This window comes from Bordetella genomosp. 8, assembly GCF_002119685.1.
Classification (GTDB): Bacteria; Pseudomonadota; Gammaproteobacteria; order Burkholderiales; family Burkholderiaceae_B; genus Bordetella_C.
The window spans coordinates 4,268,334-4,326,004 of sequence record NZ_CP021108.1; the positions used below are offsets into that span (position 1 = coordinate 4,268,334).

General features: G+C 66.2%; 49 protein-coding genes and 1 tRNA gene (1 of these 50 only partly in view). 24 read left to right on the forward strand and 26 right to left on the reverse strand.

The window, feature by feature from the left end:
• The first annotated feature begins 62 nt into the window (after positions 1–62).
• The 7 genes from fdnG (at position 63) to CAL12_RS19460 (ending at position 9,300) form a co-directional block, all read left to right on the forward strand.
• Positions 63–3,131: a formate dehydrogenase-N subunit alpha gene (gene fdnG, locus CAL12_RS19430; protein WP_157793034.1), complete on the forward strand. Its 3,069-nt coding sequence runs from the start codon at positions 63–65 to the stop codon at positions 3,129–3,131.
• Positions 3,132–3,141: 10 nt separating this feature from the next.
• A complete protein-coding gene (gene fdxH, locus CAL12_RS19435; protein WP_232464569.1) occupies positions 3,142–4,095 on the forward strand; it encodes a formate dehydrogenase subunit beta in 954 nt (317 codons plus the stop codon).
• Entirely contained in the window at positions 4,082–4,738 is a 657-nt protein-coding gene (locus CAL12_RS19440; protein WP_086066131.1) for a formate dehydrogenase subunit gamma, read from the forward strand. Before fdxH ends, CAL12_RS19440 begins: the two co-directional genes overlap by 14 nt.
• A 69-nt stretch (positions 4,739–4,807) precedes the next feature.
• Complete coding sequence (gene fdhE / locus CAL12_RS19445) at positions 4,808–5,752, forward strand: formate dehydrogenase accessory protein FdhE (RefSeq protein WP_086066132.1); 945 nt, start codon at positions 4,808–4,810, stop codon at positions 5,750–5,752.
• A complete protein-coding gene (gene selA / locus CAL12_RS19450) occupies positions 5,749–7,236 on the forward strand; it encodes an L-seryl-tRNA(Sec) selenium transferase (RefSeq protein WP_269768404.1) in 1,488 nt (495 codons plus the stop codon). The genes fdhE and selA overlap by 4 nt, the downstream gene beginning before the upstream one ends.
• Positions 7,233–9,200 carry a selenocysteine-specific translation elongation factor gene (selB, locus tag CAL12_RS19455; protein ID WP_086066133.1) on the forward strand — a complete coding sequence of 656 codons (1,968 nt, stop codon included), beginning with the start codon at positions 7,233–7,235 and terminating at the stop codon, positions 9,198–9,200. Before selA ends, selB begins: the two co-directional genes overlap by 4 nt.
• 7 nt (positions 9,201–9,207) lie before the next feature.
• A tRNA-Sec gene (locus tag CAL12_RS19460) sits at positions 9,208–9,300 on the forward strand.
• Between the two features lie 82 nt (positions 9,301–9,382).
• Here the strand turns inward: CAL12_RS19460 and CAL12_RS19465 are convergent.
• From CAL12_RS19465 to CAL12_RS19475, 3 genes are read right to left on the reverse strand one after another with little or no spacing between them, the layout of a single operon-like run.
• Complete coding sequence (locus tag CAL12_RS19465) at positions 9,383–10,279, reverse strand: amidohydrolase family protein (protein ID WP_086066134.1); 897 nt, start codon at positions 10,277–10,279, stop codon at positions 9,383–9,385.
• Between the two features lie 13 nt (positions 10,280–10,292).
• Positions 10,293–11,291: a tripartite tricarboxylate transporter substrate binding protein gene (locus CAL12_RS19470; protein WP_157793035.1), complete on the reverse strand. Its 999-nt coding sequence runs from the start codon at positions 11,289–11,291 to the stop codon at positions 10,293–10,295.
• A gap of 29 nt (positions 11,292–11,320) precedes the next feature.
• On the reverse strand, positions 11,321–12,109 hold the full coding sequence (locus CAL12_RS19475) for a class II aldolase/adducin family protein (RefSeq protein WP_086066136.1): 789 nt from the start codon (positions 12,107–12,109) through the stop codon (positions 11,321–11,323).
• 291 nt (positions 12,110–12,400) lie between these two features.
• On the opposite strand from CAL12_RS19475, the gene CAL12_RS19480 reads away from it, so the two are divergent.
• The 5 genes from CAL12_RS19480 to pepE are packed head-to-tail and all read left to right on the forward strand — an operon-like array spanning position 12,401 to position 17,226.
• Entirely contained in the window at positions 12,401–13,219 is an 819-nt protein-coding gene (locus CAL12_RS19480; RefSeq protein WP_086066137.1) for an IclR family transcriptional regulator, read from the forward strand.
• A gap of 21 nt (positions 13,220–13,240) precedes the next feature.
• Positions 13,241–14,881: an OPT/YSL family transporter gene (locus CAL12_RS19485; RefSeq protein WP_086066138.1), complete on the forward strand. Its 1,641-nt coding sequence runs from the start codon at positions 13,241–13,243 to the stop codon at positions 14,879–14,881.
• Positions 14,882–14,890: 9 nt separating this feature from the next.
• Entirely contained in the window at positions 14,891–15,823 is a 933-nt protein-coding gene (locus CAL12_RS19490; RefSeq protein WP_086066139.1) for a DUF1177 domain-containing protein, read from the forward strand.
• Between the two features lie 21 nt (positions 15,824–15,844).
• Complete coding sequence (locus tag CAL12_RS19495; protein ID WP_086066140.1) at positions 15,845–16,534, forward strand: AroM family protein; 690 nt, start codon at positions 15,845–15,847, stop codon at positions 16,532–16,534.
• Positions 16,535–16,539: 5 nt separating this feature from the next.
• Positions 16,540–17,226, forward strand: a complete 687-nt coding sequence (gene pepE, locus CAL12_RS19500; protein ID WP_086067992.1) for a dipeptidase PepE — start codon at positions 16,540–16,542, stop codon at positions 17,224–17,226.
• Between the two features lie 74 nt (positions 17,227–17,300).
• Here pepE and CAL12_RS19505 read toward each other — a convergent pair whose 3' ends face one another.
• The 7 genes from CAL12_RS19505 to CAL12_RS19535 all read right to left on the reverse strand — a co-directional run bounded on the left by CAL12_RS19505 (position 17,301) and on the right by CAL12_RS19535 (position 24,263).
• Positions 17,301–18,128, reverse strand: coding sequence for an ABC transporter ATP-binding protein (locus CAL12_RS19505; protein ID WP_086066141.1), 828 nt, complete (start codon positions 18,126–18,128; stop codon positions 17,301–17,303).
• The gene (locus CAL12_RS19510) at positions 18,125–19,978 is read right to left on the reverse strand and encodes a branched-chain amino acid ABC transporter ATP-binding protein/permease (RefSeq protein ID WP_086066142.1); all 1,854 of its coding nucleotides are present in this window, start codon (positions 19,976–19,978) and stop codon (positions 18,125–18,127) included. The genes CAL12_RS19505 and CAL12_RS19510 overlap by 4 nt, the downstream gene beginning before the upstream one ends.
• A 3-nt stretch (positions 19,979–19,981) precedes the next feature.
• Positions 19,982–21,022 (reverse strand): branched-chain amino acid ABC transporter permease, encoded by a 1,041-nt coding sequence (locus tag CAL12_RS19515; protein ID WP_086066143.1) that lies wholly within the window; start codon positions 21,020–21,022, stop codon positions 19,982–19,984.
• 76 nt (positions 21,023–21,098) lie between these two features.
• Positions 21,099–22,259, reverse strand: a complete 1,161-nt coding sequence (locus tag CAL12_RS19520; protein ID WP_086067993.1) for an ABC transporter substrate-binding protein — start codon at positions 22,257–22,259, stop codon at positions 21,099–21,101.
• A 145-nt stretch (positions 22,260–22,404) separates the two neighbouring features.
• On the reverse strand, positions 22,405–22,956 hold the full coding sequence (locus CAL12_RS19525) for a biotin transporter BioY (protein ID WP_086066144.1): 552 nt from the start codon (positions 22,954–22,956) through the stop codon (positions 22,405–22,407).
• A 36-nt stretch (positions 22,957–22,992) separates the two neighbouring features.
• Positions 22,993–23,589 (reverse strand): energy-coupling factor transporter transmembrane component T family protein, encoded by a 597-nt coding sequence (locus tag CAL12_RS19530; RefSeq protein ID WP_086066145.1) that lies wholly within the window; start codon positions 23,587–23,589, stop codon positions 22,993–22,995.
• Positions 23,586–24,263, reverse strand: coding sequence for an energy-coupling factor ABC transporter ATP-binding protein (locus CAL12_RS19535; protein WP_086066146.1), 678 nt, complete (start codon positions 24,261–24,263; stop codon positions 23,586–23,588). Before CAL12_RS19535 ends, CAL12_RS19530 begins: the two co-directional genes overlap by 4 nt.
• 90 nt (positions 24,264–24,353) lie before the next feature.
• Between CAL12_RS19535 and CAL12_RS19540 the strand changes: the two genes are divergently transcribed.
• From CAL12_RS19540 to CAL12_RS19550, 3 genes are read left to right on the forward strand one after another with little or no spacing between them, the layout of a single operon-like run.
• Positions 24,354–24,938, forward strand: a complete 585-nt coding sequence (locus CAL12_RS19540; protein WP_086066147.1) for a septation protein A — start codon at positions 24,354–24,356, stop codon at positions 24,936–24,938.
• Positions 24,939–24,958: 20 nt separating this feature from the next.
• Complete coding sequence (locus CAL12_RS19545) at positions 24,959–25,225, forward strand: BolA family protein (RefSeq protein WP_086066148.1); 267 nt, start codon at positions 24,959–24,961, stop codon at positions 25,223–25,225.
• A gap of 10 nt (positions 25,226–25,235) precedes the next feature.
• Positions 25,236–26,012 carry a peptidylprolyl isomerase gene (locus tag CAL12_RS19550; protein WP_086066149.1) on the forward strand — a complete coding sequence of 259 codons (777 nt, stop codon included), beginning with the start codon at positions 25,236–25,238 and terminating at the stop codon, positions 26,010–26,012.
• Positions 26,013–26,133: 121 nt separating this feature from the next.
• On the opposite strand, the gene ligA is transcribed toward CAL12_RS19550, so the two are convergent.
• From ligA to smc, 3 genes are read right to left on the reverse strand one after another with little or no spacing between them, the layout of a single operon-like run.
• On the reverse strand, positions 26,134–28,239 hold the full coding sequence (gene ligA, locus CAL12_RS19555) for an NAD-dependent DNA ligase LigA (protein WP_086066150.1): 2,106 nt from the start codon (positions 28,237–28,239) through the stop codon (positions 26,134–26,136).
• The gene (locus tag CAL12_RS19560) at positions 28,236–29,465 is read right to left on the reverse strand and encodes a cell division protein ZipA C-terminal FtsZ-binding domain-containing protein (protein WP_232464570.1); all 1,230 of its coding nucleotides are present in this window, start codon (positions 29,463–29,465) and stop codon (positions 28,236–28,238) included. The genes ligA and CAL12_RS19560 overlap by 4 nt, the downstream gene beginning before the upstream one ends.
• 44 nt (positions 29,466–29,509) lie before the next feature.
• A complete protein-coding gene (gene smc / locus CAL12_RS19565) occupies positions 29,510–33,040 on the reverse strand; it encodes a chromosome segregation protein SMC (protein ID WP_198298270.1) in 3,531 nt (1,176 codons plus the stop codon).
• Positions 33,041–33,402: 362 nt separating this feature from the next.
• Here smc and lplT point away from each other — a divergent pair, with 362 nt between their 5' ends.
• Entirely contained in the window at positions 33,403–34,719 is a 1,317-nt protein-coding gene (gene lplT, locus CAL12_RS19570) for a lysophospholipid transporter LplT (protein WP_086066152.1), read from the forward strand.
• A gap of 61 nt (positions 34,720–34,780) precedes the next feature.
• Here lplT and CAL12_RS19575 read toward each other — a convergent pair whose 3' ends face one another.
• Together CAL12_RS19575 and tsaB are read right to left on the reverse strand one after the other, a co-directional pair.
• Complete coding sequence (locus CAL12_RS19575; RefSeq protein WP_232464571.1) at positions 34,781–35,893, reverse strand: uracil-DNA glycosylase; 1,113 nt, start codon at positions 35,891–35,893, stop codon at positions 34,781–34,783.
• Positions 35,886–37,226 carry a tRNA (adenosine(37)-N6)-threonylcarbamoyltransferase complex dimerization subunit type 1 TsaB gene (gene tsaB / locus CAL12_RS19580; protein ID WP_086066153.1) on the reverse strand — a complete coding sequence of 447 codons (1,341 nt, stop codon included), beginning with the start codon at positions 37,224–37,226 and terminating at the stop codon, positions 35,886–35,888. Before tsaB ends, CAL12_RS19575 begins: the two co-directional genes overlap by 8 nt.
• Before the next feature lie 129 nt (positions 37,227–37,355).
• Here tsaB and risA point away from each other — a divergent pair, with 129 nt between their 5' ends.
• From risA to CAL12_RS19600, 4 genes are read left to right on the forward strand one after another with little or no spacing between them, the layout of a single operon-like run.
• Positions 37,356–38,090 (forward strand): response regulator transcription factor RisA, encoded by a 735-nt coding sequence (risA, locus tag CAL12_RS19585; protein WP_057649758.1) that lies wholly within the window; start codon positions 37,356–37,358, stop codon positions 38,088–38,090.
• Positions 38,091–38,124: 34 nt separating this feature from the next.
• On the forward strand, positions 38,125–39,516 hold the full coding sequence (gene risS / locus CAL12_RS19590) for a sensor histidine kinase RisS (protein WP_086066154.1): 1,392 nt from the start codon (positions 38,125–38,127) through the stop codon (positions 39,514–39,516).
• Positions 39,517–39,574: 58 nt separating this feature from the next.
• Complete coding sequence (locus CAL12_RS19595) at positions 39,575–40,123, forward strand: peroxiredoxin (RefSeq protein ID WP_086066155.1); 549 nt, start codon at positions 39,575–39,577, stop codon at positions 40,121–40,123.
• A gap of 54 nt (positions 40,124–40,177) precedes the next feature.
• On the forward strand, positions 40,178–40,696 hold the full coding sequence (locus CAL12_RS19600) for a carboxymuconolactone decarboxylase family protein (RefSeq protein WP_086066156.1): 519 nt from the start codon (positions 40,178–40,180) through the stop codon (positions 40,694–40,696).
• Positions 40,697–40,797: 101 nt separating this feature from the next.
• On the opposite strand, the gene ispF is transcribed toward CAL12_RS19600, so the two are convergent.
• Entirely contained in the window at positions 40,798–41,292 is a 495-nt protein-coding gene (ispF, locus tag CAL12_RS19605; RefSeq protein WP_086066157.1) for a 2-C-methyl-D-erythritol 2,4-cyclodiphosphate synthase, read from the reverse strand.
• Complete coding sequence (gene ispD / locus CAL12_RS19610) at positions 41,289–41,972, reverse strand: 2-C-methyl-D-erythritol 4-phosphate cytidylyltransferase (RefSeq protein ID WP_086066158.1); 684 nt, start codon at positions 41,970–41,972, stop codon at positions 41,289–41,291. Before ispD ends, ispF begins: the two co-directional genes overlap by 4 nt.
• A gap of 29 nt (positions 41,973–42,001) precedes the next feature.
• On the opposite strand from ispD, the gene mfd reads away from it, so the two are divergent.
• From mfd to CAL12_RS19625, 3 genes are all read left to right on the forward strand, one after another.
• Positions 42,002–45,466 carry a transcription-repair coupling factor gene (mfd, locus tag CAL12_RS19615; protein WP_086066159.1) on the forward strand — a complete coding sequence of 1,155 codons (3,465 nt, stop codon included), beginning with the start codon at positions 42,002–42,004 and terminating at the stop codon, positions 45,464–45,466.
• Between the two features lie 34 nt (positions 45,467–45,500).
• Positions 45,501–46,358, forward strand: a complete 858-nt coding sequence (gene serB, locus CAL12_RS19620; RefSeq protein WP_086066160.1) for a phosphoserine phosphatase SerB — start codon at positions 45,501–45,503, stop codon at positions 46,356–46,358.
• 178 nt (positions 46,359–46,536) lie between these two features.
• Complete coding sequence (locus CAL12_RS19625; protein ID WP_157793036.1) at positions 46,537–47,679, forward strand: hypothetical protein; 1,143 nt, start codon at positions 46,537–46,539, stop codon at positions 47,677–47,679.
• A 74-nt stretch (positions 47,680–47,753) separates the two neighbouring features.
• Here CAL12_RS19625 and CAL12_RS19630 read toward each other — a convergent pair whose 3' ends face one another.
• Positions 47,754–49,988 carry a TonB-dependent receptor gene (locus CAL12_RS19630; protein ID WP_198298271.1) on the reverse strand — a complete coding sequence of 745 codons (2,235 nt, stop codon included), beginning with the start codon at positions 49,986–49,988 and terminating at the stop codon, positions 47,754–47,756.
• Positions 49,989–50,178: 190 nt separating this feature from the next.
• Here CAL12_RS19630 and CAL12_RS19635 point away from each other — a divergent pair, with 190 nt between their 5' ends.
• Positions 50,179–50,601, forward strand: a complete 423-nt coding sequence (locus CAL12_RS19635; protein ID WP_086067997.1) for a YkvA family protein — start codon at positions 50,179–50,181, stop codon at positions 50,599–50,601.
• On the opposite strand, the gene CAL12_RS19640 is transcribed toward CAL12_RS19635, so the two are convergent.
• The 8 genes from CAL12_RS19640 to nuoH all read right to left on the reverse strand — a co-directional run.
• Positions 50,570–50,902, reverse strand: coding sequence for a DUF2818 family protein (locus tag CAL12_RS19640; protein WP_086066162.1), 333 nt, complete (start codon positions 50,900–50,902; stop codon positions 50,570–50,572). The two genes, CAL12_RS19635 and CAL12_RS19640, sit on opposite strands and share 32 nt — an antisense overlap.
• A gap of 93 nt (positions 50,903–50,995) precedes the next feature.
• Complete coding sequence (gene nuoN, locus CAL12_RS19645) at positions 50,996–52,465, reverse strand: NADH-quinone oxidoreductase subunit NuoN (protein ID WP_086066163.1); 1,470 nt, start codon at positions 52,463–52,465, stop codon at positions 50,996–50,998.
• 9 nt (positions 52,466–52,474) lie between these two features.
• Positions 52,475–53,962, reverse strand: coding sequence for an NADH-quinone oxidoreductase subunit M (locus CAL12_RS19650; RefSeq protein ID WP_198298272.1), 1,488 nt, complete (start codon positions 53,960–53,962; stop codon positions 52,475–52,477).
• A gap of 12 nt (positions 53,963–53,974) precedes the next feature.
• Complete coding sequence (gene nuoL, locus CAL12_RS19655; RefSeq protein ID WP_086066165.1) at positions 53,975–56,029, reverse strand: NADH-quinone oxidoreductase subunit L; 2,055 nt, start codon at positions 56,027–56,029, stop codon at positions 53,975–53,977.
• A gap of 18 nt (positions 56,030–56,047) precedes the next feature.
• Positions 56,048–56,356, reverse strand: coding sequence for an NADH-quinone oxidoreductase subunit NuoK (nuoK, locus tag CAL12_RS19660; protein ID WP_066353466.1), 309 nt, complete (start codon positions 56,354–56,356; stop codon positions 56,048–56,050).
• A complete protein-coding gene (locus tag CAL12_RS19665; protein ID WP_086066166.1) occupies positions 56,353–56,997 on the reverse strand; it encodes an NADH-quinone oxidoreductase subunit J in 645 nt (214 codons plus the stop codon). The genes nuoK and CAL12_RS19665 overlap by 4 nt, the downstream gene beginning before the upstream one ends.
• Before the next feature lie 16 nt (positions 56,998–57,013).
• Positions 57,014–57,502: an NADH-quinone oxidoreductase subunit NuoI gene (nuoI, locus tag CAL12_RS19670; RefSeq protein ID WP_086066167.1), complete on the reverse strand. Its 489-nt coding sequence runs from the start codon at positions 57,500–57,502 to the stop codon at positions 57,014–57,016.
• A gap of 20 nt (positions 57,503–57,522) precedes the next feature.
• Positions 57,523–57,671 carry the end of an NADH-quinone oxidoreductase subunit NuoH gene (gene nuoH, locus CAL12_RS19675; protein ID WP_086066168.1) on the reverse strand. 925 nt of this gene lie beyond the right edge of the window, so only the last 149 of its 1,074 coding nucleotides appear in the window; the start codon falls outside the window, past its right edge — the gene reads right to left on this strand; it ends in the stop codon at positions 57,523–57,525.

Genomic DNA, 57,671 nt, shown 5'->3' on the forward strand with positions numbered 1-57,671 from the left:
CCATGAGCCATATGGATCGTGCACGGATGTTGCGCCGCACATAACCATCACGAAGGAAAGCCATGGTCAATATGAACCGGCGCCAGTTCTTCAAGGTGACGGGTGCGACGCTGGCGGGCTCCAGCCTGGCATTGCTCGGGGCAGCGCCCCGGCAGGCCATGGCGGAAGTGCGCCAGTATAAGCTCGCGCGCAGCACCGAAACGCGCAATACCTGTCCCTACTGTTCGGTCGCCTGTGGGATCCTGATGTACGGCCTTGGCGATGGCGCCAAGAACGCCACGGCCAGCATCATCCACATCGAAGGCGATCCCGATCACCCCGTCAATCGCGGCACGCTCTGCCCCAAGGGCGCCGCGCTGATCGATTTTGTCCACAGCCCCAACCGCCTGCAGTACCCGGAATACCGTGCCCCGGGTTCCGACAAATGGCAGCGGATTTCCTGGGAAGATGCGCTGTCGCGCATCACCCGCCTGATGAAGCAGGACCGCGATGCCAATTTCGTCGAGAAAACCGACGACGGCAAGACGGTGAACCGCTGGCTGACCACCGGCATGCTGGCCGCGTCGGCCAGCAGCAACGAAGTCGGCTACATCACGCATAAAACCATCCGCAGCATGGGGATGCTGGCGTTCGACAACCAGGCTCGTGTCTGACATGGCCCGACGGTGGCAGGTCTTGCCCCGACGTTCGGCCGTGGAGCGATGACGAACCATTGGGTCGACATCAAGAACGCGGACATCATCCTTATCATGGGCGGCAATGCCGCCGAGGCGCACCCCTGCGGATTCAAGTGGGTGACCGAAGCCAAGGCCCATAACAAGGCCAAACTGATCGTCGTGGATCCGCGCTTCAATCGCTCGGCTTCCGTGGCGGATTTCTACGCGCCCATACGCACCGGCACGGACATCCTGTTCCTGGGCGGGGTCATCAACTACCTGATCTCCAACGACAAGATCCATCACGACTACGTCGGCAACTACACCGACATGTCGTTCATCGTGCGTTCGGATTTCACTTTCGACGCCGGACTGTATTCGGGCTACAACGCCGAAAAGCGCTCCTACGACCAGACCACCTGGGACTACGAACGCGGCGACGACGGCTACGTCAAGACCGACCCGACGCTGCAGCACCCACGCTGCGTCTACCAACTGCTCAAGCAGCACTACTCGCGCTACACGCCGGAAATGGTGGAGCGCGTCTGCGGCACGCCCAAGGACAAGTTCCTGAAGGTGTGCGAAATGCTGGCGTCGACGGCGACCGGCAACCGTGCCGCCACCATCATGTACGCGCTGGGCTGGACGCAGCATTCGGTCGGCTCGCAGATGATACGCACGGGCGCGATGGTGCAACTGCTGCTGGGCAATATCGGTATCGCGGGCGGCGGCATGAACGCGCTGCGCGGGCACTCGAATATCCAGGGCCTGACCGACCTGGGCCTGATGTCGAACCTGCTGCCGGGCTACATGACCTTGCCGGTGGAAAGCGAGCAGGATTTCGAGCAGTACATTGCCAAGCGCGCGCTCAAGCCCCTGCGCCCCAACCAGCTGAGCTACTGGCAGAACTACCGGAAGTTCCACGTCAGCCTGATGAAGGCCTGGTGGGGCGCCGCCGCCAAGCCCGAGAACAATTGGGGCTACGACTACCTGCCCAAGCTGGACCGGCTCTACGACATGCTGCAGGTGTACGAGCTGATGCACCAGGGCAAGATGAACGGCTATATCGCGCAAGGGTTCAATCCCCTGGCCGCGGCCCCCAACAAGGGCAAGCTGATCGAAAGCTTCTCCAAGCTGAAGTGGCTGGTCATCATGGACCCGCTGGTGACGGAGACTTCCGAGTTCTGGCGCAATTTCGGCGAACACAACGATGTGGACTCGTCGAAGATCCAGACCGAGGTCTTCCGGCTGCCCACCACCTGTTTCGCCGAGGAAAACGGCGCGCTGGTGAACTCGGGCCGCTGGCTGCAATGGCATTGGAAAGGCGCCGAGCCTCCGGGCGAAGCCAAGAGCGATATCGAGATCATGTCGCTGCTGTTCACCCGCCTGCGCAAGCTGTACCGGCAGGAGGGCGGCAAATACCCCGATCCCATCGTCAACCTGGCCTGGCCCTACTCCGATCCGGAAAGCCCGACGGCCGAGGAACTGGCCAAGGAGTACTCGGGCAAGGCGGTCACGGACCTGGCCGATCCCAAGGATCCGTCGCGCATCCTGCGGCGCGCCGGCGATCAACTGGCCAGCTTCGCGGAACTGCGCGACGACGGCACCACGTCCAGCGGCTGCTGGATTTTCGCCGGCGCCTGGGGACCGGAAGGCAACCTCATGGCGCGGCGCGACAACAGCGATCCGACCGGCATCGGCCAGACCCTGAACTGGGCCTGGGCCTGGCCGGCGAATCGCCGCGTGCTGTACAACCGCGCGTCCTGCGATCCGGCGGGCAAGCCCTACGATCCGCGCCGCAGCCTGGTGTCGTGGAACGGCAAGGCCTGGGTCGGTGCCGACATCCCGGATTTCAAGGCGGATGAGAACCCGGCCGGTGGCATGGGTCCCTTCATCATGAACCCGGAGGGTGTGGCGCGCTTCTTCTCGCGCAACGGCCTGGCGGAAGGCCCCTTCCCCGAGCACTACGAGCCTTTCGAGAACCCGCTGGGCTACAACCCGCTGTATCCGCAGGCCAAGGGCGTCACCAGCAATCCCGCGGCACGCCTGTTCGACTCGGACCGGGCGGCCATGGGCACGGTGGACAAGTTCCCCTACGTCGCCACCACCTACCGCCTGACCGAGCATTTCCACTACTGGACCAAGCATTGCCGCATCAACGCGGTACTGCAGCCGCAACAGTTCGTGGAAATCGGCGAGGCGCTGGCCAAGGACCTGGGCATCGCCAACGGCCAACAGGTCAAGGTCTCTTCCAATCGCGGCTACATCAAGGCGGTGGCCCTGGTCACCAAGCGGATACGGCCATTGACGGTGGAAGGCAAGACGGTGCATCACGTCGGCGTGCCCATCCACTGGGGCTTCGTCGGACTGGCCAGGCCGGGCTTCCTGGCGAATACGCTGACGCCTTTCGTGGGCGACGGCAATTCGCAGACCCCGGAATTCAAGTCCTTCCTGGTCCAAGTGGAAAAAGCCTAGGAGCCGAGCGATGAGTATGCAATCCCTGGATATCAAGCGCCGCTCGGCCACCACCACGCCGCCGCCGGGCGTGCGCGAGCCGGTGACCGGCAGCGTGGCCAAGCTGATCGACGTCAGCAAGTGCATAGGCTGCAAGGCCTGCCAGAGCGCCTGCATGGAGTGGAACGACCTGCGCGATGTGGTCGGCGAGGCGGTGGGGGTGTACGACAACCCCGCCGACCTCACCGAACATTCGTGGACGGTAATGCGGTTCTCCGAATACGAGAACCCCAAGGGCGACCTGGAGTGGCTGATCCGCAAGGACGGCTGCATGCACTGCGAAGATCCCGGCTGCCTGAAGGCCTGCCCGTCGCCGGGCGCGATCGTGCAGTACACCAACGGCATCGTCGACTTCCATGAAGAAAACTGCATCGGCTGCGGCTACTGCGTGACGGGCTGCCCGTTCAACGTGCCGCGTATTTCGAAGCAGGACCACAAGGCCTACAAGTGCACGCTGTGTTCCGACCGCGTCGCGGTGGGCCAGGAGCCCGCCTGCGTGAAGACCTGTCCCACCGGCGCCATCGTGTTCGGCACCAAGGAGGACATGAAGCAGCACGCGGCCGAGCGCATCGAGGACCTGAAATCGCGCGGCTTCGACCAGGCCGGCCTGTACGACCCGGCGGGTGTCGGCGGCACCCACGTCATGTACGTGCTGCACCACGCCGACCAGCCCAGCCTGTATCACGGGCTGCCGGACAAGCCCGCCATCAGCCCCATGGTGTCGCTGTGGAAAGGCATCTCCAAGCCGCTGGGCCTGGCAGCCGTCGCCCTGACCGCGCTGGCGGGCTTCTTCCACTACGTCCGCGTGGGGCCGAACGAAGTCAACGAGGAAGACGAACGCAACGCCGAAGCCATGCCGCCGGATGGCCCGGCGCACAGCGGCCGCTCGCCGGCCGGACAGGAGGCGCGCCATGAAAGACCGTGAAACCTCACCCGACGGCCACAGGCTGATCCAGCGCTATACGCCCGGGCAGCGCACCAATCACTGGATCGTCGCCATCAGCTTCGTGCTGCTGGCCTTGTCGGGCCTGGCGCTGTTCCATCCGGCGATGTTCTGGCTGACCAACCTGTTCGGCGGCGGCCCGTGGACGCGCATCCTGCATCCCTTCGTCGGGGTGTTCATGTTCCTGTGCTTCGCCTGGTTCGCCGCCCGCATGTGGCGGCATAACAAGATGGAAGCGCGCGACCGGGAGTGGCTCAAGCGCGGGCGCGACGTGATCACCAACCGCGAGGACCGCCTGCCCGAGGTCGGCCGCTACAACGGCGGCCAGAAGCTGCTGTACTACGTGCTGATCGTCTGCATGATCGGCCTGTTGCTCAGCGGCATCGTCATATGGCGGCAGTATTTCTCCTTCTACTTCCCCATCACCGTCATCCGGGCGGCGTCGGTGGTGCACGCGGTGTGCGGGCTGGTTATGATCTGCGCGATCGTCGTGCACATCTACGCGGGCATCTGGGTCAAGGGCTCCATCGGCGCCATGATGCGCGGCACGGTCACCTGGGGCTGGGCCTGGAAGCATCACCGCGCCTGGTTCCGCGAGGTGCGCAAGGAACCCCTGGGCAAGTAGACTCCCGCCTAAGCGGCGCCGCGCTGGCCGACGACCGTTCCCCAGGCTTTTTCCGATCGGAGGTTGGTTGTGCAACGCATTCTTCAACGCGGCGAGATCGAGGCACTGGATCACAATGCCCTGCCGCGGCTGCGGCTGCCCGCACGGGAGAGCGTCTTTCGCGACCGCGCGGCGCGCCTGCGCCAGCTGGCCGCCGATAGCCCGGTGGGCGACTACCTGTTGCTGATGGCGCATCTGGCCGATGCGCAGCACCGCGTGCTTGCCAGCCTGGGCGCGAGGGATGCGGCCGCGGCGGTGGCTCCCGCCGAGCGCATCGACCTGGCGCAAGCGCATGGGATGCCGCCCTTGCAGGCGGTGGGATGGCCCCGCGATCCCGCATGGCGGAAAGTCCTGCGCACACTGCTGGACGAAGTGGCGCGCTCGCCCGAGGTGCCGCCGCAAGCCGTGGAAACCTGCCAGGCGACGCTGGCCACGCTGGAAGAATTTCCCGAAGGCATCGAACAGTGGGCGGATAACCTGCTGAACGAAAGCGAAGAACAGATCGACGCCGCCGCGGCGCCCTTCGTGATGGGCGCGTTGCAGGTCGTCTGGACCGATATGGCGGTCCGCTTCGATGCCGCGCAGTTGCCGGTCGTCAGCCCTTTCGGCGTATGTCCGCTGTGCGGCAGCCTGCCCGTGGCCAGCGTGGTGCGCGTGGGCGGACAATACCAGGGCTACCGCTACCTGTGCTGCTCGCTGTGCGCCAGCGAATGGCATATGGTGCGCGTGAAATGTACCCAGTGCGAGTCCACCGAAGGCATCGCGTATCACGCGATAGACGGTGGATCCGAAGCCATCAAGGCCGAATCCTGCGACAAGTGCCGGACGTATCGCAAGATCTTCTATCAGGAGAAGGACATGAACGTCGAGCCGGTGGCGGACGATCTTGCGAGCCTGATGCTGGACGTGCTGATGGGTGAAGCGGACTACGGCCGCGCGAGCGGCAACCCGCTTTTATGGCAAGAGGAAGAATGAACGCGAATGGCGCGGCGATGGCGAGCCAGGGGGCGGCTCAGGGGCCGAATGATGGCTCGGATGGAAAACCCCAGGCGGCCGCGGCCGGCGCGGCGCGCATTCCTTCCCTGGACCGCCTGCTGAATGCCGCGTGCATGCAATCCTTGCTGCAAGGACATGGACATACCCAGGTGGTCGCCGCCTTGCGCAGGCATCTGGATACGCTGCGGCAGGCCGCGCTGGCGGGCGAGCTGACGACGGCCTCGGTAAGGCCGGAAACCGTCGCCAGCCAGGTGGGCGACGCGCTGGAGGCCGCCGCGCAACCCCGGCTGCGCGCCGTCTTCAACCTGACCGGGACGGTGCTGCACACCAACCTGGGCCGCGCGCTGCTGCCGGATGAAGCGGTGGCGGCGGTGGTCCGCGCATTGACCACGCCCGCCAACCTGGAATTCGACCTGGAAAGCGGCGGCCGCGGCGACCGTGACGATCTGGTCGAAGGCCTGCTGCGCGAACTGACCGGCGCGGAAGCCGCGACCGTGGTGAACAACAACGCCGCGGCGGTCCTGCTGATGCTGAACTCCCTGGCCGACCGCCGCGAGGTCATCGTGTCGCGCGGCGAACTGGTGGAAATCGGTGGCGCCTTCCGCATCCCGGATGTGATGAAGCGCGCGGGCGCCAGGCTGGTGGAAATCGGCACCACCAATCGCACCCATCCCGTCGACTACCAGAACGCCATCGGGCCGCGCACGGCCATGCTGATGAAGGTGCATTGCAGCAACTACGCGGTCACCGGATTCACCCGCAGCGTCGACGTCGCGCAGGCGGCCCATATCGCGCACCAGGCCGGCCTGCCCATGACCGTGGACCTCGGCAGCGGCACGCTGCTGGACCTGTCGCGCTGGGGCCTGCCGCGTGAAGACACCGTGCGCGAGACCATCGCCGCCGGTGCGGACCTGGTCACGTTCAGCGGCGACAAATTGCTGGGCGGCCCGCAGGCCGGGCTGATCGTCGGCCGTGCCGAGCTGATACGCAGGATCAAGAAGAATCCGCTCAAGCGCGCGCTGCGGGTGGGCAAGCTGACGCTGGCCGCGCTGGAGCCGGTACTGGCACTATACCGCGCGCCGGAGCTGTTGGCCGACAGGCTGACGACGCTGCGCCTGCTGACGCGGCCGCCCGCGCAGATGCGGGAACAGGCCGAACGCATGCTGCCCGCGCTGCGGCGCGCGCTTGGCGAGCGCTATGCCGCCGAAGCCGCGCCCATGGCCAGCCAGATCGGCAGCGGCGCCTTGCCGGTGGATCAATTGCCCAGCTATGGATACGCCATACGCCATGCGGGCAAGGGCCGCGCCGGACGGGCGCTGGACGCGCTGCAGGCGGCACTGCGCGGCCTGCCCCGTCCCGTCATCGGCCGCATCGGCGACAACGCCTTGTGGCTGGACCTGCGTTGCCTGGAAGCGCGCGACGAAGCCGCCTTTCTCGCACAGCTGGAAGATCCACTGGCATGATCGTCGGTACCGCCGGCCATATCGACCATGGCAAGACCACGCTGGTGCGCGCACTGACGGGCGTGGACACCCATCGCCTGAAGGAAGAAAAGGCACGCGGCATATCCATCGAACTCGGCTATGCCTACACGCCGCTGCCCGACGGCGACGTGCTGGGCTATATCGACGTTCCCGGCCATGAGAAGCTGGTGCACACCATGGCGGCGGGCGCGGGTGGCATCGACTTCGGACTGCTGGTCATCGCCGCCGACGACGGCATCATGCCGCAGACGCGCGAACACCTGGCCATCCTGCAATTGCTGGGCGTCTCGCGGGGCGCGATCGCCATCACCAAGGTGGACCGGGTGGCCGCCGACCGCCTCGACACGGTACGGCAGGAGGTGCTGGGCCTGGTTGCCGGAACGTTCCTGGGAGAGGCCCGCGTGTTCATGGTCAACGCCAGCAGCCCCGCGGACCTGGGCACGCGCGCATTGCGCGCGCATATCGAGCAGGCCGCGGCAGCCCTGCCCGCGCGGCGGGCGAGCGGCCTGTTCCGCCTGGCGGTGGACCGGGTCTTCACCCTGTCCGGCCAGGGGACGGTCGTGACCGGCACCGTGCATTCGGGGCGCGTACAGCTTAATTCCGATGACGGTGCCACGCTGGTGTTGATGCCGGCGGGCACGCCCGTGCGGATACGCAGCATACACGCGCAGAACCGGCCGAGCCCCAGCGGACAGGCGGGCCAACGCTGCGCGCTGAATCTGGCGGGCATCGACAAATCCGCCATCGCGCGCGGCGACTGGATTGCCGATGCCCGGTGTTTCGTGCCCTCGCGGCACGTCGACGTCGAGCTGCATATGCTCGCATCCGCCGACACCGCCGCGACGACGTGGCTGCCCGTGCATGTCCATCTGGGCGCGGCGCACCATATGGCGCACATCGTGCCCCTGTCGGCCGACAGCGTCGCGCCGGGGGCCGTGGCGCGCGCCCAGCTGGTATTCGACCACCCGGTGTGCGCGATGCCCGGCGATCGCTATATCGTCCGCAATGCGCAGGCCACCCAGACCCTGGGCGGCGGACGCGTGCTCGATCCCGATGCGCCCGACCGCCGGCGCCGCACGCCTGGGCGCATGGCCTGGCTGGACGCCGTGGCCGCCATGCTGGACGGCGGCGGCGTGCATGCCTTGTTGACGCAGGCGTCGGTCGGCATGGACGACCGCCAGCTGACGCGGCTGACCGGTCGCCCGGCGGAGGATACGTCCATCCCGGAAGATGCCTTGTGGGTCGCGGCGAATTCGACCCACGGCGCGCGCACGCTGATCCTGCGCGCGCATTGGGATGCGCTGCGCGCGGCGGTGCGGACAGCGTTGGAAAGATTGCACGCGGACACGCCGGACGAGCCGGGCGCTGACGCGGGCCGGCTGCGGCGCATCGCCCTGCCCGCCTTGCCGGAGGCGCCCTGGCAGGCCTTGATCGCCGACCTGCTGCAGGACGGCACGATCGTCCGCAACGGACCATGGCTGCATCTTCCCGGCCATGCCGTCCAGTTCGACGACGATGAGACCCGGCTCGCGCAAGCGCTGCTGCCCTTGCTGCACGCGGGCGCCTATGACCCGCCGTGGGTGCGCGACCTGGCTCGCATGCGCAACGAAGCGGAAGACCGCGTGCGCAAGGTGCTGCGCAAGCTCCTGCGGCGCGGCGACGTGGCGCAGGTCGTACCGGATCTGTTCTATCACCGCGAAAAGATCCAGGAGCTGGCCGAGCTGTTCGCGCGACTGGCGCGGGACGGCACGCAGGGCGCGCCCATGGGCATCAACGCCGCGTGTTTTCGCGACGCGACCGGTCTCGGGCGCAAGCGCGCCATACAGATACTGGAATATTTCGATCGCGTCGGCTACACCCGCCGCCTGCGCGATCTGCATATGCTGCGCACCGACGGCGGTGCGACCGGTTTCGATCGCCCCGCCGCATCTCGTACAATCTAGCGCTTCCGGAAGGCATCCGTACCCGGTGGTGCGGCCGGGCTTCAAACCCGGTTGGGGACGTCAGACGTTCCCACGTAGGTTCGACTCCTGCTGCCTTCCGCCCTCCACTGCCCGGTTCCACCCGGCGGCGGACCAAAAAAAGGCAGCCGCGGCTGCCTTTTTCCATGACGCATGTTCAGGGCTCAGGCCTGGCCGAACCCATACAGGCGCGCCGGATTGTCCACCAGCACGCGCGTGCGCGTGGCTTCATCCGGCATCCAATCCCCCAGCAGGTTCAGCAGGATGCCGTCGTCGGGCACATGGGCCGGCTCGTAGTAGTTGATGTGCGGCCAGTCGGTGCCCCAGACCACGCGTTCGCTGTTGGCCTTCAGCAAGGAGGTCGCGAACGGCGCGATGTCGGGGAATGGCGAACCCACCGCGGTATTGCGGTCGGCGCCCGATATCTTCGTCCACGCCTTGCCTTCGGCGAGCAGCTTGCAAAGGAACTGGAAACCCGGGTCATCGACGCTGCGTGCCGCATTCATGCGACCCTGGTGGTCGACGACCAGATCCACCCCGGACGCCAGCAAGGTCGGCGCCATTTCCGGCAGGTCCGGCGCATGTATCCAGATCTGCGCGTGCATGCCGCGCGCCTTCAGGCGCGGCGCCAGCGCGGTGAAGTCGTCGATGCCGACGCCGTTGCGGTACACCGCCTTGCCATCGCGCTTGAACAGGTTGAAGCGCGCGCCGCGCACGCCCTGCTGCGCCAACGCATCCAGATCCTTTTCCGGGATGTCGCCACGCAGCACGCCCACCGCGCGCAGGCGGTCGGGATACTCGCTCAATGCCTGCAGCACGTTGCGGTTGTCGTCGCCCTGGGCGCTGGCCGTCACCAGCACGCCGCGGGTCAGGCCCAGCCGATCGAGATGGGCAATGAAGCGCTCGGCGGCGTTTTCCGGCGGCGTGTAGCTGCGGTCGTCGCTGAGCGGGAACGTCGAGTAGGGGCCGAAGACATGCGCATGCGAATCGCAGGCGCCCGCCGGCACCTTGAAGCGCACCGGCTCGAACTCGGGATGAGGTGGCAAACAGGGCTTGGTCATGGCCGTTCCTCCATCAACGCGCGTTCTCGGGCTTCAACACGCCCGAAGTCAGCAGCGGCTGCAGCTTGGCTTCTTCCTTGGCGAAGATCTGCGCCGACTGATCGATGGTGGACGGCACCACTTCCGAGCCGATGTTGGCCAATTGCTTCTGCACTTCCGGATCGGCGACGGCCTTGGCCAGCGCGTCGTTCAGTACCTGGCGGACTTCCTTGGGCGTGCCCTTGGGCGTCATCAAGGCCGAATAGGTCACCATCTCGAAATCCGGCTTGCCCAGCTCGGCCACGGTCGGCACGTTCGGCAGCGAAGGCACCCGCTTGGCCGAGGTCACGGCCAGGGCGGTCAGCGAGCCGTTCTGGATCTGCGGCTGCGAACTGGTCAGCTGATCCACCATGCCATCGACCTGGTTGCCCAGCATGTCAGCCAGCGCGGGCGCCGAGCCCTTGTAGGGGATGGGATTGATCCTGATGCCGAAGTCCTGCTCCAGCAGCAGTTCGGCGATGTGGTTCGTCGTACCCGTACCCGAATGCGCGATCGCAAGCTCGTTCGGATGCGCCTTCGCGAACTCGACGAAACCCTTGAAGTCCTTGATGCCGTGCTTGTTCTTGGCATTCACTTCCAGCACCGAGGGCACCACCGCCAGCATGCCGACCGGATCGAAATCGCCGAGCTTGACCTTGGTGCCCGGCACCAGCGTCGGGTTGACGACCAGCGGCACGATGGTGGTGGACAGCACCGTATAGCCGTCCGGCGCGGAGCGGGCGACGTTGCCCGCGCCTATGGAGCCGCCGGCCCCACCCAGGTTCTCGACCACGATCGATTGCTTGAGGTGGCGCGCCATGGCCGTGGTGATGGCCCGCGTGGTGATGTCCAGATTGCCGCCGGGCGGATAGGGAACGATCAGGCGTATCGGCTTGTCGGGATAGCCCTCGGCCGCGGCCAGCCCCGCATGCGCGCCCAGGCTCAGGGCGACAACCATCCCCAGCGCTTTCACAGCGCCTTTGAACTGCTTCATTGAGGTCTCCGAACTACTTGCTTGAAAATTTATGTGCGGTACGAAGGATCCAGGCGGTCCGCCAGGCGCAGCAGCGCGGGCCATTCCATCTGGCCATAGGGACGCCGCGTACCCGGCTGGTACTGGTTCCAGGTGGCCTGGATCACTTCCTTGGATACCGGGTTCAGCGGTGCGTTGCAGGCCATGGCGGCCAGTTGCGCACGGCAGGACACTTCCAGGCGATGCATCCAGTTGAAGGCTTCGCCTATGCTGCGGCCGACCGTCAGCAGGCCGTGGTTGCGCAGGATCAGGGCTTCGTTCTGGCCCAGGTCGCGACACAGCGATTCCTGCTCGCTCAGGTCCAGCACCACGCCTTCGTAGTCGTGATAACCGATCTTCATGAAACGCATGGACGTCTGGTTCAGCGGCAGCAGTCCGCAGGCCAGCGACGACACGGCCATGCCGGCCCAGGTGTGCGTATGGATCACGCAATCCACTTCGGGGCGCTTTTCGTGGATGGCGCTGTGGATGACGAAACCGGCCTTGTTCACGCCGTAGGACAGGTGCGGGCCGAAATCCGGCTTGCTGAGGATATTGCCGTGATGATCGATCTTCAGCAGGCTGGATGCCGTGATTTCTTCATAGAGCAAGCCGTAGGCATTGATCAGGAAGGCGCCCGTCTCGCCCGGCACGCGCAGGGAGATGTGGTTGGCGATCATGTCCGACATGCCGTAGTGCGCGATGAGGCGGTAACAGGCCGCCAGGTCGACGCGCGCTTCCCATTCGGCTTCGGAGCATTGCTCCTTCATCGAAGAAATCTTCAGTTCGTGTTTCATCATGGTCATCTCCTGGCAGCCATCACGGCGGGCGCGGCCGGCGCGCGGATATCGAAAGCATACGCGCGGCGGCATGCCCGTCCACCCGGGCGGGCGTGCGCCAGGATGACGATGTTACGAGCGTTGGGCCGTTTGGGGTTGCCGATTTGAGAATGCCGCGTTTCCCCGCCTTCGATGGTGCGGTGCAACGCCCCCGGGAAAGTCCGTAGGCGCGCCGCGCGGCCATCGCACTAGAATTGCCGGATTCCATACAACGATACCCGGTTCCATATTTTGGAACCAGATCATGACTTCATGAGTGTCCTCGATAACGCGGCCAGGGTGCTGCGGGTGCTGACCCAACATGGCGGCGAAGTCAGCGTGACGGACGTCGTCGCGCACCTGGGCCTGCCCAAGAGTTCGTCGTCCCGGCTGCTGAAGCAGATGCTTGAAAGCGGCCTGCTGGAACGCGACGCGGCCACGCTGAAATACCGCCCCGCCCTGCTGCTGCTGGAAGTCGCCCACCAGGCGCGCGGCAGCACCCCGCTGATCCGTCGCCTGGAACAGGCACTGGAAGCGCTGGTGGCCGATACGGGCCACACGGGATATATCTCGGTGCTGGACGAAAGCCGGCGCGACGTCGTGGTGCTGCGCGCATTCCACGGTTCGCATCCCTTGCGCGTGGTGACCCAGCCCGGTTATCGGCTGCCGGCCTATGCCAGTTCCACCGGGCGCGCCCTGCTGGCAAGGCTGGACGGCGACACGGCGCGCCGGGCGCATCCCGCCACTTTCGACCCCCACGCGCGGGTGCTGCCGCACGCCCCGCCCGATGCGGCCGCGCTGGCCGCCCAGCTGGACGACGTGCGGGCGCGGGGCTGGGCCTGGGCGCTGGATGAAAGCCTGGCCGGGGTCGGCTCGGTCAGCGCCACCGTCAACGATCCGCAGAGCGGCGAAATCCTGGCCTTCTGCCTGAGCTTTCCGGCGTCGCTGAACCAGCCAGGCTTCATCGACGCATTGGCCCGTCGCCTGGTCGGCGATGTCGCGGCCATCGGCCGCGCCGCGGGCGACGCATTCTGGCAAACCATGGCGCCGACAACTGCCGACATAGAGCAGGCCGGCGCAGTCCACCACTGAATAAACACAAGGGGAATACACATGCGGCAACCGGTCTCTCACCCGCGCGCGTTCAGCGGCGGCACGTTCATATTGCTGGCGCTGCTCAGCGTCTTCGGCGCCATCATCGGCATCCAGTTGCTGGTCTCGCTGGGCGTGACGCCCAATACGTCCATCATCGGCGCGCTGGTGGCGATGATCCTGGCGCGCATACCGCTGGCGCTGTTCGCGCGCTTTCGTTCGATACACGAGCAGAACCTGGCGCAGAGCGCGATCTCGTCGGCGACCTTCGGCGCGGCCAACAGCCTGCTGCTGCCCATCGCCATTCCCTACCTGTTCGGCCGCACGGACCTGGTGCTGCCGATGTTCGTCGGCGTGGCGGCGGCCATGTTGCTGGATGGCTACCTGCTGTACCGGCTGTTCGATAGCCGCATCTTCCCCGCCGCGGGCGCATGGCCGCCGGGCGTGGCGGCGGCCGAGGCGATCAAGGCTGGCGACACCGGCGGGCGGCAGGCGCGGCTGCTCGGGGCAGGCATAGGGGTAGGCCTGGTCGGCGCCTGGCTGCACATCCCCATGTCGGCGTTCGGCACGGCCTTCCTGGGCAATATCTGGGCGCTGACGATGTTCGGCATCGGGCTGCTGATACGCGGCTATGCGAAGCCAATCATGGGATGGGACATCAATGCCCTGTATATCCCGCATGGCCTGATGATAGGCGCGGGCATGGTCGCGCTGATCCAGGTGATCGCGCAGATCCGCGCCCGCGGCGGCGATGACCGGGCGGCCGCGCCGGCGGGGGACAGCCACGCCATGCCGGCGGCGGCCACCGCCGAAGCGGAACCGGCGTCCGGACCCACCCGCACGATCCAGGACATGCGCCGCACCTTGCGGCTGGGCGCGATCGCCTACATCGTGCTTGCCGCCCTCCTGGCGCTGGGCAGCGGCCTGTACACCGGCATGTCCACGCCCATGTTGATCGGCTTCGTGCTGTATGCCGCCTTCGCCGCCTTCGTGCATGAGCTGCTGGTCGGCATCGCCGCCATGCACTCCGGCTGGTTCCCCGCCTTCGCGGTCGCCCTCATCACGCTGTTGGTCGGCATGCTGATCGGCTTCCCGCCAGTCGCGCTGGTGATCCTGTGCGGGTTCGCCGCGGCCACCGGCCCGGCTTTCGCCGACATGGGCTACGACCTGAAGGCGGGCTACCTGCTGCGCGGCAACGGCGCGGATCCGGCATTCGAACTCGATGGCCGGCGCCAGCAGCTGGCCGCCGGCATGCTGGCCTTCGTCATCAGCATGCCCATGGTGTATTTCACGTATCACAGCTATTTCGACCAGGGCCTGACGCCGCCCGTCGCCGCGGTCTATGTTGCCACCATCAAGGCAGGGGTCGCGCCCGGCGTGGCCATGCAGTTGCTGATATGGGCAATCCCGGGCGCCTTGATCCAGTGGCTGGGCGGCCCGCGCCGCCAGCTGGGCGTGCTGCTCTCCACCGGCCTGCTCATTGCCAATCCGCTGGCGGGCTGGGCGGTACTGGCCGGCATCGTGCTGCGCGTGATCGCGCTGCGTCTGTGGGGCGACAAGGTGCGCAACAGCCTGGAGGTCTTCGCCGCGGGCTCCATCGCCGGCGATGCGCTGTACAGCTTCTTCAATTCCCTGATCCAGTATCAGGCCAAGGGAAAATAAGGATCCAATATGAGTCTCACCCATACGCTCAAAGTCTTCGAGGCCTTCGACAGCGCCTACGCCAGCGGCCAGACGGTCGTCGAACTGCTGCAGCCCTATGCCGCGCACGCCAGGGTCGCCGTGAAGACCATCAGCGGTCCCAAGGGCAAGACCGACTTCGTGCGCATCGAAATCCCGGGCACCGAGGGCAAAACGAATGGCGGCGCCGCGCCCACGCTGGGCATCGTCGGCCGCCTGGGCGGCATCGGCGCGCGCCCCAGCCGCATCGGCCTGGTGTCCGATGGCGACGGCGCGATCGCCGCGGTGGCCTCGGCCTTGAAGCTGGCGCACATGGCCACGCAGGGCGACCGCCTGCCTGGCGACGTCGTCATCAGCACGCACGTCTGTCCCGACGCGCCGACGCGTCCGCACGAGCCCGTGGATTTCATGGATTCGCCCATGGACACCGAAACCCTCAACGAAAACGAGGTGTCGGAGGAAATGGACGCGGTGCTGTCGATCGACACCACCAAGGGCAACCGCATCCTGAACCACAAGGGCTACGCGATCTCGCCCACCGTCAAGCAGGGCTATATCCTGCGCGTGTCGGAGGACCTGGTGCGCATCATGGAAATGACCAGCGGGCGGCCGGCGGTGACCTTTCCCATCACCACGCAGGACATCACGCCCTACGGCAACGGCGTGTACCACCTGAACAGCATCCTGCAACCGTCGGTCGCGACGCGGGCGCCCACCGTCGGCGTGGCGATTTCGGCGATCAGCGTCGTGCCGGGCTGCGGCACCGGCGCCAGCGACGAAGCCGACATCGCCGCCACGGTACGCTTTGCCGTGGAAGTCGCCAAGGAATTCACGCGCGGAACCTGCAGTTTCCATGATGCCGGCGAATACGACCGGCTGGTGGCGATGTACGGCTCGCTGGCGCATCTGCAGAAGCGCCAGTAAGCCCGCGCGCAAGGAGCACACATGACGGACGGCAATCCTTTGCTAGGCACCATCACCATCGGACAGGCGCCGCGCGCCGACATCACCCCCATCCTGCAGGCGGCGCTGCCGGCCGGCGTGCGGGCCCGCCATGTCGGCGTGCTGGACGGCCTGTCGGCCAGCGATATCGCATCGCGCTACGCGCCGCGGCCCGGCCAGCCCTTGCTGGTGACGCGCCTGCTGGACGGCAGTTCGGTCATCCTGGACAAGGCCGCCATCCAGGGCGCGCTGACGGGCAAGATCGCCGAACTGGAGGCCAGCGGCTGCACGGTCATCCTGGTGCTGTGCACTGGCGAATTCCATGGCCTGGCGACACGGCGCGCCTGGCTGGTCGAGCCCGACCGTATCGTGCCGCCGGCCGCCTCCGCGTTGGCCGGCGAACGCCAGGTCGGTATCATCGTGCCGCTGGCGGAACAGGCCGCCAGCGAGGCCGGTAAGTTTTCCATGCTGGCCCGGATGCCGCTGTGCGAGGCCGCTTCGCCTTACGATGATGATCTGCGCACGCTGGAAGCGGCGGCGCGCACGCTGCGCGATCGCGGCGCGCGGATGCTGCTGATGGACTGCATGGGCTTCGTCGAAGAGCATCGCGCCGCGGCGCGACGCGCCAGCGGCCTGCCCACGGTGCTGTCCAACGCCCTGATCGCCAAACTCGTCGCGGAGCTTGTCATCTGATGTCCATGCAACTTCTACTCTTGAGCAATTCGCGTTCGCCCGATGGCAGCTACCTGACGCATGCGGTCGCCCCACTGCGGGCGCTGGCCGGCGAACGGCGCAGGACCCTGTTCGTGCCCTTTGCCGCCGTCACCAACAGCTGGGATGATTACACCGCCAACGTGGCGAACAGCCTGGCCGCACTGGAATGGGAATTCACCGGCGCGCATACCGTGGACGCCGATGCCGCCGGACTTTACGAGCTGATCCTGGTGGGCGGCGGCAATACCTTCCAACTGGTGGCGGAATGCCGCCGCCGCGGCTGGCTGCAGGCAATCGCGGAACGCGTGCGCGCCGGCACGCCCTATGCGGGCTGGAGCGCGGGCGCGAACCTGGCATGCCCGACACTGTGCACGACCAACGACATGCCCATCGTCGATCCGGGCGGGTTCGACGCGCTGGGCTTGGTCGGGTTCCAGATCAATCCGCACTACAACAATGCGCTGCCGCCGGGACACCAGGGCGAAACGCGCAACGAGCGCATCGCGGAATTCCTGGCCGCGAATACGGCGGCGACGGTGGTGGGTCTGCCGGAAGGCGATTGGTTGGCGGGCGACGGCGCGCGCATGACGTTTCACGGCCCGCATACGGGGTATGTGTTCCGCCAGGGGAAGGCACCGGAGGAAGTGCGCGAAGGGATGGCGATAGGCTAGGCGCCCCCGGCTAGGCGCCCCCGGCCAGGCGCCCCCTGCCAGGCGCCCCGGCCAGGCGGCCACATCGGGACGCCTCAACCGGCCTTGCCCAGGCCCAGATAGCTTTCGACGACGCGCGGATTGTTCGCCAGTTCGGCGGCGGCGCCGGACAGTACGACCTCTCCGGTTTCCAGCACATAGCCCTGGTCCGCCACCTGCAGGGCAGCGCGGGCGTTCTGCTCGACCAGCAGGATTGACACACCGCCCTCGCGCAGCCGCGCGATGATATGGAATATCTCGCGGACGATGCGCGGCGCCAGCCCGAGGCTGGGCTCATCCAGCATCAACAGGCGCGGCTTGGCCATCAGCGCGCGCCCCACCGCCAGCATCTGGCGTTCGCCGCCGGACAAGGTGCCCGCCTGTTGCGCGCGTCGCTCCTTCAGGCGCGGGAACAATTCATAGACGTCCTGCATGCTGGCTCGCCAGCCGGCCTCGCGCATGCGATAACGCCGGAAGCCGCCCAGGAGCAGATTGTCTTCCACCGACATGCTGGCGAACAGTTCGCGTTTTTCCGGCACCAGCGACATGCCTGCCGCCACGCGTCGTTCCACGGGCCAGGCGGAGACGTCCTGCCCATCCAGCAGTACGGACCCGCTGGCGTGTCCCGTCAGGGGCAAGGCGCCCATGATGGCGTTCAACATCGTCGACTTGCCGGCGCCGTTGGCGCCGATCACCGTGACGATGCTGCCGGCCGAGACCGCCAGGGTAACGGGCGACAAGGCGCCGACCTTGCCGTAGCGGGCGGCCAGGCCTTCCACGCGCAATAGCGGGGCGGCGCCGGCCGCGGCCGCCGATGTCGATGCCGGCGACGTTGCCGATGACGACGCCGCGTACGGCGCCGACGCTGGATGCTGCCCGCTCATCGCGCTTCCCCCGCCATGGCGCCGCGCGCGGCCGGCGCGGTCGCCTCGCCGTCGTCCAGACCGCCCAGATAGGCCTCCAGCACCGCGGGATCCCGTTGGATGTCGGACGGCACGCCTTCCGCCAGCTTGGTGCCGAAGTCCATGACCACCAGGTGATTGGTCAAGCGCATGACGAAATCCATATCGTGTTCAACCAGCAGTATGCTCATGCCCTCTTCGCGCAGTTGCGCCAGCACGTCGGCCAGCGCCTGCTTTTCCTTGTAGCGCAGCCCGGCGGCGGGCTCGTCCAGCAGCAGCAGCACCGGATCCCCCGCCAGCGCCCGGGCGATTTCCAGGATGCGCTGCTGCCCCAGCGCCAGGTTGCCCGCCTGTTCGTACATGCAGTCGCCCAAGCCGACGCGTTGCAGCTGCCGCGCCGCTTCGTGCAGCAGGCGGGCTTCGGCCGCGCGATCCGCCCGCAGGGCGCCGGCCAACACGCCGACATCGGCACGCAGGTGCGCGCCCAGCGCGACGTTTTCCAGCACCGTCATGCCGGGCAGCAGCTGCACGTGCTGGAACGTGCGCCCCACGCCGCGCCGCGCGATCTCGCGCGCCGACAGCCGCTCGATACGGTCGCCCAGGAAGCTGACCGCGCCGCGCGTGCAGGGCAGCACGCCGGTGATCAGGTTGAAGGTCGTGCTCTTGCCCGCGCCGTTGGGACCGATCAGGCCCATGATTTCGCCCGCGCGCACCTTGAACGAGATATCGTTGACCGCCACCAGCCCGCCAAAGGTCTTGCGTACGGCGTCGACGTCCAGCACCACCTGCCCCGGTGCCGGACGCGAACGGCGCGGCAGATCGGGCGCCACGGGCGGCGCGGCGCGCCCGCGCGCCTTGTCGTTGCCGCCGGCCAGGCGCCGCCAGCCCGATGCCACCATGGGCCAGACCCCATCGCGCGCATACTGCAGCATCAGGATCAGCAGCACGCCGAAAACGATCATCTCGAAGTTCGCGGTGGTGTCGAACAAGCGCGGCAGCACGTTCTGGATCTGATCCTTCAACACCAGGATGATCGCCGAACCGAGCAGCGCACCCCACACATGGGCCGCGCCCCCCACCACCGCCATGAACAGGTACTCGATACCGTAGTTCAGGCCGAACGGACTGGGACTGACCGCGCGCTGCATATGGGCGTACAGCCAGCCCGACAGGCTGGCCAGCAGGGCCGCGTACACGAAGACGATCACCTTGTAGCGCCGCGTGTCCACGCCCATGGATTCCGCCATCCCGGCGCCGTTGCGCAAGGCCCGGATAGCGCGGCCCGGACGTGAATCGAGCAGGTTGCCGGTGGCCCACACGGCGGCCAGCACCAGTATCCAGATCAGATAATAGATATGGCGGCCGCTGGCCAGCGACACGCCGAAGACCGTCAGCGGCGCGATGCCGGCGATGCCATCGTGGCGTCCCAAGGCGTCCACGGTGCCGTACAGGTAGAACAGTGCGAGGCACCACGCGATGGTGCCCAAAGGCAGGTAATGCCCCGACAGCCGCAACGTGATGGCGCCCAGCATCCATGCGACCAGTCCCGTCAGCAGCAGCCCGGCCAGCAGTCCCAGCCACGGCGACCATCCCTGCGCGGTGGTCAGCCAGGCAGTCGCGTAAGCGCCGATGCCGACGAAGGCGGCCTGCCCGAAGGACGTCAGCCCGCTCACGCCGGTCAGCACCACCAGCCCCAGCACCACCAGGCTGGCCAGCCCGATGTAATTGAGCTGCGTGATCCAGAATTCGGGCGTCGACGCGAACATGGGCAGCAATGCCAGAAGCACGACGAAGACCAGCAGAGGCAGGCGCCGGGCGAATTGCGTCGTCATGGCTTATTCCTCGGCCTCGGAATGTCCGCCGCCGCGCAGCGACAGCCACAGCAGCACCGGGATGATCAGGGTGAAGACGATCACTTCCTTGTACGCGCTGGCCCAGAAGGACGAGAACGATTCCAGCAGCCCCACCAGCAGCGCGCCGGCCGCCGCGACCGGATAGCTGGCCAGCGCGCCGATGATCGCGCCGACGAAGCCTTTCAGGCCGATCAGGAAACCCGTGTCGTAGTAGATGGTGGTGACGGGCGCGATCAGGATGCCGGAAATGGCGCCCATCAAGGCCGCCAGCGTGAAGGTGATGCTGCCTGAAATGGTGCTGCTGATGCCCACCAGCCGCGCGCCGCGCCGGTTCACCGCCGTGGCGCGCAAGGCGCGGCCATACAGCGTCTTGCCGAAGAACAGCCACAGCGCCAGGATCAACACCAGCGAGGTCGCCACCACGAACAGGCTCTGCGCGGACCACATGGTCACGCCCAGGTCCACCTGCCCGTCGACGAAGGCGGGCGTGCGCCAGCCTTCGGCGCCGAAAAATACCAGTCCCATGCCGACCAGCACGAAATGCACCGCCACCGACGTGATCAGCAACACCAGCACGCTCGCTTCCGCCAGCGGCTGGTACACGATGCGATACACCATCGGCCCCATCGGCACGATCAGCAGCAGCGTCAGGACCATATTGCGCCACAGCGGCGTGTCCGCGCCGGTCAGGCGGCTGGTCAGCCAGAACAGCACGGCCGGCAGCACCACGTTGGCCAGGAAAGCCCTGGGCAGCGCGGCGCCGCTGCGCAGGCGCAAGGCGCGACCCAGTTCGAGCAGGAACACCACGCCGCCCAGCAAGGGCAGCAAGTAGACCGTGCCGGGCAATTTGCCGTCCACCAGCATGGCCAGCGTCAGGGCCCCGAAAGCGACGAACTCGCCCTGCGGGATGAAGATCACACGCGTCACGGCGAAGACCAGCACCAGCGCCATACCCAGCAGGGCATAGATCGAGCCGCTGACCACGCCGTCCTGCAACAGGATGAACGCTATCGAGGAATCCATCGTTGGCTTTACCGTGTCAGGCCGCCGCGCGCGAGCCATGCGTCGCGCGCGGAACGGCCGGCATCAAGTTGGCGGGTCAGAGTCCCGGCTGGTAGACCCACTTGCCGTTCTGCACCTTGACCATGACACGGGCGCGTTCGTCGAAGCCGGCGTGATCGGTGGGGCTCATATTGAACACGCCTTGAGAGGCCGCCAGGTTCTTGATGTTTTCCAGGGCGTCGCGCATCGCGACGCGGAATTCCGGCGTGCCGGGCTTGGCCGTCGTCAGCGCGACGGGCACGGCCGCCAGGACCAGTTGGCCGGCATCCCACAGATGGCCGCCGAAGGTGCTGACCGAACCGGCGCCGTGCGCCTTTTCATAGGCGGCCACGTAGGCCAGCGCGGACTTCTTCACCGGGTTGCTGTCCGGCAGCTGGTCGGCCACCAGCAGCGGGCCGGCGGGCAGCAGCATGCCTTCGCAATCCTTGCCGCACACGCGCAGGAAGTCGCCGTTGGCCACGCCGTGCGTCTGGTAGATCAGGCCGCCGTAGTTGCGCGCGCGCAATTCCTTCTGCGGCAGCGCGGCCGGCGTGCCGGAGCCGGCGATCAGCACCGCGTCGGGACGCGCGCTGACCAGCTTCAGCACCTGGCCCGTCACGCTGGTGTCGGTCCGGCCGTATTTTTCGACGGCGACCAGTTTGATGCCCTTCTTTTCAGTGGCGTTCTTGATTTCCTGGAGCCAGCTGTCGCCGTAGGCATCGGCAAAGCCGATGAAGCCCAGCGTCTTGACCTTGCCCTTGACCATCGCGTCGGCCAGCGCGCCGGCCATCAGGGCGTCGTTCTGCGGCGTCTTGAACGCCCACTTGCGCGGGCCGTCCACGGGATCGACGATCTTGACACTGGCGGCCACGCTGACCATGGGCGTGCTGGTTTCGCCGGCCACGTCCACCATCGCCAACGAAGATGGCGTGACGGAGCTTCCGATGACCACGTCCACCTTGTCCTCGCTGACGAACTTGCGCATGTTCTTGACGGCCTGCGTCGTGTCGGTCGCGTCGTCCAGCACGATCCACTCGATCTTCTGCCCCGCCACTTCCTTGGGCAGCAAGGCCACCGTGTTGCGTTCCGGAATGCCCAGCGACGCGGCGGGGCCGGTGCTGGAAAGGGTGACGCCGACCTTGACCTGCGCCTGCGCCATCAAAGGCAGGGCCAGCGCCAAAGCCGCGGCCGCGATGCGTGTTTTATGTTTGGGATGCATCATTGAAGTCTCCGGAAAGAGCCGGCGGCATGTCGCGCGTCCGGCGGCTACAACATATGGTTTGGTCGGCAAGCTATACAGAAAAACGGATTATAGGTTCAAAACCGTATCAAATCGCCTCCTCCGACGCGGGTAAGTAATCACCCTAGGAGAAGGTCCAGACCCGCCGCACCCGCTGCGTCACCACGGCCGCCAGCACCGCCTTGGCGATGTCGCCGGGCAGGAACACCGCCATGGCCAGCGCCGCCTTGCCCAGCGTCATGCCTGCGATGGCGGCCAACCAGGGAATGCCCACGGCATAGACGACGAGCAGGCCGCCGCACAGCGCGGCCGCGAAATATCCCAGCATGGCCGGCACGGTGCCGGCGCCGGAAAGCGCCACGCGCTGCGCCATGGCGCCGCACAGCGCGGCGCCCACCAGCATCCCGATCAGGAATCCACCGGTGGGCCCCGCGTAGACGCCCAGGCCACCACGGCCCCCGGGCAACACGGGCAAGCCGATCGCGGCCAGGAGCAGATACAGCGCCACAGCCGCGGTGCCGCGCGCCGGCCCCAGCATGCATCCCGCCAGCATGACACCCAGCGCCTGCAAGGTAATGGGGACCGGCAGCGCGGGTACCGGTATCGGCGGGGCCAGGCTCAACACCACGATGAACGCCGCGAACAAGGCGACCGTTACGGTATTGCGGGTGCGCATGCGCGCTCTCCTTGAGGCAAGTCGAAAGAATCCGGGTCAGCCGCCGCGCGTATCGATGGCGTCCGCGACTTCCTCGGCGCGTTTGAAGGTGCGTACCAGGAGCGGCACGGTCAGCGCCAGGGCATTGCGCGACAAGCCCCGGGCCGCCTGCGCCTCACGGATTTCCTGATAGTTGCGCCAGATTTCCGGGATGAATCGCAAGGTCAACGCCAGCGCGAGCGCCACCCGCTCCGCGTCCACCCAGCCCAGCTTGTCCAGGGGACGGAGCGCCTGCTCGCAGACGCGTATCAGGTCGCTGGTGCGGGTGGTCAGGGTGACCGCCAGGGCCAGGGCGACCAGCGCCGACACGCGCAGCAGGACTTCGGCCGCGCGCGTCCAGCCATCGAACCAGGCCGTGCATGCGCCCACCACCGCGAGTATCGCCACGAGTCCGCGCACATGGCGCCATAGCGCGCCCGCTCCCACGCCCGATAACGCCACCAGCAGCATGCCGCAGGCGCAGGCCAGGGCCAGGACATCCAGGCGATGCACCAGGAACAGCAACGCCCCGGCGACCAGCAGCGCCACCATCTTGCAGGGCGCGGGCATGCGCTGCAGCCAGCGATCGCCTTCTACATATAGAGGCTCCATCATGCGCAATGCTCCCGGTACCAGCGCAACGCGGCCGCCGGCCGGTCGTCGGCGGCCACCCGCCCGTCGACGATCACCAGCACGCGATCGAAATCGTCGAGCAGATCGAGGTCGTGGCTGACCACGACGGCATCGCAGGCCAGGGCGCCGATGGCCGCGCGCACCCGGTTGCGGTTGCGCAGGTCCAGCTGCGTGGTCGGCTCGTCGAACACCACCACCTTGGGGTGCGTGACCAGCACGGCAGCCAGCGCCACCAACTGCCGCTCGCCGCCGGACAGCGTGTGGCTGGCCCGGTCCGCCAGGTGCCCGATGCCCAGGGCATCGAGCTGGGCGGTCGCGCGGACCTGCCGCGCCGCCTTGTCCGCCACACGGGCCTTCAGGCCGAATTCCATGTCTTCCCGCACAATGGGGAAGACGATCTGGTTTTCGGGATTCTGGAAAACAAAGCCGACGTCACGCCGTACTTCGCGCGTGGCGGCGCGGGTGTCGAGGCCGTTGACGCGCACCGCGCCGGACGTGGGCAACACCAGACCGTTGACCAGCCGTGCCAGCGTACTCTTGCCCGCGCCGTTGGGGCCGACGATCCCGACGCGGCGTTCGCTCAGCACCGCGCTCACCCCATGCAGAATCTGCGCGCGGGGCGTCGTCACGACGGCATGATCAAACTCGATTAACATGGGGCGCGATTATGCCCGAACCCGCTCGCCGGACCGGAATTCCGGGCAGTCATGGCATCCGCCGGTATTGAAATCCGAATTTGCTGAAGAATGAAGAAGTTTTTATTCGACCTGTTTCCGCTGCTGCTGTTTTTCATCGCCTATCGCTACGCCGGGATCTATACGGCCACGGCGGTGGCGATAACGGCGTCCGTCCTGCAGATCCTGTGGCTGCGCCTGACCGGGCGGCCGATCGAGGTCATGCACTGGATCAATCTGACGGTCATCGTGGTTTTCGGCGGCGCGACCTTATGGCTGCACAGCGACGTATTCATCAAATGGAAACCCACGGTGCTGTACTGGTTATTCGGCGGCGCGCTGCTGATCGGCCGATGGGTATTCAAGCGCAATCTGGTGCGCCGCCTGCTGGAAAAGCAGATTGCGCTGCCCGACGCGGTGTGGGACAAACTGAACGCCACCTGGGCGGTATTTTTCCTGATCGCCGGCGCGGCCAATCTCTACGTGGCGTTCTCCGGCCATTTTTCCGAATCCGAATGGGTCACCTTCAAGGCGTTCGGATTGATGGGCTTGATGATCGTTTTCGTCCTGGCGCAATCGCTGTGGCTGGGGCGGCATCTGCAACCCTCGGCGGGCGAAGCGCCCGACGATAGCGGCGGCGACGCCGGTAAACGTTGAATAGATTTGCTTAACTTTCCATGACTGATATCACCGACGTCGCTGCTACCATCCGCGAACGCTTGCAAGCACTCGCACCGGTGGCGCTCGACATACAGGACGACTCCCATCTTCATGCGGGACACGCAGGCGCGCATGGCGGCGCTTCGCACTTCACAGTGCGGATTACATCCGCCCGATTCGCAGGGCTGTCACCCGTGGCGCGACATCGCCTGGTGTATGATCATTTGAATGATTTAATGCCCTACCCCATCCACGCGCTTGCGCTGGAAACCCGTACTCCTTGAAAGGACCTACATGAAACGCTTTATCCTGCTGGTGGCGGCCTGCGTGATTGCCGCCCCCGCTTTTGCCCAGAACGTGGCGACGGTGAACGGCAAACCCATTACCCAAAAAAGCCTCGACCAGTTCGTGAAACTGCTCGTCAGTCAGGGTGCGACGGATTCGCCTCAGCTGCGCGATCAGGTCAAGCAGGAAATGATCAACCGCCAGGTGTTCGTGCAGGCCGCCGAAAAGGCCGGCATCGCCAAGCAGCCGGACGTGCAGACCGAAGTCGAGCTGGCCCGCCAAGGCATCCTGGTTCGCGCCCTGATGGCCGACTACCTGCAAAAGCATCCGGTTACGGACAAACAGGTGCAGGACGAATACAACGAGGTCAAGCAACAGCAGGCCGGCAAGCAGGAATACAAGGTCCGCCACATCCTGGTTTCGGATGAAAAGACCGCCAACGACCTGCTCGCCCAGATCAAGAGCGGCAAGCTGAAATTCGAAGACGCCGCCAAGAAGGAATCCAAGGATCCCGGCAGCGCCGAAAAGGGTGGCGATCTGGGCTGGGCGCCGGCCACCAACTACGTTCCGCCTTTCGCCCAGGCCGTGACGTCGCTGCAGAAGGGTCAACTGGCCGACAAGCCGGTGCAGACCCAGTATGGCTGGCACATCATCCAGGTGGAAGATACCCGCCCGGTGGAATTCCCGCCGCTGGATCAGGTGCGCCCGCAACTGGAAGAAATGCTGCGTCAGCAACTGCTGGCCAACTACCAGAAGTCGCTGCGCGAGCAGGCCAAGGTACAGTAAGCGGACCAGGCCGCGGCCTTGCGGCCGCGCCGTCAGCAGAAAGCCCCGCCTATCGGCGGGGCTTTGCTTTTACTGTCGCGAGTGGTGTGCGTCGTTCGCTGTGCTTTGTGCGTCGGTCCGGTCAATCCTTCACACCCAGCAACTGCTTGAGCCCGTCCTCGTCCAGCACCGGCACACCCAGCTTCTCGGCGTTGGCCAGCTTGCTGCCGGCCTCCGCGCCCGCGACGACATAGGCCGTCTTCTTGGACACCGAACCGCTGACCTTGCCACCCGCGGCCAGGATATGGCTGGTGGCTTCCTCGCGCGTCCAGTTCGGCAAGGTGCCGGTCAGGACGAAGGTCTTGCCCGACAGGCCGCCGGTACGCGCGGCGGCTTCGGCCACCGGATGCACCCCCTGCTGCCGCAGCGCTTCGACGATGTCGCGATTGTGATGCTCGGCGAAGAAGCGATGGATGGATGCCGCCACCGCGGGCCCTACATCGGCCACTTCCAGCAACTGCTCTTCGCTGGCATCCATGATGGCGTCCATATCGCCGAAATGCCGGGCGACATCGCGAGCCGTCGTTTCGCCGACGTGGCGGATGCCGAGCGCGAACAGCAGGCGGCCCAACGTCGGCTTGCGCGCCTTGTCGATGGCGTGCACCAGGTTTTCGGCCGACTTCGCGCCCATGCGGTCCAAGCCGGCAAGCTCTTCCACGGTCAGGCTGTAGATATCCGCCAGGGACTTGACCCGGCCGCGTTCGACGAGTTGGTCGACCAGTTTTTCGCCCAGCCCCTCGATATCCAGGGCCTTGCGTCCGGCCGCATGCAGCAGCGTCTGCTTGCGCTGCGCCGCGCAGAACAGGCCGCCCGTGCAACGGGCGATCGCCTCGCCTTCCGGCCGCTCGATGGCCGAGCCGCAGACCGGACAGGCGGTGACCATGCTGAATTCGCGTGCATCGGCAGGCCGCTTTTCCAGCACCGGTCCCACCACTTCAGGGATGACGTCGCCGGCCCGCCGCACGATGACGGTATCGCCGATGCGCACATCCTTGCGGCGGATCTCGTCTTCATTGTGCAGGGTCGCATTGGTGACCGTCACTCCACCGACGAACACCGGCTGCAGGCGGGCCACCGGCGTAATCGCGCCGGTACGCCCCACCTGCACTTCGATATCCTGCAGCGTGGTGGTGGCCTCTTCGGCGGGATATTTGTGCGCCAGGGCGAAGCGCGGCGCCCGCGCCACGAAACCCAGCACCTTCTGCGCCGGCAGCGAGTCGACCTTGTACACCACGCCGTCGATGTCATAGGCCAGCGTGGGCCGCAGCTTCGCGACCCGGGCGTAGAAATCCAGCAAGCCGTCCGCGCCGCGCGCCTTGCGGTTGTGCTGGGTATTGATGGGCAGGCCCAGTTCGGCCAGCCAATCCAGCATCGCGCCATGCGATTCGCGCGGCAGCGTGGAAGTCTCGCGGGTGCCCGGCGCCGGTTCGTCGAACTTGCCGGCCTGGCGTCCCGCAAGCCCGTGCACCTCGCCCCAACCGTAGGCGAAGAAGCGCAAGGGCCGCTGCGCCGTGATCTTGGGATCCAGTTGCCGCAGGCTGCCTGCCGCCGCATTGCGCGGATTGACGAACACCTTCTCGCCGCGCGCCGCCTGGGCTTCGTTCAGTCGCTCGAACTCGCGGCGGTTCATCAGCACTTCGCCGCGCACCTCCAGCACGCGGGGCGCGCCCGCCTTCAGCTGAAGTGGGATGGAACGGATGGTGCGGATGTTGGCGGTGACGTCTTCCCCGGTCTGGCCGTCGCCGCGGGTGGCGGCCTGTGCAAGCTTGCCGTCTTCGTAGCGCAGGCTGATGGCCAGCCCGTCCAGCTTGAGTTCGCAGAAATAGTCGGGCTCGGCGGTCGGCCCCAACTGGCCGGAAGACCGCAGCGTGTCCGTGACCCGCTTGTCGAAGGCGCGGACTTCTTCTTCGTCGAAGGCATTGCCCAGCGACAGCATGGGCACGGCATGGGTGACCGCGCCGAACGCCGCCAACGGCGTCGCGCCCACGCGTTGCGTGGGCGACTCCGGCGTGACGAGCTCGGGATGGTCTTTTTCCAGCGCTTCCAGCCGGCGCATCAGGCCGTCGTATTCGGCATCGGAAACGCTGGGCGCGTCTTCGACGTAATACCGGTAATTGTGCTGCTCGATTTCCACGCGCAGCCGCGCGATTTCTTCCTGCGCGGCGCGGGTGTCCTTGCCTGCCTTCACGAAAACACCCGCAGCGCACGCGGGCTGCCGGCGCGCAGGCCGGCCTGCTCCAATTGTCCGAACAGGACTTGCAGGCGCTCATCGATCACGGCGACGGACGCATCGGCCAGCGGCTTGCCCTGGTCGTCGACCAGTTCGGCGCGCAGGCGCTGCGCCAGTTGCCGGCCCACATCGACCATGCGGCCGAAGGCGCGCTCGTCGGGCGGGCTGCAAGGCACGTCCAGGAGCAGGTTCAAGCGCTCGACGCCACCGACACCGGCATCGAAGGCGGCGCCGTCGCCGCGCGTCAGCGTGAAGCGCGGCAACCCTATGTCGGACATCCACACCACGCGCGGGCCGTCATGGATGAAACCCAGGTCGCGCGCGATGGAGAGCACTTCGGCGGCGGGCTGCGCGCCGCCGAGCAGCAGCGTCAGGCCGACCTGGGTGTCCAGCGCCGCGCAGGTATCGTCCAGGCGCGCCGCCTGTTCGAGCACCGCCTGTTGATCCGGACCTTCTATGGCGGCATCGAAACGCTCGCCCAGATCCTGCGCGCGGGCCCAGGCCTGCGACCATTCGATCGCCGTCAGCGGGCCCGTGCGATTGGCCAGCAGCACGGCGACCTGCAGGGAGCTGTAGCGCTCTTCGCCGCGCAGCCGCGCGCGGTGGCGCTGGTCGTCGGTCTGGCCGAACACGCGCATGGGCTTGCGGCCGGCCGAGCGCATGCTTTGCGTGACGGGCAGCAGATCGCCGCCGCGCACGGGCTCGGCGAAGGTGATTTCGATCACGACTTCGCACGCCGGATCGGCTTCATCGCCATCATCGCCGTCCGGATGCGAGGGCGTAGCCGCCGCAGCCGCGGAATGGGCCGCCGAATGGCTTGCCGAATGGCTCGCCGAATGGCCGCCGGGGTAGGCGGCATCACCCGCCGAACCGCCGACGCCCAGTCCCGGCTCGCGACGCTGCGACGGCTGCTTGGCATGGCTGGCGGGATCCGGCTGCCCGGCATGACCGGTGTAGCCGCTGGACCCGGTGGACCCGGTATAGGCACCGGACGCGCCGCGGGAAGCGCCATGCGGCGTCCCGCCATCATGCGCGCCGGCCCCCAGCAGGGGATCGTGCTCGTTGCTGGGGAAGTGCGCCTGCATCTTGCGCCGCACCCGCCTATCCTGCCACCAGTTGAAACCCAGCACCATCAGGATGAGCAGGACGCCAAGGACGATCAGCCCGATCTGCAAATCACTCATGTATCAATTCCGCGCCTTTGGGGGCCACGCCTCTTCTAACCATGTTATGCGGCTTCCGCCGCGAGCTGCACCGCCGAATCGATATCCACCGCCACGATGCGCGAGACGCCTTGCTCCTGCATCGTAACGCCGACCAACTGCTTCGCCATCTGCATGGCGATCTTGTTGTGCGAAATGAAAAGAAACTGGGTCTGTTCGCTCATCGCGCTGACGAGGTTGGCATAGCGTTCGGTATTCGCATCATCCAGCGGCGCATCGACTTCGTCCAGCAGGCAGAACGGCGCCGGGTTCAGCTTGAACAGCGCGAATACCAGGGCCGTCGCCGTCAACGCCTTTTCGCCGCCCGACAGCAGGTGGATGGTGCTATTGCGTTTGCCGGGAGGCTGGGCCATCACCTGCACGCCGGCGTCCAGGATTTCATCGCCCGTCATCATCAGCTTGGCCTCGCCGCCGCCGAACAGCCGGGGGAACAGTTCGCCGAAGTGGCCGTTGACGGTGTTGAAGGTCTCCTGCAGCAGCTCGCGCGTTTCGCGGTCGATCTTGCGGATGGCGTCCTCCAGCGTCTCGATGGCGGTCATCAGGTCCTGCTGCTGCGCGTCGAGGAATTCCTTGCGTTCGCGGGAAGTGGTCAGTTCGTCCAGCGCCGCCAGGTTCACCGAACCCAGGCTGTCTATCATCCGCGAAATCCGCGTCACTTCCGACTGCAGCCAGCTGGCGCGGCGCCATTCGTCCGACATGGATTCCAGCGACTGCGCCAGCGCTTCGCGATCGACTTCGCGCGCGTTCAATTGTTCGCTGAACTGTTCTTCGGCCAGGCGGGCCGCCTGTTCCTGCAACTGCAATTCCATGATGCGCGCACGGCGCGGTTCCAGCGACTGCTCCTGCCGCACGCGGTCTTCGTCGGCGCCGCGCAATTGCGCGGCCAGGTTGTCCATTTCGATACGCGCGCGGGCCAGCGCTTCTTCCCGTTCCGCGCGCAATTCCAGTGCATCCTGCAGGCCGGCCTGCGACGCCGAGGCGTCCAGTTCGAACAGTTCGCCCTGCAGCTGTTCCAGCTCGGCCCGGGCGCGCGCGCTCTGGTCGGCGGCCAGTTGCTGGTTCCGGCGCAGATCCTGGATGCGCGCCTCGATACCGCGCTGGGCGAATTCCGATTCATGCACCGCGCGTTCCAGTTCGCGCAGGCGGGCACGCGCGGCTTCCGCCTGTTCGGCCAGGGTCTCGCCTTCGATCTCGGCGTCGGCAAAGCGCGTCTGGTGCTCCGCCAGCTCCTGGTCCAGCGTTTCGAAGCGGACTTCCGCGTCTTCGCGCGCGGCGCGCAGTTCTTCTTCGTGGGCGCCGATTTCCGCCAGGTCCTCGCGCAGGCGGGCGCCACGTTCACCCGATTGTTCCGCCTGCTGCTGCAGTCGGGAATACTCCAACTGGATATCGTGCACGCGACGCGTGACCTCGGCCACGCGCTGTCGCGCCGGCACCAAGGCCTGCGACACCTGCTGCCAGGCGGTCTCGCTGCGCGCGACGGCGGCGCGGCCCTGGTCGGCGATCAACTGCTGTGCCTTCAGTTCGCGCTGCAGGTTTTCGATTTCCTGCTGCCGCGCCAGCATGCCGGATTGCTCGGAATCCGCCGCGTAGAAACGCACGCTGTGCGCATCCACCAGGTGGCCGTCCTTGACCACATAGGCGCCGCCCGGAGGCAGGGCCGAGCGGCCGGCCAGCGCCTGGCCCAGGCTGTCGCTGACGTAGACGTCGCGCAGCCATTCGTTCATCAGGGTGCGCAGATCGCCATCGGTGATGCGCAGCAGCGCCGTCAGGGGCTGCTGCCCCGCCGGCGCCGCGGGGGCCGGCGCCGCCACCGGCAACTGGTAGAAAGCCAGCCGGGCAGGCGGCGCGTCGTCGGCGAAGGCCTTGGCCCAGTCCAGGTTGCGCACTTCCAGCGCTGCCATGCGTTCGCGCAGGGCGGCTTCCAGCGCCGTTTCCCAGCCGGGTTCGACATGCAGCTTCTGCCACAGCCGGCCCAGCCCCGCCAGCTCATGCTTGGCCAGCCAGGGTTCCAGCGTGCCCTGCTTCTGTACGTCTTCCTGCAGCTTGGCAAGCGCCGACAGGCGGGCTTCCAGCCGCGCGAGCGCCTGCGCCTCCTGCTGGGCGGTGGCCTGCGCGCGGCCACGCTCGGCATCGGCTTCGGGCAGGCGCGCTTCCAGCGTCGCGAGTTCTTCCTGGGCGGCGTCCAGCTGTTCCTGGCCCGCGGCCAGTGCCCCCGCCAGCTCTTCCATGCGTGCCGGGTCGGGCGTCTGCAGCTCGCGCATTTCCTGCTGCACGCGTTCGCGCCGCTGCTCCAGCGCCTGCAACTGGCGATCGGCGTCGCGCTGGCTTTGCGCGACCAGGGCCAGGTCCTGCTCGACGCGCGCCAGCGCGCTGCGCATGGCGTCGCGGCCCTGGGCCGCATCGCGCACCCGCGACTCGACCCCCGGCAGCGCGGCCTGGGCGTCCTCCGCCATGGCGCGCGCTTCCTGCGCCCGCTCGGCGCCGGCGGCCAGGTCTTCCTCGGCTTGGGCGATCTGTTCGGTGCAGTGGGTCTGCTGGCTGTCCCATTCCTCGATCTGGCGGGTCAGTTGCTCGCGCCGCGCCTGGACGCGGTTGCGCGATTCCACCACGTGGCGGATTTCCGCCTCCAGCCGGCTGACCTGCGCGTTGGCCTCGTAAAGCTGACCCTGCGCCGTGTGGACCAGGTCGCTGGCGGCGTAGTGGGCCTGGCGGCGCGATTCCAGCGCGGCTTCGCCAGCCCGCAATTCGGCGATCGCGGCTTCCAGTTCGGTCTGCGCGCGTTCGATTTCCTGGGTTTTCTTCTGGCGTTCCTGGCGCGCGCCCGTTTCCTTCAGGAACCACAGGGCGTACTGCTTGCGCTCACCGTCGGCCTGCAGTTCGCGGTATTCGCGCGCCACTTCGGCCTGGGCTTCCAGTTTTTCGAGCTGGCTGTTCAGTTCGCGCAGGATGTCTTCGACGCGGGTCAGGTTTTCGCGCGTGTCGGACAGGCGGTTTTCGGTCTCGCGCCGCCGTTCCTTATACCGCGACACGCCGGCCGCTTCTTCAAGGAAGACCCGCAGCTCTTCGGGGCGCGCCTCGATCAGGCGGTTGATCATGCCCTGGCCGATGATGGCGTAACCGCGCGCGCCCAGCCCGGTGCCCAGGAAGATGTCGTGGATGTCGCGCCGGCGCACCTGCTGGTTGTTGACGAAGTAGCTGCTGGTGCCGTCCCGCGTCAGGACCCGCCGCACGGCGATTTCGGAATAGGTGCTCCACTGCCCGGCGGCACGGCCTTCGCTATTGTCGAAGACCATTTCCACCGACGCGCGCGCCGCCGGCTTGCGATTCCCCGATCCGTTGAAGATCACGTCCTGCATGGACTCGCCGCGCAGTTCCGACGCCTTGGCCTCGCCCAATACCCAGCGCACGGCATCGATGATGTTCGACTTGCCGCAGCCGTTGGGGCCGACCACGCCAACCAACTGGCTGGGGACCGGAATAACGGTGGGGTCGACGAACGATTTGAAGCCGGCGAGTTTTAGCTGGGTAAGACGCACAGTATCTGATGGACTGACCGGAGGGTTGAAGGACGCGCTGAAACGGACCTGCCGCGCATTGCAAAGCGGCCCCGAGGGGCCGATGCGGACGAGCCGGCTCGATGGACCGGCTTTTTCGGGGCTTATGATACCCCACCGCCCGCCTCTCCCGCATGCCGGCGCTCCCCGGCGCGTCCTCATGCGACGCGGCGTTCCGCCGGAGCGGCGCATGCCGCATCGCCGCATGGCACGGCGCCGGCGCCGCTCTCAACGCCCGCGCGTGGGGCGGACGCTATACTCGCTGACACTTTTATTTGGCGCAGGCCTGTTCATCGCGCGGCCACTGCCGGATACTGACCGGCAACGTGAATGGGGACTATTCTTTGAAACGCGGTTTCTTTCTGGTCATGGCGGCGCAGGCGCTATCCTCGCTCGCGGACAATGCGCTCTTCATCGCGGCGATTGCCCTCATCCAGGAACTGCATGGTCCGGACTGGATGGCGCCGATCATGAAATGGTCGTTCGCGCTGGCCTACGTGCTGCTGGCCGCCTTCGTCGGCGCCATCGCCGATTCCTATCCCAAGGGCCGCGTCATGTTCGCCACCAATGCCTTGAAGGTCGGTGGCTGCCTGCTGATGTTTTCCTATGCCAGCCTGGGCTTCGCCCCGGTCCACCAGACCTACCTGGTCTGCCTGGCCTACGCGATGGTGGGTGTCGGCGCGGCCGCGTATTCGCCGGCCAAGTACGGCATCGTGACCGAAATGCTGCCGCCCCACCTGCTGGTCAAGGGCAACAGCTGGATCGAAGGGCTGACGGTGATCTCCATCATCCTGGGCACCGTATTGGGCGGCGCGCTGATTTCGCCGGAGATCTCGCAGGCCATCCTGCACCACCCCCTGAGCCGCAGGCTGGTGCATACCCCGGCCGAAGCCGCCATCCTGGTGATCGCCGGCGTCTACCTGCTGGCCGCGGCCTGCAACCTGGTGATCCCGAACACCCACGTGCGGTATCCGCCGCAACAGAAGAATCCCGTCCGCCTGATTTCCACCTTCGGCGGCTATGTACGCGTGCTCTGGCGCGACAAGCTGGGGCAGATTTCGCTGGCCGTCACCACCCTGTTCTGGGGCGCCGGCGCGACGCTGCAGCTGATCGTCATCGAATGGGGGCGCAGCCAGTTGGGCTACCGGCTCGACCAGGCCTCCATCCTGATGGGCGTCGCCGCGGTCGGCACGGTCATCGGCTCCATCCTGGCTGGCCGCATTCCGCTGCGCAAGGCACTCAGCGTGTTGCCGGTAGGTGCCGGCATGGGGCTGGTGGTGCTGCTGATGCCGCTCGTGCAGTCCACCTGGAGCGTCTACATACTGCTGCTGGTCGTCGGCGGGCTGGCGGGCTTCTTCGTGGTGCCCATGAACGCCCTGCTGCAGCACCGCGGCCACGTCCTGCTGTCCGCCGGCCATTCGATCGCCGTGCAGAACTTCAACGAGCAGCTCAATATCCTGCTGATGGTGGCGATCTACACGGTGCTGCTGTGGCTGAACCTGCCCATCGGCATCATCATCGTGATCTTCGGTTCCATCGTCGCGATCCTGATGCTCATATTCATGCGCTGGAGCCGCCGCAACATGCAGGAACGTCCCGAGCTGATCGGCCAGATCGGCCAGGAAGGGCACGGCAAGGCGCTGAGCGGCGAGGCCCACTGAGCGGCCGGGTCGCCCTGGCGGCGAGGCGCGCCGAGCGCGCCCGCGTGGGCCCTCCCCGGGCTCAGAGGCCGGCCGCCAGCCGCAGGTCCTGCCAGGCGCGGGCCTTTTCCACGGGGCTGCGCAACAGGTACGCCGGGTGGTAGCTCACCACCATGGGGATATCGCCGGCATCGGTCTTCAGCGTGTGGACGCGGCCGCGCAGGCTGCCGATGGCGGCATCCGTTTCCAGCAGGGTCTGCGCGGCGAATCGGCCCATCACCAATATGCGCTGCGGCTTCAGCAGCGCGATCTGGCGCATCAGGTACGGCCGGCAGGCGGCGATTTCTTCAGGCTTGGGGTTGCGATTGCCCGGCGGCCGGCACTTGATCACGTTGGCGATGTAGACATCGCGCTCGCGGCTCATGCCCACGGCCGCCAGCATGGCGTCCAGCAATTGCCCCGAGCGGCCGACGAAAGGCAATCCCTGCCTGTCCTCCTGCTCGCCGGGCGCTTCGCCCACCACCAGCCAGCGCGCGTTTTCGGCGCCCATGCCGAACACGGCCTGCCGGCGTCCCTGGCATAGGCCGCAGGACCTGCATTCGAGCACCCGCTCACGCAGGGTCGACATGTCCAGCACGGCCAGCGATTCGGCGGTGGGCGGTGGTTGCAGCGGAGCGGGCTCGCTGGCGGCGGCAGCCGCCGACGGCTTGCCGGGCCGCATGGGGGGTCTGCCCTGTGGCCCCGCCGCGGGCGGACGCCCTGGCGTGGATGCGGTGCCGGCTCCAGCCGTGGCCGGGGCGCCGGCCTCGGGGAGTCCAGCGGCCACCGCGCCGGAGCCGGGGTAGCCGGTCGTGCCGGCGCCGGCGAGGCTGGCGGGGCCGGCTGCCACGGCATCGGCACCGGCACCGGCCTGTGGACCGGCGGCCGCCGACCCAAAGGTGCCGGCCTCGGCGCCCGCGGTGGCGGATGCACCGGTACCGGGCCGGGAACCGGCGGCGGGCGCCGACGCGGCCTCGGCGCGGGTAGCGGCCACGGCAGCACCCGGCGCGCCGGAGGCGACCGCCGGATCGGCGCCGGCCGCCTGCGGCGATTCCTGTCGCAGCCACACCTTTTCCATGCCGATCTCGCGCAGCCAGGCCCGCTGCAGCGGATTCAGCGCCAGCGGCTTGACCGGCGTAGCCGTCGGATCAACCATGGCCGACCTCGTCCAGGGTAACGGGCTTCTGCATCACCAGCGCGTCCTCGCGCCGGCCACGGCCAGCCGGGTAATAGCCGCGCCGCAAGCCTACGCGCAGGAAACCGTGGTGTCCGTAGAACGCCACCGCCCCTGTATTGGACGGCCGGACTTCCAGCAACACACCCCCTATGCCGCGTTGACGCGCGCGCTCCACGCACCACTTGATGAGCCGGGAACCCAGCCCCTGCCGATGCATGGTCTTGTCGATGGCGACCACCAGCAGATGCGAAACGTCCGGGGCATGCATCAGGATGCAGAAGCCCAGCATCCTGCCGGCCCGGCGCAGCACGCAGGAATCGTAGCCGGCCGCCAGCGCATCGGCGAAATTGCGGCGCGTCCACGGAAAGGCCTGCACGGAAGCCTCGATGCGATCCATATCGTCCAGGTCCTGTTCCGTCATGGGCGACATTTCGATCGGCAAGGCGTCGGCCGGCGGTGGCGCCGGGTGCGACGCCGCCGCCTGCGCGGCGTGGTCGGGCGCGAGCGTCCGCGCCGCCTGGTCAGGCACCAGCGCCTGCGCCGCCTTGGGATTGCCGCCCTGGCCCGCCAACCGCTCGGCGGTGGTGAAGGCCACGCGGTCGCGCACGTAGAGCGGCATGGCCTGCTCGGGCGGAACCGTGTCGCCCTTGCGCCAGGCCATCAGCGCCAGCCGCGCAACGTCGCGGGCATGCGGCCGCATGGCGTCGTAGCGCGCCCAGTCGGCATGTGGCGCCATCAGTCGCGCATAGGCGTCCCAGGCGTCGCCGGCCAGCACGGGAGACAGCGCCAACCCGGTACGGGCCCGCCAATCGAGCAACCGGGCTTCCACCCAGGGCACGACTTCCGCCGCGGCGATCAGCAGCGGCGCCGCCAGCACCTCCCAGGCCGTGTCGTCGGCGGCGCCCTGCGCACGCCGGTACACGGCCAGATAGACCTCTTCCATGCGGGCATCGAGGGCCACCACGATCGCCTGGTCGGGCCTGGCGGGCACCTGCGCGGCCACGGCCAGATGCGACACGATGGGCACCACCGGCAGTTCGTGGGCCATGGCGATGCCCTGCGCGACCCCGCACGCCACGCGCAGGCCGGTGAAGCCGCCGGGTCCCTGGCCGAACGCGACCGCCTGGATATCGCCCGCTTCCAGGCCAGCATCCCGCAACAGGTCGCGCGCCATGGGCAGCAGGCGCTCGGCATGTTCCTGCGCGCCTTCGTGCTCCAGGGTGGCGATGGCCGGGCCGCCCGGGAGGTCCCGCAGCAGCGCGACGCTGCATCGGGACGAAGAAGTTTCAAGCGCCAAAAGGGTGGGATTCATAGCGGAATTGTACGTAATACCAAAGACTTGCCCTCGTTTGTAAGGGGGATTTCAACCATCCTGTCCAATGTGTAATATCTTGTGAACGCCCACTAGCCGGTCATTCCGGGCACTGTTACATTTCCCGCCATGAATACGCAAAACACCACTCCGACGCGCAAAGTCCTGGTTGTCGACGACGATCCCCGCCTGCGCGACCTGCTGCGGCGTTATCTCTCGGAACAGGGCTTCAATGTCTTCGTTGCCGAAGACGCCAAGGAAATGGGCAAGCTCTGGCAACGGGAGCATTTCGATCTCCTGGTGCTGGACCTGATGCTGCCCGGCGAAGACGGCCTGTCCATCTGCCGTCGCCTGCGGGGTGGGCATGACAACACGCCTATTATCATGCTGACCGCCAAGGCCGAGGAAATCGACCGTATCGTCGGCCTGGAAATGGGCGCGGACGACTACCTGTCCAAGCCGTTCAACCCTCGCGAACTCCTGGCGCGCATCAACGCCATCCTGCGCCGCCGCGGCACCGAAGAGCACCCCGGCGCGCCCAGCCAGGAAAACGAATCGATCGCCTTCGGGCCTTATATCCTGAACCTGTCCACGCGCACGCTGACGCGCAACAACGAACAGGTGCCGATCACGACGGGCGAGTTCTCGGTACTCAAGGTGTTCGCCCGCCATCCCAAGATTCCCCTGTCGCGCGACAAGCTGATGGAACTGGCGCGCGGCCGCGAATATGAAGCGTTCGATCGCAGCCTGGACGTACAGATTTCCCGCCTGCGCAAACTGATCGAACCGAATCCCTCCAAACCGGTATTCATCCAGACAGTCTGGGGACTGGGTTACGTTTTCGTGCCGGACGGTGGCAGCTGAAACCTGATCGTTCCCGGGGCAGGAACGCCGTAACATGCTCCGCTTTCGCAGCGCCCTGAAAGCCATGACGTCGCGAATACGTCTGGGCCTGTTCGGCCGTACGTTTCTGCTGTTGGCCACGCTCATGCTGGTCAGCCTCGGCGCCTGGCTGCAGGTCTTCTTCAGCATGGAACTGGGCCCGCGCGCCAATCAAATGGCGCAGCGGGTGATCACTGCCGTCAATATCACGCGCACCGCGCTCGTCTATTCGCAGGCGGACGAACGCAGCAAGCTGCTGCTGGACCTGGCCACCAACGAAGGTATTCAGGTCTACCCGCGCGAACTCACCGACTTTGCCGAACCCCTGCCCAACGATGACTACTGGCAGCGGGTTGCCGACCACATACGCAGCCGCTTCGGACCGGAAACGCAGATCGCCTGGGGCGTGAACCAGGTGCCGGGGTTCTGGGTCAGCTTCCAGATCGACCGCGATCTGTACTGGCTGGTCTTCGAGCGCGAACAAATAGGCCTCACGGGCGGTATCGAATGGCTGGGTTGGGGCGCGACCGCCCTGCTGCTCTCGCTGGTGGGCGCGGCCGTCAGCGTCGGCTTCGTCAACAGGCCGCTGTCCAGGCTGGCCCGCGCCGCGCAGGTGCTGTCGCGCGGCGAAACGCCGGCCCCCCTGCCCGAAAACGGCCCGCTGGAAATCCGCGACCTGAACGCGTCATTCAACAGGATGGCCAAGGACATCCGGCAGACGGAGGCCGACCGGGAGCTGATGCTTGCGGGCATCTCGCACGACCTGCGAACACCGCTGGCGCGCATGCGCCTGGAGATCGAAATGAGCGGCGTGTCGGAAGACGCGCGGCAGGCGATCGACGACGATCTCGCCCAGATAGATCATAGTATCGGGCAGTTGATGGAATATGCGCGACCCGCAGGCACCCTGCCACAGATGGCCACCGACGTCTCCAGCGTGCTGGGCGAGCTGCTGGACCGGGAGCGCAGCCACACCGCGTCCACCGGCGGCGAAATCGAGGCCTTCATCACGCCAGGCCTGCGGGCCCGGATCACGGCGCTGGATCTCAAGCGCATCGTCAGCAATCTGCTGGAAAACGCCCGTCGCTATGGCCGTTCGGGCGACGGCCAGGCTCACCTGTACATGGGCGTGCAATCGGAGGGCAATATCATCGCCATCGAAGTGTCCGACCGCGGGCCCGGCATCGCCGCCGACGACGTGGATCGCTTGCTGCGGCCGTTCTCTCGGGGCGAGGCGGCCCGAACCGGCGTGAGCGGGGCGGGATTGGGGCTGGCCATCGTCGAGCGCCTGCTGAAACATGTGGGAGGTACGCTGAAAATGCTGCCTCGCGCAGGGGGTGGGCTGACGGCGAGGATAGAATTGCCCAAAGCGCGCATTAGGAATTTTCAATTAGACAGTGAAACCTAATAGCGTAGAATTACCTGTCTGTATTCAGTCACCCAAAACGCAAACGCAAGGAGTCCACATGAAAACTGTTGGCGACAAACTCGAGCCTTTCAAGGTTACAGGCGTCAAGCCCGGCTTCAACCAGCATGAAGAAAACGGCGTGTCCGCCTTCGAGGACATCACCGAGAGCTCCTTCCCCGGCAAGTGGAAGGTGATCTATTTCTACCCGAAGGACTTCACGTTCGTGTGCCCGACCGAGATCGTCGGCTTCAACTCGCTGGCCAAGGAATTCGAAGACCGCGACGCCGTCCTCCTGGGCGGTTCCAGCGACAACGAATTCGTCAAGCTGGCCTGGCGCCGTGAGCACCCGGACCTGAACAAACTGGGTCACTATCAGTTCGGCGACACCACCGGCGCCCTGATCGACCAGCTGGGCGTCCGCGAAAAGGGCGCTGGCGTTGCGCTGCGCGCGACCTTCATCGTCGATCCGGACAACGTCATCCAGCACGTTTCGGTGAACAACCTGAACGTCGGCCGCAACCCGGAAGAAGTCCTGCGTCTGCTGGACGGCCTGCAAACGGATGAGCTGTGCCCCTGCAACCGTAAGGTTGGCGGCGACACGCTGTAATATCCATCGCCCGGTTCGCCGGGCTTTTGCTGCTTCACGCTATAGGTAAAAACTATGGAATTTATCCAAACCATTAAGGACGCAGTGCCGGATTGGGCCAAGGATATCCGGCTGAACCTGGACGGCGTGATTGCCCGGTCCACCCTGCCGGCGGCGGACGCCGTCGGCGCGGCCCTGGCGGCGGCATTCGCGTCGCGCAGTCCCTTCCTGATCGAAGCGTTCAAGCAAGGCCTGTCGGAAACCGATGCCAACGCCGCCTTGACCGCCGCGGCGCTGATGGGCATGAACAATGTATGGTATCCCTACGTAGAGATGGCGGACGATGCCCAGTTGAAGAGCCTGCCGGCCCAGCTGCGCATGAACGCCTACTCCACCAGCGGCGGCGTGGACAAGAAGCGCTTCGAGCTGTTCGCCCTGTCGGCTTCCATCGTGGGCAAATGCCATTTCTGCGTGCAGTCGCACTACGCGCTGCTGAAGAAGGAAGGCTATTCGGTGGAACAGCTGCGTGACGTCGGGCGCATCGCGTCGGTGGTCAATGCCGCCGCGCTGGTGCTGACGGCACAGGGCAAGTAAGCACCGCACTGGCCGACACCCCGGGCCGGGCCGGCGTGCCGCGATCGACGGCGCCAGCCCGGTTTTTTTGCGCCTGGTTCCCCCGCCGCCGAGTCCGACGCCTACGCGCTGTCCGCGCGCGCCAGCAAGGCCACTACAGTGGCCGCGATTCCTTCCTTGCGGCCCAGGTAGCCCAGGCCTTCATTGGTCTTGGCCTTGATGTTGACCACGCTCGCGTCCACGCCCAGATCGGCGGCGACGTTGCTGACCATGGCGGCGGCATGCGGCCCGATCTTGGGCGCCTGGGCATGGACCGTGGCATCGATATTGACCACCACCCAGCCGGCGGCCCGCACCTTGGCCATGGCCGCGCGCAGCAGCACGCGGCTGTCGGCGCCGCGATAGGCCGGATCGGTGTCGGGAAAGTGCCGACCGATATCGCCCAGCGCCGCGCCGCCCAGCACCGCGTCGGTGACGGCGTGCAGCAGGACGTCCGCGTCGGAATGGCCCTGCAGGCCATGCGTATGCGGGATGGTGACGCCGCCGATGATCAGCGGCCGGCCGGTCACCAGCGCATGCACATCGAAGCCCTGACCGACACGGAAGGGTACATTCACAGCCATTTCTCCATCAATGCAAAGTCTTCCGGCCAGGTGACCTTGAAATTGCGCATGACGCCGGGCACCAGCAAGGGCGCGTGGCCGGCGGCTTCGACGGCGGATGCTTCGTCGGTGACGTCGATGCCGCGATCTTCGGCATCCCGCAGCGCCCCGCGCAGCAGGCCGGCGGGAAACATCTGCGGCGTCTGCGCCAGCCACAATTCCTGGCGATCCACGGTGCGCGCCACGCGCCCCGCGCCCGCCTTGACGGTATCTCGCACGGGAAGCGCCAGCAGGCCGCCCACGGGATCGTCCAGGCACGCATCGATCAGGCGCGCCAGCACGTCCGCGGGCAGGCCGGGACGCGCGGCGTCGTGCACCAGCACCCACTCGTCGTCCGCCGCGCCGCTATCGGCCAGCGCCTGCGCCACGGTGCGCGCGCGCGTCGGGCCGCCGCAGGGGCGCCAGACGGTGCGCGGCAAGCCTGCCAGGGCCGTTTCCACCCAGGCGTCGCCGGCGGAAACGGCGACGCGCACTTCGCGTATGCGCGGATCGGCAAGCAGGGCAAGCACCGTATGCCGCAGCATGGGCAGTCCGGCCAGCGGCTGGTATTGCTTGGGCACGCCGCCATGATCCGAAGTCAGGGCGCGGGCGCCGACGCCGGCGGCGGGAACGAGCGCGATTAGGGAAGCAGACATAGGCCGGAGATTTTATAATCTTCCTTCTCATGCCTGCAGATTTCCCCTCTACTCCCGCGGCGCCGCTGGTCCCGTCGACCGACTCCACCCTGGCGGCCCTGAAACCCGGCACCCGATATACGCAGCCCCGTCCTCCCGGTTCGGGCGATGCGTGGTTATTGGCCGACCTGGCGCGCCAGGCGCGCCGGCCGCTGCTCGTGCTGACGGCCGACCCGCTGGAGGCGCAACGCCTCACCGATGAAATCCTGCTTTTCGCACCTGAGCTGCGCGTGCGCCAATTGCCGGACTGGGAGACGCTGCCCTACGACGCGTTCTCGCCGCACCACGACCTGATATCCGAGCGGCTCAAGACCCTGGACGCGCTGATGCGGCAGTCCGTGGACGTGCTGACGGTGCCGGTGACCACCGCCTTGTATCGCCTGGCACCGCCGGCCTTCATGGCGGCCTATACGTTCTCGTTCAAGCAGCGCGACAAGCTGGACGAAGCCGCCCTGCGCGCGCAATTGACGCTGGCCAATTACACGCACGTCACGCAGGTCACGGCGCCCGGTGAATTCTGCCTGCGCGGCGGCTTGATCGACCTGTTCCCCATGGGTTCGGCCGTGCCCTACCGGCTGGACCTGTTCGACAACGAGATCGAATCGATACGTGCCTTCGACGTCGACACCCAGCGCAGCCTGTACCCGGTCAATCAGGTGCAGCTGCTGCCCGGGCGCGAGTTCCCGATGGACGAAGAGGCGCGCAACCGCTTCCGCGCGCGCTTTCGCGAGCTCTTCGAAGGCGATCCCTCGCGTGCCCTGCCGTACCGCGACATGGGCAATGGCATTGCCTTCGCCGGCATCGAGTACTACCTGCCGCTGTTCTTCGACCAGACCGCTACGCTGTTCGACTACCTGGCGCCCTCTACCATCACGGTGACGATAGGCGACATCGACGACGCCATCCGCCGCTTCGCCCAGGACACCGGCAGCCGCTACGACTTCCTGAAGAGCGACCGCGAACGTCCGGTGCTGCCGCCATCGGCGCTGTTCCTGGACGCGGACTCGCTGTTCGGCCAGTTGAAGGATTTCGAGCGTCTTTCGCTGACCGCCGAACGCGGCCATCCGGACATCGGCCCGGCACCGGACGTAGCCGTCACGCGGCGCTCCGACGATCCGGTGGCCCGCCTGCGCGCGGTGGTCGACAGCGGCAAGTGGCGCCTGCTGCTGTGCGCGGATTCCGCGGGCCGGCGCGAAACGCTGGCGCAGATGCTGGCCGAATTCGACCTGGCGCCCGATTTCGAAGCCGCCTCCATCGAAGACTTCCGCGTTTCCGCGGCGCGCCTGGCGCTGCTGGCGGCGCCGCTGACATCGGGCTTCAGCCTACCCGGCGAAGGCATCGCCTTCATCACCGAAAACGATTTGTACCCCGGCCAGGCGGCGGTCAGCCGGCGCGGCCGGCGCGAGCAGGAACGCGCCAGCAACGTCGAAGCCATGGTGCGCGACCTGTCCGAACTGCGCGAAGGCGATCCGGTCGTCCATGCGCAGCACGGCATCGGGCGCTATCACGGCCTGGTCAACATGGACATGGGCGAAGGCGAAATGGAGTTCCTCCATCTCGAATACGCCAACGGCAGCACGCTGTACGTGCCGGTCTCGCAGTTGCACGTCATCGCGCGCTACAGCGGCGCCGATCCGGAAGCCGCGCCGCTGCACCAGCTGGGCTCCGGCCAATGGGACAAGGCGCGACGCAAGGCCGCCAAGCAAGTGCGCGACACCGCCGCCGAACTGCTGGACCTGTACGCCAAGCGCGCCGCGCGCGAAGGCTATGCCTTCAAGCTGCAGCTCAACGACTACGAGGCTTTCGCCGAAGGCTTCGGCTTCGAGGAAACCGCCGACCAGGCCGCGGCCATCCAGGCCGTCATCATGGACATGACCTCGGGCAAGCCCATGGATCGCCTGGTCTGCGGCGACGTCGGTTTCGGCAAGACCGAGGTCGCGCTGCGCGCGGCCTTCCTGGCGGTGGCCAACGGCAAGCAGGTCGCCCTGCTCTGTCCCACCACCCTGCTGGCCGAGCAGCACGCGCAGACCTTCGCCGACCGCTTCGCCGACTGGCCGGTGCGCGTGGTGGAACTGTCCCGCTTCCGATCCGCCAAGGAAGTCGCGGCGGCCATCCAGGGCATCAACAGCGGCAGCGTCGACATCGTCATCGGCACCCACAAGATCCTGTCGAAGGACGTGCGCTTCAAGCAGCTGGGCCTGGTCATCATCGACGAGGAACACCGCTTCGGCGTCCGCCAGAAGGAAGCCCTGAAATCGCTGCGGGCCGAAGTCGACGTACTGACACTGACCGCCACGCCGATCCCGCGCACCCTGGGGATGTCGCTGGAAGGCATACGCGACTTCTCCGTCATCGCCACCGCGCCGCAGAAGCGCCTGGCGATAAAAACCTTCGTGCGCCGCGAAGACGGCAGCACCATACGCGAAGCCCTGCTGCGCGAATTGAAGCGCGGCGGGCAGGCCTACTTCCTGCACAACGAGGTCGAAACCATCCACAACCGCCGCGCGCGCCTGGAAGAGCTGGTGCCCGAAGCGCGCATCGCCGTCGCGCACGGGCAGATGGGCGAACGCGAGCTGGAACAGGTGATGAAAGGCTTCTACCAGCAGCGCTTCAATGTCCTGCTGTGCACCACCATCATCGAAACCGGCATCGACGTGCCGACGGCCAACACCATCGTCATCCATCGTGCCGACCGCTTCGGCCTGGCCCAGCTGCACCAGTTGCGCGGACGCGTGGGCCGCTCGCATCACCAGGCCTATGCCTACCTGCTGACGCCGGGCGAAGACGCGATCACGTCCAACGCCAAGAAGCGGCTGGAGGCCATCCAGGCCATGGAAGAACTGGGATCCGGCTTCTACCTGGCCATGCATGACCTGGAAATCCGCGGTACCGGCGAAGTCCTGGGCGAATCGCAGTCGGGCAACATCCAGGAAGTCGGCTTCTCCATGTACACGGACATGCTGAACGAAGCCGTGCGTGCGCTGAAGGCGGGTGAAGAACCCGACCTGGAGGCACCATTCGGCAAGTCCTGTGAAGTCAACCTCCACGCGCCGGCCCTGCTGCCGGCGGACTACTGCGCCGACGTGCACGCGCGCCTGGCCGTATACAAGCGCCTGTCCCATGCGGAAGACGAAGACGACCTGATCCGCATCCAGGAAGAATTGATCGACCGCTTCGGCAAGCTGCCGGAGTCGGCGCAGACCCTGCTGGCCTCGCACCGCCTGCGGCTGGCGGCGCAGGCGCTGGGTATCATCAAGATCGACGCCAGCGAGACCCAGGCGCTGATACAGTTCGGACCGAACCCGCCCATCGATTCCATGCGCATCATCGAACTGGTGCAGAAGCAGCGGCACATCAAGCTGGCCGGACAGGACAAGCTGCGCGTCGACATCAAGGGTCAGCAGATTCCCGCGCGCGTGGACGCGGTGCGCACGGTGCTGCGCGCACTGGCATGACCCAGGACCCATCCAGATCCCATCCAGATCCCATATGAACACCCACTACCTCGTCATCCAGTCTCCTGCCCTGACGTCCGACCATTGCGAACAGGTGGCCGCGCTGTCGCAGGCCCAGGGGCTGCTGCGCCTGAGCGCCACGGCCGCGCGGCTGCTGGATGTCCAGCACGACGACGCCACCCGCGCGGAAGTGCGCGCCTGGTGCGAGAACGCCGGCGTGGACTACGCCTTCATGCCCAAGGGCAGCGCGCTGTCGCAATGCAAGGTGCTGGCCATGGACATGGATTCGACGCTGATCAACATCGAATGCATCGATGAAATCGCCGGCGTGGCCGGGGTCAAGGACAAGGTCGCGGCCATCACCGAAGCCGCCATGCGCGGCGAGATCACCGACTTTTCCGAAAGCCTGCGCCGCCGCGTCGCCTTGCTGGCGGGGCAGCCGGCGCAAGCGCTGGAACAGGTGTACCGCGACAAGCTGCGCCTGAATCCCGGGGCCGAAAGCCTGATCGCCTCCGCGCGCGACGCCGGCATCAGAATACTGCTGGTATCCGGCGGATTCACCTTCTTCACCGAGCGGCTGCGCGAACGCCTGGGCCTGGACGAAGCGCATTCCAACACCCTGGAGATCGTCGACGGCAAGATCACGGGGCGGGTACTGGGTGACATCGTCGACGCGGCCGGCAAGGCGCAACGCCTGCAGGCCTTCGCGCGGCGCCATGGCGCCGCCGCCGAACAGATCATCGCCATGGGCGATGGCGCCAATGACCTGAAAATGCTGGGACTGGCCGGGTATTCGGTCGCCTACCATGCCAAGCCGGTGGTGCGCGAACATACGCGCTTCGCCTTGAACGTATCGGGACTGGACGGCGTGCTCAACTGGTTCGAACACTGAGCGCCGCACGGCCGCCGGGCCGTTGAATAATCATCTCCACTTCAGGATACACACGCGGACCTAGAGATTTCTGAACGACGCGCGGGTGGCGCGCGCCCAGAATGGATCGCCGGGACGATGCAAGGGCTTTCGTCCCGTCCAGGCCCTGGCCGGCCGCACTGATCCGCAGGAGATGACCATGCCACCCAACGTACACCAGATGGAATACAAGCGGCGCGAGCTGCAGGCGATGATGGAGGCCCGCAGCCATCTGCCGCCGTCGCCTCGCAAGCAGCACGCGCAACACGAGCACAAGCGGCAGGAAATGTTCGATACGGTGCTCACGTATATGAACGCCATGCTGGACGGGCTCGACATCCTGGCCGACGGCAGGCCGCTGCCGCAACAGGAAGCGCGCGACTGGATCGACACCCTGATCGAATGGGCGCCCCTGATCGCGCAGGTGCCTTTCGGCAGCGGACCTATCAAGGCCCCGGTGCAAATGGCGGTCAAGGGGTACAACAAGCTTGCCATCAGGGGCCATACCGCGCCAAGGCTGGAAAAAGCGCTGAACAACGGCGTCGCGCTGTCCGGGCTGGCGCCCGTGGTCTTGACCCCCGAGGGCTGGGCCGAGAAGATTTCCGCCGCCGCATCCGTGATGGGCTACACGGCGCACGGCACCGCCGTGGCCGGGGCCAAAATCGCGATGCCCCTGGGCGTGAAGACGGCGCTGGCGCCATCGCTGGGCAATCTGCTGGTGCAGATCTCGCACTGGACATCCAGCACCGCGACGGCATTCGGACATGTGGCCACGAACATCGCCGCCGTCGGTCCGGCGCTGAGCGCCGGGATGGCGGCCATGAATGTGGCGCTGTCGTACAGCAAGTTCGACGCGGTGCTGGCCATCGCCGAGCACTACGGGCACCACCAGTGCACCTGCCTGCAACACGTCGAGGCGATCGCGTCCGCGAGCATGGACGCCAACATGGACCGTGCCATGGCGCTGCATCCATTCCTCGCGGTGGGCGTGGCGGGCAAGGCGCTGGACAGCAAGGCGCACTGGGTGGCCAACAAGTTCCGCGGACCCGAGCGACGGACGCACCGCGGCGGCTACGACATTGCCATCGGCCTGTGGGAAGGCGCGCAGGCGCCCGCGATGCACCGGGTCTACAAGACCACCCGACCGCTGGTGGCGTCGGAGCGCTGCCCCATCGCGATGCTGGCGATCGCCACCCTGCTGGGCGCCAATGCCGATCCCTTGAAGGGTTGGCGGGACGCCGTCGCGGCCATCAAGGCCGAGCGTGAAGCGGGGGCGCTGAAGATCAAGGGCAAGATCGCCTGATCCGCGCGGCCCGGTGCGCGGCCATGGATAGGCGGCCCCGGGACGACTGCCGCGGCAGCCGTCCCCGCCCCCTATCAATAGCGCAGCGACGTGGTCAGGATGACCTGACGGCCGGGACCGTAATCGGCGTGATGCACGCCATTGGTCCGGGCGAAATATTCCTTGTCCGTCAGGTTCAGCACGTTCAGCTGGAAGGTCAGGTTGGGCGATGCCTGATAGGCCGCCATTGCGTCGAAGCGCCAGTATGCCGGCATGTAGACGCTATTGGCGCCGCCGCCCCCGCCGCCCTGGTTGCCGCCGTAGGTCTTGCCCACGTAATAGATGCCGCCGCCCACGGTGAACTTCGGCAGCAGCTTGTAGGTATTCCACAGGCTGAAGCTGTTGCGCGGGGTATTGGCCAGCGGATCGCCTTCGTTCACGCCGTTGTAGGCCCCCTTGACCAGTTCGCTGTCCATGTAGCTGTAGCCGCCGAACACATTCCACTTGGGCGTCACCGCACCGGCAAAGCCGAGTTCGAGCCCGCGCACGCGGGTCTTGCCCGCCTGTTCGAAGACGCCTGGGTCCACCTGGATCTGCGCATCCTTGCGGTCGGTCTGGTAGATGGCCGCGGTCAGGGTCAGCTTTTCGTTCAGCACGTCCCACTTGGTGCCCAGCTCGATGGTACGGCTCTTCTCCGGATCCAGGCTGTCGGTATCGGCAGTCAGGGTTTCCTGGTCACCGCCGCTGACCGTGGGCGGCGTGGACGCCGTCGCATACGACAGATAGATGCTGCCGTTGGGCGCGGGCTTGTAGACGATACCGGTCTGGTAGCTGAAGATATTCCAGCTGCCGCTGGTGCTCTGCGAGCTGGTCGCGCCACGCGGCAGGAAATTGCCGTCGATGCGATAGTTGTCGAAGCGGCCACCCAGGTTCAGCGACCAGCGGTCGTTGAACTCGATGGTGTCGAAAGCATAGATGGCGCGTGTGTTCGACGTGGTGTCGCTGTTCAAGGGCCCGCGCGAAATATCGCCGGACCAGTTGTCGTGCGGATCCGGATGGTAGACGGGCGTGCAGTCCATGGATCCGGCGGGGAATACCGTCGGGCAGAAACTGCCGGACGTCGTCGTCACGTTGTAGCTGGCGTTCTTGTTCTTTTCGTTGGTGAACTCGACGCCGACGTCGTAGCTGTGCTTGAGCGAGCCGGTGTCGAATTTGCCGTACAGCTCCGTGACGTTCGACAGCATGGTGGTCTGGTTCCAGCGCGATTTCAGCCCGCGCTGCATCCACCACTCGCCGCTGGCCGGGTCGAAGCGCGCCGCGCCACCGTCGCCGGGGTTGGTCAGCACGTAGTCGTTCAGCGTCTGGCCATAACGCGTGGCATTGCGCAGGGTGACGTGCTGGTTGAAGTCATGTTCCAGCTCGATCGTGCCGATGTCGGCCTTGTTCTTCACGTAGTCGCGGTCATACACGCCGTAGAACTTGCTGCGGCCCACGTTCAGGATGCCGTCGCTGGTGTGCTTGCCGGGGATCTTCGTAGCCAGCGGCACGCCATAGTCCGGCATGCCGTCGGACTGGAAGTGGTAATAGCTGAAGGTGGCGCGGGTCGGCGTTCCCAGGCCGAAGGACAGCGATGGCGCCACGCCCCATTTGTCGTAATCGACGGCATTGCGGCCCGGGACATTGCCCTTGCCGTCCAGCAGGTTCAGGCGGAATGCCGAGTTGTCGTTGAACTGCCAGTTGGCGTCCACGGTGCCGCGCCAATAGGCGTCGGTGCCCAGGCCGGCGTCCGCCTGTACGAAGGAGCCCAGCTTGGGTTTCTTGCTGACCAGGTTGATGCTGCCGCCGCCCGAGCCACGGCCACCGTAGGCCGAGTCCGCGCCGCGGATGACCTCCACGCTTTCGACGTTGAAGATTTCGCGGGTCTGGCCGCCGGGGTCACGGATGCCGTCGACGTAGATATTGTTGCCCGAGGAGCTGCCGCGGATGAATGGCCGGTCGGCGAGCGGCTGGCCGCCTTCCCCCGCGCCGAAGGTGATGCCGGGAGAATTGCGCAATACGTCCTGAAGCGAAGTGGCCGCGCTGTCCTGGATCACCGTCTGCGGAATGATCTGCACCGACTTCGGCGTATCCAGCAGGGGCGCCGTGAACTTCGGCGAAGACGATACCGGTACGTCGTACAGGGAATCGCCTTCGACCTGGACGGGCGCCATTTCCGTGACGGGAGCGTTCTGCGCGACGGCCTGCTGCCCCAGGAACAGCGCGGGGCTCGCCAGCGCAACGGCCAGGGACTGGGTTAACGTATTCAAGGAATACGAGTCTTGCTGCTTCAAGGGGCTTCTCCGAGTTGCTAACGATAATGACAACGATTCTTATTTTGAAACTTTGTGCCGAATGATAGACAAACTCGGTGAGACGGACAATATTTATTAATATGGAGCACACAATGTGGCGCTTCAGCGACATGTCAGCGGCGAATCGCACGCATCCGACATTCAGAAATTCGTCAGAATGGAGGCGGAAATGCGTTGGCTGAAGATCACGCGCCTGTGGGCGCTACGAACGCGGCAGGACGCGATGACGGTCTGGTTCGCGTTGCGACATCCCGCCACCCCCTGGTACGCCAAGGCGTTGGCGATCCTGACGGCCGCCTATATCCTGAGCCCCATCGACCTGATACCGGACTTCATACCGGTGCTTGGCCTGCTGGATGACCTGATACTGGTGCCGATCCTGATCTGGGCAACCCTGCGTGCCCTGCCCGCGCCGGTGCGCGCGGACAGCCGCGAACGCGCGCAGGCCTGGGCCGCGCGCAGGCTGGCGCGCCCCGGCAGCAAGGCCGGCGCGGTATTTGTGGTGATCGTGTGGATCGCGATCGCCGCCGTGATCGCGTGGTGGGTCTACGTGACCTGGTTCAGCCCTGTCGCGGCGAGCGCCGCCGTTTGAGCAGGTAGCGGATGACGAAGCCGGGATACGCCAGCACCAGGAACAGGCACAGGCCGATGGCGTAGAACTCCCAGCCTTGGGAGAAGCGATTGCCCAGCGCGGACTCGAAAGCGAACCCCAGGGCGCCGACGACCAGGTAGAACACCAGGAGCTCGAACAGGCGCAGCCAGAATGGCTTGGGCAGGGGCGCACCGTTCCGGCGCCATACGAAGAGCGCGAACACCCGCTCGTTCAGGAACGGCAGGTTGGCGCAGACCAGCGCCAGCGCGATCAACAGCCAGACGGCAAGGGTTTGATTCATCGGCCCGGTTGAAGCGAACGGCGGCGCATTGCGCGCCGCCGTACTGGTTTTTGACAAGTCTGCCGGCCGGCACGAGGCCGGCCGCGAGCTGGCTTACAGGCCCAGGGACGTCTGCACCGCGCGCACGCAGGCCGCCATCAGGCCGCCGGGTACGATACCCAGCAGCAGCACCAGCACGCCGTTCAGCGACATCAGCCCGCGCTGCACGCAGGAAGCCGATACCGGGTGGACGTCGCCCACGGGATCGTCGAAATACACGACCTTGACGACGCGCAGGTAGTAGAAAGCCCCGATCAGCGAGAACATCACCGCGATCACGGCGATACTGACATGGCCCATCTGGATCAGCGGCTGCAGCACGGCCAGCTTGGCGTAGAAACCCACCGTGGGCGGCAGGCCCGTCAGCGACACCATCAGGACCAGCACGATGAAGGCATGCCAGGGGCTGCGGCGGTTCAGGCCTTTCAGGTCGTCGATGTTGTCGCACTCGAAACCATCGCGCGACAGCAGCAGCACCATGCCGAAGCTGCCCAGGGTCGTCAGTACATAGGTGACGATGTAGAACAGCGCCGCGCCGTAGCCCACCGCCGGGGACTGGCCGCCGGCCGCCAGGCCCAGCAACACGAAGCCCATGTGCGAAATGGTCGAATAGGCCAGCATCCGCTTGAAGTTGGTTTGCGCGATGGCGGTCAGGTTGCCGACCGCCAGCGACAACACCGCCAGGATCAGCAGCATGGGTTGCCAATCCGCGGCCAGCGAGTGCATGGCTTCGATCAGCACGCGCAGCGTGATCGCGAAGGCCGCCAGCTTGGGCGCGGCGCCCAGCAGCAGCGTGACGGCCGTCGGGGCGCCGTGGTAGACGTCGGGCACCCACATATGGAACGGCGCCGCGCCCAGCTTGAACGCCAGACCAGCCACGATGAAGACCACGCCCAGCACCAGCGGCAGATACTGCGCCTTGCCGGCGCCGATGACCGCGGCGATCTGCGCCAGGTCCAGCTGGCCCGTGGCGCCGTAGATCATGGACATGCCGTACAGCAGGAAACCGGAGGCCAGCGCGCCCAGCACGAAGTACTTCATGGCGGCTTCGGTGGCCGTGGCGTCGTCGCGGCGCAGCGCGATCAGCGCGTACAGCGAGAGCGACATCAGCTCCAGGCCCAGGTAGACCGTGATCAGGTTGCCCGCGGAGATCATCACCATCTGGCCCAACAGGCCGAACAGCGACAACACGTACATTTCGCCGCCACGCAGCATGTCGCGCGACTGCGAATAGACGCGGCCGTAGACCAGCGTGACGAACACCGCCACATAGGACGTGACCTTCAGCAGGTGCGCCAGGTCGTCGGTGACGAACAGGCCGCCGAACGCCCTGCCCTTCACGCCATCGTGCCACTGCATCAGGGAAATGATCGTCAGCACCACCAGCGTGCCCAAGGTCAGCACGTAGCTGATCTTGCGCGTGGGGTGATTGCTGACCGCATCGACCAGCAGGATCACCGAGCCCAGAACGAGCAGCAGGATCTCCGGCGTCGCCAGCGCGAAATCGAGTGAGGAGTGCATCATTGTCTTGGCTTACAGTTTCGAGATGGCAACGTGTTGCATCAGGGCCTGCACCGACGCATGCATCACGTCGGTAAAGGGCTTGGGATAGATCCCCATGTACAGCACGGTAATCGCCATCAGGCCCAGGATCAGGAATTCGCGGCGATTGATGTCGGTCAGCGCGCGCACGTGATCGTTGGCGATTTCGCCGAAGGCCACGCGCTTGACCATCCAGAGCGAGTAGGACGCGCCAAGGATCAGCGCCGTGGCCGCGAGCAGGCCGATCCAGAAGTTGTGCTGCACGGCGCCCATGATCACCATGAATTCGCCCACGAAACCGCTGGTGGCCGGCAAGCCGCTGTTGGCCATGGAGAACAGCACGAAGAACGTCACGAAGCGCGGCATCGTGTTCACCACGCCGCCGTAATCGGCGATGCGGCGGCTGTGCACACGGTCATACAGCACGCCGATGCACATGAACATGGCGCCCGACACGAAGCCGTGCGAGATCATCTGCACGATGGCGCCTTCGACGCCGGCCGTGTTGAAGATGAAGAAACCCAGCGTGACGAAGCCCATGTGGGCCACCGACGAGTACGCCACCAGCTTCTTCATGTCCTCTTGCACGATGGCGACCAGGCCGATGTAGATCACCGCGATCAGCGACAGGGCGATCATCAGGCCGGCCAGGCTGTGCGAGGCGTCCGGCGCGATGGGCAGCGAAAAGCGCAGGAAGCCGTAGGCGCCCAGCTTCAGCATGATGGCGGCCAGCACGATGGAGCCGCCCGTGGGCGCTTCCACGTGGGCATCCGGCAGCCAGGTGTGCACCGGCCACATCGGCACCTTCACCGCGAAGGCCGCCAGCAAGGCGACGAACACCAGTATCTGCGGGGTCATGCCCAGCTTCAGCTGGTGCCACTGCATGATGTCGAACGAGCCGCCCGACGCGTTCCACAGGTAGATGAAGGCCACCAGCGTGAGCAGCGATCCCAGCAGCGTGTACAGGAAGAACTTGAACGCGGCGTAGACGCGGTTCGGCCCGCCCCACACGCCCACGATGATGTACATCGGGATCAGGGTGGCTTCGAAGAAGACGTAGAACAGCAGGCCGTCCAGCGCGACGAACACGCCTATCATCAGGCCCGACAGGATCAGGAAGGCCGCCATGTACTGCGCGACGCGGCTGGTGATCACTTCCCAGCCCGCCAGCACCACGATGACCGTGATGAAGGCGGTCAGCAGCACGAACCACAGCGATATGCCGTCCACGCCCAGGTGGTAGTTGACGTTGAAGGTGCTGATCCACGGCACGTTTTCGACGAACTGCATGTTCGCCGTCGACGCGTCGAAGCCGGTGTACAGGGGAATCGTCACCAGCAGCCCCGCCACGGCGCCGATCAGGGACAGCCACAGCGTGAGTCCGCGCTTGTTGTCCCCGCCCAGGGCCAGCACCAGCAGGCCGAAGACGATGGGGACGAAGACCGCGAGGGTAAGCCAGGGAAAAGTATGGGATGCCATCTCGCTAGCCATTTATTGGGGAATCAGCACGAAGAAAGTCACCAGGGCCAGGATCCCGATGATCATGGCAAAGGCATAGTGATAGATGAAGCCGGACTGCAGGTAGCGGCTGACGCCCGCCACCCAGCCGACCAGCCGGGCGCTGCCGTTGATCAGGCCATCGATCAGGCCGCGATCTCCGGCCTGCCACAGGCCGCGGCCCAGGCCGCGGGCGGCGCGGGCGATCACCTGCTCGTTGAACCAGTCCACGTAGTACTTGTTCTCGAGGACGACGTTGACGCCCGACAGGCTGCGCTTGATCGCCGCCGGCACCTTGGGATTGACCAGGTAGCAGTACCAGGCCACCACCGCGCCCGCGACCACCAGCCAGAAGGCCGTGGTGGTGAAGGCGTGCAGGCCGAAGGCGACCCAGCCGTGCCATTCCTCGGCCAGTTCATGCATGGCCGGATGGTCGGGCAGCACGGTGATGGCGCCCTGGAAGTACTTGCCGAACAGCATGGGATCGATGACCAGCGCGCCGATGATCACCGACGGGATCGCCAGCACGATCAGGGGCAGCGTGACGACCCAGGGCGATTCGTGCGGCGGGCCGCTGTGGCCGTGGTCGTCATGGCCGTGGCTGTCGGCCGTGCCATGCACCTGCGCTTCCGCGCCATGGTTGTCGTCGTGGTGCGCATGGCCATGGCCGTGCGTATCGAAGCGTTCCTTGCCGTGGAAAACCAGGAAGTACACGCGGAACGAATACAGCGACGTCACGAAGACGCCGACCAGCGTGGCGAAGTGCGCGAATCCGGCGCCCCAGATCTCGGACGCGGCCGCGGCTTCGATGATGTGTTCCTTCGAGTAGAAGCCCGAGAAGAACGGCGTGCCCACCAGGGCCAGCGTGCCGATCAGGAAGGTGATCCAGGTAATGGGCATGTACTTGCGCAGGCCGCCCATGTTGCGGATGTCCTGGTCATGGTGCATGCCCATGATCACCGAACCCGCGCCCAGGAACAGCAGCGCCTTGAAGAAGGCGTGCGTCATCAGGTGGAAAATCGCCACCTGGTAGGCCGATGCGCCCAGCGCCACGGTCATGTAGCCCAGCTGCGACAGGGTCGAATACGCGACGACACGCTTGATGTCGTTCTGGATGATGCCCAGGATACCGAGGAACAGCGCGCCGATCGCGCCGATCACGATGACGAAGGACAGCGCCGTATCCGAATGCTCGAACAACGGCGAAAAGCGCGCCACCATGAAGATACCCGCCGTCACCATCGTGGCGGCGTGGATCAGCGCGGAAATCGGCGTCGGGCCTTCCATCGAATCGGGCAGCCAGGCATGCAACGGCACTTGCGCCGATTTACCCATGGCGCCGATGAACAGGCAGATGCAGGCCACCGTGAGCAGCTTCCAGTCGCCGCCCGGAAAGGTCATGCCGGCCAGCTTGTCGGCCTGGCTGAACACGTCCGCGTACTGCATCGAGCCGACGTAGGCGAACAGCAGGCCGATGCCCAGCACGAAGCCGAAGTCGCCGACGCGGTTGATCAGGAAGGCCTTCATGTTGGCGAAGATCGCCGTCGGCCGCGTGTACCAGAAGCCGATCAGCAGGTACGACACCAGGCCCACCGCTTCCCAGCCGAAGAACAGCTGCACCATGTTGTTGGACATGACCAGCATCAACATGGAGAAGGTGAACAGCGAGATATAGGCGAAGAAGCGCTGGTAGCCGGGATCGTCCGCCATGTAGCCGATGGTGTAGATGTGCACCATCAGCGACACGCTGGTGACCACGACCATCATCATGGCCGACAGCGGGTCGATCAGGAAACCGATGTTCAGCTGGGTGCTGCCGATCAGGCTCCAGGTGTAGACGTTCCCGTCGAAGGTGTGGCCGTTCAGCACGTCGCCCAGCACCACGAAGGCACCGATCGTCGAGATCAGCACGCCCAGGATGGTGATGACGTGCGCCCCGCGCCGCCCGATGGGCTTGCCGAGGAACCCGGTGCCGAACAGGCCGGCGAGGATGGCGCCGGCCAGGGGCGCCAGCGCGATGAGCAGATAGAGATTGGGAGAGCTAGACATTGTTATTCCTGGACTCCGTCAGCCCTTCAGGCGATCGAGTTCGTCGACGTTGATCGTGTTCAGGTTGCGGAACAGCAGCACCAGAATCGCCAGCCCGATCGCGGCTTCGGCGGCCGCGACGGTCAGGATGAAGAACACGAAGACCTGCCCGGCGGCATCGCCGGACCAGCTCGAAAAGGCCACGAAGTTCATGTTGACGGCCAGCAGCACCAGCTCGATGGACATCAACAAGATGATCAGGTTGCGGCGGTTCAGGAAGATGCCGAAGATGCCGATGGCGAACAGGATCGCCCCCAGTATCAGGTAATGGGCCAGCGTCAACGTCACTTCTGTTCTCCTTGGGCCGGAACGGCGGCGGCGGTGCGGGCCTGGGCGCGCTCGCTCTGCGCCGGCATGCTCACCAGGCGGAAGCGGTCCTTCGCGCGCACGCGCACGGCTTCCGACGGATTGTTGTACTTGACGTCGCGGCGGCGGCGCAGCGTCAGCGCGATCGCCGACACCATCCCCACCAGCAGCAGCACGGCACCGACTTCCACGGCGTAGACGTACTGCGTGTACATGGCCGTACCGAGCACGCGGGCGTTGTTGTAATCGCCCGCCACCGCGGCCGGGGGACCCGCATTGAACCAGGTCGAACCCAGCACGAAGGAGATCTCCAGCACCAGGATCAAGCCGATCACCAGGCCCAGCGGCAGGTAGGTGCGCAAGCCGTGCCGCAGCGCCGTCATGCGGATGTCCAGCATCATCACGACGAACAGGAACAGCACCATCACGGCGCCGACGTACACCAGGACCAGCAGCAGGCCGAGGAATTCCGCGCCCAGCAGGATCCACAGCATGGACGCGTTGAAGAAGGCCAGGATCAGGTGCAGCACCGCGGTCACGGGACTGCGCGCCGTGATCACGCGGAACGCCGCCACCACGAGCACGATGGACAGCAGGTAGAAAAGAAAGGTGGTGAAAGTCATGGAGTCGTACCCGGCATCAACGGTAGGGCGCGTCTTCGGCGCGTCGTTGGGCGATTTCCGCCTCGTAGCGGTCGCCCACCGCCAGCAGCATGTCCTTCGTGAAGTACAGGTCGCCGCGCTTTTCGCCGTGGTATTCCAGGACGTGCGTTTCGACGATCGAATCCACCGGACAGCTTTCTTCGCAGAAGCCGCAGAAGATGCACTTGGTCAGGTCGATGTCGTAGCGCGTCGTGCGGCGGCTGCCGTCGTCGCGCACGTCCGACTCGATCGTGATGGCCAGCGCCGGGCACACCGCTTCGCACAGCTTGCAGGCGATGCAGCGCTCTTCCCCGTTGGGGTAGCGGCGCAGCGCGTGCAGGCCGCGGAACCGCGGCGACGCCGGGGTTTTTTCGTGGGGGTAGCGCAAGGTGACCTTGCGCTTGAAGAAATACTTGCCCGTCAGGCGCATGCCCTTGAGCAGTTCGGACAGCAAGAGGCTGCCGAAGAAATCCTTGATCGCTTCCATATCCTGCCTTTTGCCTATCGCTAGCGCCAAATGTTCCAGGGCGTCTGCATCCAGATCGCCACGACGAGCAGCCACACGCCGGTCAGCGGAATGAAGATCTTCCAGCCCAGGCGCATGATCTGGTCATAGCGGTAACGCGGGAACGACGCGCGGAACCAGACGAACAGCG

Excerpts from the sequence above, each read along its gene's own strand:
- fdxH (WP_232464569.1), top strand. The coding sequence starts at position 3,142 with ATGAGTATGCAATCCCTGGATATCAAGCGCCGCTCGGCCACCACCACG.
- CAL12_RS19440 (WP_086066131.1), top strand. The coding sequence starts at position 4,082 with ATGAAAGACCGTGAAACCTCACCCGACGGCCACAGGCTGATCCAGCGC.
- selA (WP_269768404.1), top strand. The coding sequence starts at position 5,749 with ATGAACGCGAATGGCGCGGCGATGGCGAGCCAGGGGGCGGCTCAGGGG.
- selB (WP_086066133.1), top strand. The coding sequence starts at position 7,233 with ATGATCGTCGGTACCGCCGGCCATATCGACCATGGCAAGACCACGCTG.
- CAL12_RS19465 (WP_086066134.1), bottom strand. The coding sequence starts at position 10,279 with ATGACCAAGCCCTGTTTGCCACCTCATCCCGAGTTCGAGCCGGTGCGC.
- CAL12_RS19470 (WP_157793035.1), bottom strand. The coding sequence starts at position 11,291 with ATGAAGCAGTTCAAAGGCGCTGTGAAAGCGCTGGGGATGGTTGTCGCC.
- CAL12_RS19475 (WP_086066136.1), bottom strand. The coding sequence starts at position 12,109 with ATGATGAAACACGAACTGAAGATTTCTTCGATGAAGGAGCAATGCTCC.
- CAL12_RS19480 (WP_086066137.1), top strand. The coding sequence starts at position 12,401 with ATGAGTGTCCTCGATAACGCGGCCAGGGTGCTGCGGGTGCTGACCCAA.
- CAL12_RS19485 (WP_086066138.1), top strand. The coding sequence starts at position 13,241 with ATGCGGCAACCGGTCTCTCACCCGCGCGCGTTCAGCGGCGGCACGTTC.
- CAL12_RS19490 (WP_086066139.1), top strand. The coding sequence starts at position 14,891 with ATGAGTCTCACCCATACGCTCAAAGTCTTCGAGGCCTTCGACAGCGCC.
- CAL12_RS19495 (WP_086066140.1), top strand. The coding sequence starts at position 15,845 with ATGACGGACGGCAATCCTTTGCTAGGCACCATCACCATCGGACAGGCG.
- pepE (WP_086067992.1), top strand. The coding sequence starts at position 16,540 with ATGCAACTTCTACTCTTGAGCAATTCGCGTTCGCCCGATGGCAGCTAC.
- CAL12_RS19505 (WP_086066141.1), bottom strand. The coding sequence starts at position 18,128 with ATGAGCGGGCAGCATCCAGCGTCGGCGCCGTACGCGGCGTCGTCATCG.
- CAL12_RS19510 (WP_086066142.1), bottom strand. The coding sequence starts at position 19,978 with ATGACGACGCAATTCGCCCGGCGCCTGCCTCTGCTGGTCTTCGTCGTG.
- CAL12_RS19515 (WP_086066143.1), bottom strand. The coding sequence starts at position 21,022 with ATGGATTCCTCGATAGCGTTCATCCTGTTGCAGGACGGCGTGGTCAGC.
- CAL12_RS19520 (WP_086067993.1), bottom strand. The coding sequence starts at position 22,259 with ATGCATCCCAAACATAAAACACGCATCGCGGCCGCGGCTTTGGCGCTG.
- CAL12_RS19525 (WP_086066144.1), bottom strand. The coding sequence starts at position 22,956 with ATGCGCACCCGCAATACCGTAACGGTCGCCTTGTTCGCGGCGTTCATC.
- CAL12_RS19530 (WP_086066145.1), bottom strand. The coding sequence starts at position 23,589 with ATGATGGAGCCTCTATATGTAGAAGGCGATCGCTGGCTGCAGCGCATG.
- CAL12_RS19535 (WP_086066146.1), bottom strand. The coding sequence starts at position 24,263 with ATGTTAATCGAGTTTGATCATGCCGTCGTGACGACGCCCCGCGCGCAG.
- CAL12_RS19540 (WP_086066147.1), top strand. The coding sequence starts at position 24,354 with ATGAAGAAGTTTTTATTCGACCTGTTTCCGCTGCTGCTGTTTTTCATC.
- CAL12_RS19545 (WP_086066148.1), top strand. The coding sequence starts at position 24,959 with ATGACTGATATCACCGACGTCGCTGCTACCATCCGCGAACGCTTGCAA.
- CAL12_RS19550 (WP_086066149.1), top strand. The coding sequence starts at position 25,236 with ATGAAACGCTTTATCCTGCTGGTGGCGGCCTGCGTGATTGCCGCCCCC.
- CAL12_RS19560 (WP_232464570.1), bottom strand. The coding sequence starts at position 29,465 with ATGAGTGATTTGCAGATCGGGCTGATCGTCCTTGGCGTCCTGCTCATC.
- CAL12_RS19575 (WP_232464571.1), bottom strand. The coding sequence starts at position 35,893 with ATGGTTGATCCGACGGCTACGCCGGTCAAGCCGCTGGCGCTGAATCCG.
- tsaB (WP_086066153.1), bottom strand. The coding sequence starts at position 37,226 with ATGAATCCCACCCTTTTGGCGCTTGAAACTTCTTCGTCCCGATGCAGC.
- risA (WP_057649758.1), top strand. The coding sequence starts at position 37,356 with ATGAATACGCAAAACACCACTCCGACGCGCAAAGTCCTGGTTGTCGAC.
- risS (WP_086066154.1), top strand. The coding sequence starts at position 38,125 with ATGCTCCGCTTTCGCAGCGCCCTGAAAGCCATGACGTCGCGAATACGT.
- CAL12_RS19595 (WP_086066155.1), top strand. The coding sequence starts at position 39,575 with ATGAAAACTGTTGGCGACAAACTCGAGCCTTTCAAGGTTACAGGCGTC.
- CAL12_RS19600 (WP_086066156.1), top strand. The coding sequence starts at position 40,178 with ATGGAATTTATCCAAACCATTAAGGACGCAGTGCCGGATTGGGCCAAG.
- ispD (WP_086066158.1), bottom strand. The coding sequence starts at position 41,972 with ATGTCTGCTTCCCTAATCGCGCTCGTTCCCGCCGCCGGCGTCGGCGCC.
- mfd (WP_086066159.1), top strand. The coding sequence starts at position 42,002 with ATGCCTGCAGATTTCCCCTCTACTCCCGCGGCGCCGCTGGTCCCGTCG.
- serB (WP_086066160.1), top strand. The coding sequence starts at position 45,501 with ATGAACACCCACTACCTCGTCATCCAGTCTCCTGCCCTGACGTCCGAC.
- CAL12_RS19625 (WP_157793036.1), top strand. The coding sequence starts at position 46,537 with ATGCCACCCAACGTACACCAGATGGAATACAAGCGGCGCGAGCTGCAG.
- CAL12_RS19635 (WP_086067997.1), top strand. The coding sequence starts at position 50,179 with ATGCGTTGGCTGAAGATCACGCGCCTGTGGGCGCTACGAACGCGGCAG.
- CAL12_RS19640 (WP_086066162.1), bottom strand. The coding sequence starts at position 50,902 with ATGAATCAAACCCTTGCCGTCTGGCTGTTGATCGCGCTGGCGCTGGTC.
- nuoN (WP_086066163.1), bottom strand. The coding sequence starts at position 52,465 with ATGATGCACTCCTCACTCGATTTCGCGCTGGCGACGCCGGAGATCCTG.
- CAL12_RS19650 (WP_198298272.1), bottom strand. The coding sequence starts at position 53,962 with ATGGCATCCCATACTTTTCCCTGGCTTACCCTCGCGGTCTTCGTCCCC.
- nuoL (WP_086066165.1), bottom strand. The coding sequence starts at position 56,029 with ATGTCTAGCTCTCCCAATCTCTATCTGCTCATCGCGCTGGCGCCCCTG.
- CAL12_RS19665 (WP_086066166.1), bottom strand. The coding sequence starts at position 56,997 with ATGACTTTCACCACCTTTCTTTTCTACCTGCTGTCCATCGTGCTCGTG.
- nuoI (WP_086066167.1), bottom strand. The coding sequence starts at position 57,502 with ATGGAAGCGATCAAGGATTTCTTCGGCAGCCTCTTGCTGTCCGAACTG.